Source organism: Kribbella sp. VKM Ac-2571 (assembly GCF_004362255.1).
Lineage (GTDB): Bacteria > Actinomycetota > Actinomycetes > Propionibacteriales > Kribbellaceae > Kribbella > Kribbella pratensis.
The window spans coordinates 111,120-168,297 of sequence record NZ_SNWS01000020.1 but is presented as its reverse complement, the minus strand read 5'-3'; the positions used below and the strand labels follow the sequence as shown (position 1 = coordinate 168,297).

The window sequence follows — 57,178 nt, the reverse complement described above, 5'->3', positions numbered from 1 at the left end:
AGCTGGTCTGCCGTGCGGTGCAACTGATCATCGCGGGCCTGCTCGACGAGTCGGGTGAGGAGGCGTTGGGTGCGCGACTCGGGGTGTCGGCGCGGCACCTGCGGCGGATGTTCCACGAGCACCTGGGCGTCACGCCGGACCAGTTCGCCCGCTCGCGGCGGGCGCACTTCGCGCGACGTCTGCTCGACGACACCGATCTCGGCGTCGCGGAAATCGCGTTCGCGTCCGGGTTCGGCAGCCTGCGCCAGTTCAACCGGGCGATGCGCGAGATTTTCCGCGCGTCACCGCGTGCGCTGCGCGATCGCCGGCGTCGCGGCGACCGCCTCGTGGCTGACGGCGGTCTGGTGCTGCGGTTGCCGTTCACCCCGCCGTACGACTGGGAAGCGATGAGCACGTACCTCGGCGCGCACGCGGTCCCGGGCGTCGAGTCGGTCGAGGACGGCGTGTATCGGCGGACGATCTCGCTCGACGGCGAGCCCGGCCTGCTCGAGATCGGTGCGGGCGGCGAAGATCACCTGATTCTTCGCGCGCATCTCCCGTTCTGGGAGGGTGTGATCCATATCGTCGACCGCGCCACCCAGCTCGTCGGGCTCGACCATGAGCCGATCCGCGCCCGAGCACATCTGGCCGCGGACGCCGACCTCGGGCCGCTCGTGGCCGCGCGGCCCGGAATACGTGTTCCTGGCGCGTGGGGTCCGTTCGAGGTTGCGGTCCAGGCCGTCGTCCGGGACCGGCTCGCTCCGAACGACGCGGCCGTGGCGTTGCGCAAACTCGTCGAGGTGTACGGCGTACCGGTCCCCGGGCTCGGGCACGGACTGACGCACGCGTTCCCGGGACCGGAGGCGTTGACCGGAGCCGAACTGGTCGGCCCGCTCGCGCGAGAAGTTGCTGACGGCAACATTACGCTTCAGGCAGGCGTGGAGCTCCGATCGCTCGAGGCCGTCACGAGCCCGCGCGCCGCGCAGGAAATCGCTTTACGCCTCGGAGCCCGTGACGCCTGGCCGTTCGGCGGCGAGGCCGAGCACCTCCGCCCGTGGCGCTCGCTCGCCGCCGTCTATCAACTGGTCAACGCCTCGTAGGCGCTCAACTGGTCAATCCCGCGTAGGTGCCGCTGGTCAGCAGTTCCTCGGCGCCCGACTGAGCCAGCGCGTACGCCGCACTCGTGATCGCCGGCCCGACGCTGATCCGCGCCACGCCGACCTCCGCGAGCTCAGCGACCGTCGGCGCACCCGGCCCGACCATCACGTTGAGCGGCAGCGGCGACTCCAGCACGAGTTCGGCGATCGTCGGAAGGTCGACCACACCCGGTACGAACAGCACATCCGCGCCCGCATCGGCGTAGATCTTCGCGCGTTCGGTCGTGCCGGTCCGGTCACCGAACAAGTACGTGTCGGTCCGCGCGTTGATCACGAGATCGATGCCAGCGGCAACAGCTGCCGCGCGTGCCGTCTTGATCCGCTCGGCCTGCACCAGCGGATCATCCAGGACCCGAGCCGTGCTGTCCTCGATATTGATGCCGACCGCACCCGCCTGGACGACAGCGGTCACCGTCCCCGCGACATCGCCGTACCCGGCCTCGATGTCGGCCGTGACCGGGACGGAAACTGCCGCGCAGATCGCGCGCAGTGCGGCGATCGCGGATTTCTGGTTGAGTCCGCCGGCATCGTCCACACCGGCGGCCCAGGCGATACCCGCGCTCGTCGTCGCGATCGCCGTCGCCCCCGCGGCCTCGATCGCCCGCGCCGAGCCGGCGTCCCACGCGTTCGGCAGCACGAGCGGCGGCTGCCCGTGCAGTTCGCGCAGCCGTCGCGCCAGGTCGTTCACAGGCTGACCAGCAGTTCGTGGTCGACCTCGACGAACTCGACGATCAGATCGGCGAACCGGCCCGCGATCAGCTCCTTGTACGCCGCCGACCCGGTGTGCGCGTCGTACGCCGCCTGGTCCGCGAAGTGCTCGACGAACAACAGGTAGTCCGGGTTCGACGGGTCGCGGTACACGCGGAAGGACAACGTGCCCTCCTCGGCACCCGGTCCCTTCGGAGCGAACTCCTGCACGATCGCCTCGGCAGCGGCCTGGTTGCCGTCCTTCAGCTTGATCGGAAACACCTTTGCCAGCATCGGATTCCTCCTGGGTTTCTGTTCGGGTCCCTCAAGGTTCACCCGCCGGTACAGGCCCGGTCCGGCCATATTCGGTCACATACGTCGTCTCGTACTGCAAGACGATATGTCTCATTCAGCAAGATCCTGGTCTAGCGTGAGGCTTGTCGAGAAAGGCAAAGGAGCCTGGGATGAACAACGTTTACACGCACGGCCATCACGAATCGGTCCTGCGGTCGCACAGCTGGCGGACCGCCGAGAACTCGGCCGGATATCTGCTTCCGCACCTGCGGCCCGGCATGTCTCTGCTGGATGTCGGCGCCGGTCCCGGCACCATCACCGCCGACCTGGCCCGCCTCGTCGCGCCCGGCCGGACGACCGCGCTGGAGGCGAACGCCGCCGCACTCGACATCACCAAGGCCGCGTTCGAAAACCTGGAGCTCGACGTGCAGTTCGTCGTCGGCGACGTGCACGCACTGGATCTGCCGGACGACATGTACGACGTCGTACATGCGCATCAGGTCCTGCAGCATGTGGCGGATCCCGTGCAGGCGCTGCGGGAGATGCGGCGGGTGTGCAAGCCGGGCGGCATTGTCGCGGTCCGCGACTCGGACTATCACGGCTTCGTCTGGTATCCGCAGCTTCCCGAACTGGACGAGTGGATGGCGCTCTACCAGCGGATGGCGCGCGCCAACAGCGGCGAACCGGACGCGGGCAGGCGCCTGCTGTCCTGGGCGCTTGCGGCCGGCTTCGAGCAGGCGGAAGCGACCACGTCGACCTGGGCGTTCGCCAACCCGGAGGATCGTGCGTTCTGGGGCGGCATGTGGGCGGACCGCATCCTCAAGTCGGCTCTTGCGGATCAGGCGCGCGCATCCGGCGTACCGGAGCAGCAACTCGAGGCGATCTCCCAGGCGTGGCGGACCTGGGCCGACACCCCCGACGCCTGCATCTCCATCCTCCACGGCGAACTACTCTGCACCGCCTGAGCACCATTCCCTCGCCAACCGTCTGCGGGCGGTGGGTGGATGTGGTCAGTGGGGAGAGTGTGAGCGCTGGCGGGAGATTTCGTAGAGGACCGCGGTTGCGGCGTTCGCGGCGTTGAGGGAGCTGGCTGATCCGGTGATCGGGATCCGGACCAGGTGGTCGGCCGCTTCCTTCCACGCTGTGCTCAGGCCGGCGGTCTCGTTGCCGATCAGCAGCAGGACCGGCTGGGTGAAGTCGAAGTCGTAGACGTCGGTCGACCCGTGCTCGTCGGTGCCGACCACGACGACCGGCTGCGTGGACCGGCGTACCCAATCTAGGACTTCGCGATGAGAGGGCGCGCGTACGGCGGGAACCGCGAACAGCGATCCCGTCGTCGCGCGGACCGCCTTCGGGTCGTAGACGTCGGCGGCATGCCCGGTCACGATCACCCCGTCGGCGCCGAACGCGTCGGCGGAGCGGATGATCGACCCGATGTTCCCGGGCCCGGTCGGCCGGTCGAAGACGACGCCCAGGAACTCCGGCCCGACCGGGATCCGATCGAGATCGTCGGCAGGCAGCTCCAGTACGGCGATCAGCTCGGGCTCCTCCTTCTCGCCGAGCTCGGCCAGCAACTCCGGCGCCATCGCGACCCGCTCGACGTCCGGCAGCCGCTGCAGCAGGTCGGAAGCCCACCGGGACAAGGGCCGGGATGCGTCGGTGATGACGGTGCGCACGGGCCAACCGTTGTCCACGGCAACCGAAATCGGGCGCACGCCCTGCACCAGGAACTCGCCGGACCGCTGCCGCTTGGTGCGATTGGTCAGCGACGCCTGCCACACCTGAAACCGAGCGTTCCGCGACGAAATCCGTTGCACCGCCCCACCCTACGACGACGTGGCGGCCGCTGGACCTCAGGTCGGTGGGGCGGTTGACTCGCGGACGATCAGTTCGGGGCGGAAGAGTAGGGACTGGCCCTGGGTCGGTCCGGAGTCGTCCAGGCGGGATCGGAGTTGGGTGAACGCGGCGGCCGCCATCTCCTTCATCGGCTGCCGGACCGTCGTGAGCGTCGGCGCGTACAAATCCGCGAGCACGATGTCGTCGAACCCGACCACCGACACGTCCTTGCCCACCTCGAGTCCGCCGTCCCGCAGCCCGCGGCAGACCCCGAGCGCGCACATGTCGTTGATCGCGACGATCCCGGTCGGCGGCTCCTCCAGCGCGAGCAGCTCCGCCGCGGCCGCGCGACCCAACTCGGACGCCTCGACATCCCCGAAGTCGTCCGCATCGCCCTTGACCGGCGCCCGGACCGAAGTCGCCGGATCGATTCCCGCCTGTTCGAGACCGGCCGTGAACCCGCGGTACCGCTCCTTGCGGTTGACGCTCGCCAACGCGCCGGACACGAACGCCAGCCGGCGATGCCCCAGATCCGTGAGGTGCTGCGTGGCGAGCTGACTGCCGATCGCGTTGTCGACGCTGATGCTGACGAGAGATGCGGGGTCGCCGGCTTGCGACGTACGGTCGAAGGCGACCAGTTGCAGCCCGCGCTCGACCAGCGGCATCACATGCTCGAGCGACGGCAGCGACGAGCACAGTACGACGCCGTGGACGCCGTCGGCCCACAACTCGTCGACGTAATCGCGCTCGCGCCGGGGATCGCGCTCGGAATTGCAGAGCAGCACGTGGTATCCCTCGGCCAGCGCCGCGGATTCCAGGTGCCGCGCGAGCGCGCCCCAGAACGGGTTGCCCACCGAGGGGACGACGAGCCCGATCGTGGTGTTCCGGCCGGTGCGCAGTTGCCGGGCGGCCCGGTTCGGCCGGTAGCCGAGCTTGTCGATGGCGCGCTCGATCCGCTGCCGGGTCTCCGGCAGCATCCGGTGGTTGCGCCCGTTGAGCAGGTTCGACACCGTGCTCGGCGAGACACCCGCCTCGGTCGCGACCTGCTGGATCGTCACCTCGCCAGTTCTCAATTCACCGCCCACCCGCGCATTCTGTCACCTCGTCGGTGCTGCCGTGCCGCAGTGCAACGATGCATCACCTGCGGTCCAAAGTCCAGCTTCAAGTTCGTGAGGGCCAACCTCTTGACGGGCGATGAAATCCGTTCCTAGCATGCGGTGCATCGTTGCACCAGCCTCGCACAACTGCGCCGCTCCGGCTGGTAGATCGTTGCACCACAACTCTTCCTTCCCTTCTCTCTCCCCTCCGCAGCACCACGAAAGGCGCGCCATGGAGTACACCCGCAGATCAGTCCTGACGGCCCTCGGGCTCGGCGCGGTCGCCGCCGCCACCGGGTGCTCCGCGTCGTCCGGCAACAGCCAGGCGACCGCCGACGGACCCGTCGAAGGCGAGATCAGCCTGCTCACCCCGCTGTACGAGGGCAGCACCGGCAAGGACCTGCTGGAGGGCAAGCTGCTGCCGGCGTTCAAGCAGAAGAACCCGAACGTCACGGTCAAGGTCGACTACACGACGTATGCAGCCCTGAACGAGAAGATCACCACCAGCCTGGCCGGCGGCCTGATGCCGGACGTGGTGATGCTCGGCGTCGGCTGGATCCCGCCGTTCGCGCACAAGAAAGTGCTCGCGCCGCTGCCCGACGACCTGGCCAAGCGGTACGAGTACGAGGACCGCGTCCTCGAGCCGTCCCGGTACGACGGCAAGTTGTACGCATTGCCGATGGTCCTCGACACCCGCATCGTCACCTACCGCAAGGACCTGTTCGCCGAGGCCGGGATCAAGGCACCGCCGAAGGACTGGGCCGAACTGCGGGAGATGTCCAAGGAACTGGCCCGCAGCGATGGCTCCGGCAAGCTCAGCCGGGTCGGCTTCGACCCGTTCTCGATCGATCTCCGGCAGTGCTGGGAGACGTTCCTGTTCGCGAACGACGGCAACCTGTTCGACGAGAGCGGGCACGAGGTCAAGTTCAACGACGACCGTGGCGTCGAGGCGTTGCAGTTGTTCCTCGACGTCATCAAGGACAAGTCGGCCGACTACTCGTTCAAGTCGGCCGCCGGTCAGCCGACCACGCTGCAACAAGGTCGCGCCGCGATGATGATGTCGAACAACTCCCTCTGGGTGCAGCTCAAGAAGCAGAACCCGGAGCTGCTCAAGGAGGACAAGGTCGGGGCGTTCATCCTGGCCAACAAGGTGCCCGCGATGCTGCAGGGCGGCACCATGGTGGCCCGGTCGGCCTCCTCCAAGCACGCCGCCGCGGCCCAGGCGCTGGTGGAGTTCATGGGTACGCCGGAATCCATCCTGCCGACCGCGGAACAACGCGGTTCCGTGCCCGGTGTCCAGGACCTGCGGACCTCGGACTACGTCAAGGAGAACGGTTTCGTGAAGCTTGCCCTGGACAACATGAGCAAGGCCCGGTCCGAGGGCGGTACGGCGGCCTGGATGGAGATCCGGGAGAAGATCAAGACCACCCTCGAGACCGCTGTGGTCGGCAAGCGGACCGCCAAGGAAGCGATCGACGAGCTCGCGAACCTGAGCAAGGAAGCGATTTCGCGACTGTGAGCGGAACGATGGTGCCGACGCGGGACCGGGTGCGCGCGGCCGCATCCGGGCCCTCCGCTGCTCCGCCCCGGCGCCGGGGGCTGCAGCGTGCCCGCCGCCGGGCCGGTCTGCTGATGGTCGCGCCGGCCGTGCTGCACGCGCTGATCTGGATCGGCATCCCGCTGGTCGCCGCGGTTGTGCTGAGTTTCACGTCGTACGACGTGCTCACGCCGCCGCGTTTCATCGGCCTGGAAAATTTCCGCGACCTACTTTCCGACAACGTTTTCCGTCGCGCCGTACTGAACACGAGTGTCTACACGTTCTTCACGGTGCCGGTGGCGATGGGCATCGCGCTGCTGATCGCGCTGATGCTGAACACCCGGCTGGCCGGACGGGCGATCTTCCGGACCGCGATCTTCATTCCGCAGGTGACCGCGACGATCGCGGTGGCACTGGTGTGGCTGTGGATCTACGACCCACGCAGCGGTCTGGCCAACGCTGTCCTTTCGTTCCTCGGTCTGGACGGCCCGGCGTGGCTGTCGTCGACGGACTGGGCGATGCCGGCGGTGATCGTGGTCGGGATCTGGCAGGGGATCGGCCTGAAGATGCTGATCTACCTGGCCGCGCTGCAAAGTCTGCCGACCGATCTCTACGAGGCGGCGTCGGTGGACGGCGCGTCGAAGTTCCGGCAGTTCTTCAGCCTGACCCTGCCGTTGCTCCGGCCGGCGACGTTCTTCGTCTTCGTCACGTCGGTGATCGGCGCGTTCCAGTCGTTCGACCAGGTGTACATCCTGACCGACGGCGGGCCGGCCAACAGCACGACGATGATGACCTACGAAATCTACAAATCCGCTTTCCGGGAGTTCCGGATGGGATACGCATGCGCGCAGAGCCTGGTGTTGTTCGCACTGCTGCTGTTCCTGACGTTGCTGAACCGGCGGATCACCGGAGGTGACCGTGCCACCCGTTGAGACCTCCCGCCGGGCCCGGACCGGCCGGATCGCGCTCTACCTGACCCTGACTGCGATCTCTGTGGTGATGATCGTGCCGTTCGTCTGGATGCTGCTCACCTCGGTGAAGAGCCCCGGCGACATCGCCGCGGTCCCGCCGCGGTTGTTCCCGACGAAGTGGGCCTTCGGCAACTATGCGGACGCGTTGCACGCCGCGCCGTTCGCGACGTACGCGCGGAACAGCTTCGTGATCGCCGCGAGTCACACCGTGCTGAACGTGCTGATCGCCTCGATGGCCGGGTACGCGCTGGCGCGGCTGCGGTTCCGGGGCAGTTCGCTGATCTTCCTCGCGTTCGTCGGTGCGCTGATGATCCCGACGTACACGAAGATCCTGCCGGAGTTCCTGATCGTGCGGTTCATGCCGCTGTTCGGCGGGAACGACATCACCGGGCAGGGCGGCACCGGGTGGCTGGACACCTGGTGGGCGCTGATCATCCCGGGCGCGGTCAGCCCGTTCTCGGTGTTCCTGTTCCGGCAGTTCTACCTGGACCTGCCGGTGGAACTGGAGGAGGCGGCCCGGCTGGACGGCCTCGGTGAGCTGGGCATCTACGCGCGGATCATGACGCCACTGGTGAAGCCCGCGTTCATCACGGTCGCGCTGCTCACCTTCGAGGGATCCTGGAACAACTTCCTCTGGCCGCTGCTGGTGACCAAGAGCGACAGCCTGCGGGTGATCCAGGTCGGACTTTCCGTTTTCCGCACCGAGAACGACACCCAGTGGGCGTTCCTGATGGCCGGGACCACGCTGGCCACCGTGCCGATGGTGGTGCTGTTCCTGATCGGGCAGCGCTACTTCGTCCAAGGTTTCGCGACCGCGGGCATCAAATGACACTCAGCTGATACTGACTGAAAGGACTGTTTCTATGACCGGGGAACTGCAGGGGACGCGCGCGCTGGTGACCGGAGCCGGGCACGGCATCGGCCGCGGGATCGCGCTCGGCCTGGCGGCGGCCGGCGCGGACGTGGTCGTGCACTACGGAAAGTCCGCCGATGCGGCCGCGCAGACCGTTTCCGACATCGAGGAACTCGGCCGGAAGGCGATCGCGGTCGGCGCCGACGTGACGAGTACGGCGGACGTCGACCGGCTGCTCGACGAAACGGCCGGTTTCCTCGGCGGTCTCGACGTCCTGGTCTGCAACGCCGGTCACCTGATCGGGCGGGTCAAGGTCGAGGACATGACCGACGAGCACTTCCAGCAGGTCGTGGACGTGAATCTGGGCGCGACGTTCCGGACCACCCGGGCCGCGATTCCGCACCTCGCGCAGTCGGCGAACCCGCGGATCATCACGATGGCCTCGCTCGCCGCGCACAACGGCGGCGGTCCCGGGTCGGTGATCTACGCGGCGGCGAAGGCCGGGATCCGCGGATTCACCAAGGGCCTGGCGAAGGAGCTCGGGCCGCAGGGGATCACGGTCAACTCGGTCGCACCGGGGTACATCGCCGAGACGGCGTTCCATCAAACGTTTTCCACCGAGGCGGCGCAGGCGAACATGGTCGCGGGCACGCCGATCGGCCGCGCCGGGCAGGTCGAGGACGTGGCGAACGCGGTCCGGTTCCTGGCGCTGCCGGCGTCCGGGTACCTGACCGGCATCACCATCGACATCGACGGTGGCACGTGGCCGCGCTGAACGGAAATCCGCCGACGGAACGCGGTGGCTGGTGGCACGAGTACGTGTGCCCGGCCCACGGCGTCGAGCTGGCGCACGTCGGATTCGATTCCGGAAACTTTCCGGCCGGCGGCGTGCCGTGTTCCTACGGTTGCCGCGTCGACACGCCCGCGGTGCGTGGCGCGTGGACGGTGCTGGCACATCACTTCTGGGCGCGGCGGATCCGCTTGCTCTCGTACGACGGCGGTGGCGCTGACCTGCTCTCGTCGTACGCGCGGTTGTATTCGGACCTCACGAAGGCGGGGGAGCACGAGCAGGCGCAGGGGTGGATGCAGCGCGGGCGGCTCTTTCACCAGGCGCTCACCGATGCAGTGTGGGGTGTTCCGATCGCGCACTCGATCCTGAACCTGGCTGGGCGGGCCGACCTCCGTGAGACGTTGCCGATGCTCGATGACATGGTTGCCGGGGCACAGCGGGCGCGTGAGGCGATGGTTGCCCAGGACAAATTCTCGTCCAACTACACGGCGTGGTTCAACGCGCTCGGTACGACGGCGAGTCAGGCGGCTGCGGCCGTTCGCGGTGAGGTGTGGTCCGGGGAGAAGGAGTGGCTGACCGGCGAGCACGGGCAGTTCGCACACCTGGACGTGACGACCGGCGAGGACGGCTGGGAGTGGGAGGCCAGCACGTATTACCACGGCTTCGTACTGCGCGCTTATCTGCTGAGCCTGCGTGGCGTCGACCCGTCGCTGGTGCCCGACCGCCTCGAGAAGATGATCACGGCCCTCGCCTCGATCGCCACCGATGGCGGCATTCTCCCGGCTCTCCACGACGGCCCATATCTCCGGGTGCCGCTCGCGCTGGAGTGGCTGGAGATCGTGGCGCTGGCCCGTCAGTTCACAACGGCTCACGGTCTGGATGCCGTCGCTGGTCTGGCTCTGGCAGAGGTCGGCTCGGCGTACGACGGCCTGGAGGACAAGCTCACCGGATGGTTCGGCGGCCCGCCCCGCGCCCCGGAGCCAACCTCGTTCCAGGGCACACATCTGAGCTCGTCCTATGCGGTGATTCGCGTGCCCGGGATTCACGCGATCCTCGACCACGGGCCGCACGGTGGCTCCCATGGGCACCACGACAAGCTCGCGCTCTTCCTGTACGGCGCCACGACCCCGTGGCAACCCGATCCCGGTCAGGTCCCGTACGGGCATGCCCAATGGCGCGCCCATTACAAGTCCGTCACCGCGCATCCGACGATCCGCATCGACAACCTCGAACCCGCCGAGGCAACGGGCGAGTTGACGCACGACGAGGACTCGGTGAGGGCCACGATCGACGGTTGGTACGACGGTGTACGTGCGGTGCGGAAGTTGATTGCCGGCAACAACTACTTGGTGGATGTCGTCCGGGTGACAGCGGATCGCGAGCGCGAGATCGTCCTGCAGTTCCGGCCCGATGTCGAGCTGGCCGTGGAGGTTGGACCGGACGCGATCCGGACAACGTGGGTCGGCGACGAGACGCTGTACGGATACCACGTCGGCGGTGTGCCCGTTGACGCCGGACAGGGTGACGCTGCGCCGGGCGACGTCGTACTGGGTGGTGCTGTGCCGGTGGTTCGGCCGGGTCCTGGGCCGGCTGATGATCCGCAGCGGGTGCGGACGTGGGTCGACTGGACGGTGGTCGGTGCGGACGCGACGTACTGCTCTGTCTACTCGACCGCGCCTGTGGACGTGCGGCTGGTCGGGGACGCGATCACCGTCGACGGGCATGAGCACTCGATCGGAGGGCTGTGATGTTCGACAAGCGGATCGCGGAGGTGCGGGCCGGGCTCGACGGGCGGTATGCCGCGCAGTGGCGGCGGTTGCGGGAGCAGTGCGACTGGTACCGCACGCAGACCCCGCCGACCGAGCACCCGTCCGCGAGCATCACCTACTTCGGCCCGGCCGCCGCGAACCTCGCGCTTGCCTACCGCCTGACCGGCAACGAGGGCTACCGGTCCGAGGCAGCCCGCTGGATCTCGGCCGCAATCGGTTTCCCCCATTGGGGCAAGGCGCACCTGCCGGACCACGATCTCGACGCGGGGTGGTTGCTCCATGGCTTGTCCGTCGCCTCCACCTGGCTCGGCGACGACTTCGAGTTGGCCGACGAGTTGCGCGCCAAGCTCGAGTTGCAGGGTTCGCGGTTGTACGAGTTCGCCGTCGAGTCCGAGGGCTCGTGGTGGAGTTCGTCCTACTGGCAGAACCACAACTGGATCTGCTACACCGGGCTCGCTGCGGCCGGGTACGCGCTGGGTCGCACCGAGTGGACCGAACGTGCCCGGCGGAACTTCGAGACAGTCATCGAGTTGCTGCCGGCCGACGGGTCGGACATGGAGGGCGTCGTCTACTGGCGGTACGGCGTTCCGTGGCTGGCGACGTACCTCGATCTGCTGCAGGACCAGGAAGGGCTCGACTGGTGGGAGCGCTGCCGGTTCCTGGCGAACACGTTTTCCTACCGGTTGCAGCAGTGCGCGCCGGGGTTCGAGGAAAACATCGATCACGGCGACTGTCACGACCGGCGGAGCGGACACAGTGTTGCGCTGTACCGGAAACTCGCGTCCGCATACCGCATCGGTGAGGCGCAGTGGCTGGCGGATCTCGTGTCCGAACGCTTCTTCTGGCGGGAGGCGTACGCGAGCGGCGTGAAGCCGGGCGTGATGCCGGAGGCGTACCTCGAACTGCTCTGGTACGACGATTCGCTACCGCCTGTCGATCCTGCGAAGACCGCGCCACTTTCCGCGTACTTTCCGGACCTCGGCCTCGTCACGGCGCGGACCGGATGGGACGACGAGGCAACGATGGTGTCGTTCAAGGCGGCGCCGGGCGGCGGGCACCAGGCCTGGGAGACGTCGCACCGGCTGGACCGCGAGCGTGAATGGGACACGTTGAGCGCCGGGCACCATCATCCCGACTCCGGATCGTTCGTGCTGACGTCGCGGGGCGCGTTCCTGGCCGTGGACGAGGGATACAGCAACCGCAAGCGGGCGGGGGACCACAACCTGATCCTGGTCGACGGCTTCGGGTACGCCGACGAGGACCGGTATCACGTCTACAAGGGGATTCCGTACGAGCGTCAGGCGCGAATGGTCGACGTACACGCGGTCGACGGGATGGCGCATGCCACCGCGCAGATCGCGGCGATGTACCCGCCCGAACTGGGCATCACGCGGCTCGATCGGACGCTGGTCTTCACCCCGGCGGGACGGCTCGTACTGCTGGATCGCTGCGCGGCCGACTCCCCGCGTGACTGGACTCTCCTGCTGCACGCCGACTGGCCGATCGAGTACGCCGACGAGATCGCGCTGCGGTCCGGGTCCGCGCAGGCGTGGGTCCGATTCCACACGCCGCTGACGGTCGAGTCTGCGGTGACGGAGGTCGAGGCCAACCCGACGTCCAGCACTCCCAGCCTCCGCCTGACCCGCACGATGCACACACTCCGCGCTACCGCCCATCAGTCGACGACCGCCACCCTCCTCACCACGATCGAGCCAACGTCCGCCCTCCACCCGACTCGGCCGACGGCTCGCCGACTCGACCTCACCCACGGCTTCGGCATCGCCTTCGACGACGAGACCGTCCTGCTCGCCGACGACGAAGGAGTACTGGACGCCCAGGCCATCACAATTGCCGGCAATGCGGCCGTCGGAGCGGGCGATCACCCACAGCAAGCCGATCGTGATGGCGTGGCGGTCCGCGCCATCATCCGCACCCCAGCAAGGACGGTCACCCTATGACCCGCCCCACCACCCAGCCCCCACCCCGCGCCACAGCCCGGCGAGCCGCCGCGGACGCGGATCGGCGAGAAGGCGCGGATGTGGGGTGGCGGGACGTCGCGAGTGTGGGACGGCGAGGCGGGGGTGGGGTGGGTCGGCGGGGGTTGGAGTGGTTGGGGTGGGTTGCTCATCCGGCGGCGGCGGGGGTGGCGTTCACGGTCTTGTGTTTGGGGATCGTGACGTGGTTGCCGGCGTTGGCTGCGGTTGGGTTCGCGCTCAATCGGTGGCGGACCGACGGTGACACACGGTGTTTCACCGGGGTGTTCGCCGGCTGGCGCAAGTACTGGCGCCCGCTCCTGCCGCACTCCGTCCTGATGACGATCGCCGCAGTGATTGCCGCGAGCAACTTGTCGTTCCTGTTCGGCCGGTCCGGGCCCCTCGTCCTGACGCTGTTCATGATCCACGTCGGTCTGATCGCCGCCGCGGTCACCTACCACCTCGCGCTCGCCGTCGCCGCGGGCCGCAACCCGTCCGGATCATCCGCCGACTGGCGCCGTACGGCGTTCCGGCTCGCCTTCACCTCCGTACCGCGCGGCACCGCACTGCTCGGCGCCGCAGTCGCCGCGCCTGTCTTCTCGCTCGTCGTACCAGCAGGTCCCTTGCTCCTCGGCACCACAGTTCCGGTTCTGGTCGGCCTGCTCGTCGCTGACCACTCCTAGCCAGACAGCACTCATAGGCAGCAAACCGCCCAACCAGGAGGACCACCATGTCCCGAGCTGTCCCGATCCTGCTTCTCGGCGCCGCGCTGGCGCTGCCTGCGGTCCCGGCGCACGCCGCGACCGACTACTACGTCGCCACCACCGGCAGCGACGCGAACTCCGGTACGTCGACCGGTACGCCGTTCGCGACCATCCAGAAAGCGCTGGATACCGCGCCCCGCGGAGCGACCGTACATCTTGCCTCCGGCACCTATCTCCAGGACGCGGTGACGATCAGATCCGGTGTCACGATCACCGGCCCGTCGACCGCAGTCGTGAAGGGCGCCGGAAACTCGCGCATTTTCCAGATCCAGCACGACAGCGTCACATTGGACGGGTTCACGATCGACGGGCTGTTCGGGTCCTCGTCCAGCAAGGACGGGTACCGGGACAAGCTCGTGTACGTGATGAGCACGTCGCCTGGTGACGGCGTGGGCACGCTGACGATCCGGAACATGCGGTTGAAGAACGCGGGCGGCGAGTGCCTGCGGCTGCGGTACCTGATCACGAACGCCGACGTCCACGACAACACCGTCGGTCCGTGCGGCGTGTACGACTTCAAGTTCAACGACGGCGGGAAGAACGGCGAGGGGATCTACCTCGGGACCGCGCCGGAGCAGCAGGGTCAGAACGGCGCACCGGACGCCCAGGCGGACCGTAGCCGGAACAACCACATCCACGACAACACGATCGCGACGTACGGCAACGAGTGTGTCGACGTGAAGGAGAACTCCACCGCGAACGTGATCGAGCACAACGACTGCAGTCAGCAGAAGGACTCGAGCTCCGGCGGACTGGACGCCCGCGGCAACGGAAACACGTTCCGCTACAACACGATCCACGACAACACCGGCGCCGGCGTTCGCCTCGGCGGCGACACGGAAACCGATGGCGTCGACAACAACGTCTACGGAAACACGATCATGAACAACGCGTCGGGCGGCGTGAAGTTCATGCGGACGCCGCAGGGTCAGGTCTGCGGAAACACCATGTCAGGAAACACCGGTGGAGATTCCGTCGGCACCTACGCCGCCGATTTCACCCCCGCGTCGGCCTGCTGATGAGTAGGCCTTCCGACCGAACGGGCGACTCATCAAACGCGCGTCCGTCCGTGCGCACTGTTGCGCGCCGCCCAGGCGCAGGCAGCACAGGCAGCACAGGCAGCACAGGCAGCGCAGGCAGTGCAGATGGCGGTGTGTCGCGTCGTAGAGTCCTCGGCGGTGCGGCTGTCGGGATCCTCGGCACTGCGGTGGGCGCAACGTCGTCCGCTGCAGCCATCGCCGACACCCCAGCGCCCACGAACTCGCGCACACGCCGGTGGGCTGCGAGTTGGGCGACGGCGCAGACCGCTCCCACCGCCGCGGACGCTGACGCAACGAGTGGCTTCACCGATACCACCCTCCGATACAAGCTCCGGCTCTCCGCCGGCACCACCTCTCAGGCCGGCGACGGTGTTCCGGCGGTTGATGGTGCGGCCGTGGCCGGTCCTGCGATTCGATTGCGGTTTGCGAATCCGTTTGGTTCTGCCCCGGTCGTGGTGGGGCCGGTGACGGCTAATGCCGAGCCGGTGTTCTTCGGCGGCGAGAAGGACGTAGTGCTGGCCGCAGGGGCGACCGTGGCGAGCGATCCGGTCGCGTTGGACCTGCCGGATGGCGCGGATCTGGTGGTGAGCATGTACGTGCCCGGTCCGACCGGTCCGCTGAGCTTCCACCGGAACGTGCATGCGACCGGCTACATCGGAGATCGCGCCACGAACTCGGTGTTCCTGCTCACTGGCGTCGACGTCCCGGCGACCGGACGTCAGATGGTCGCGGTCCTCGGCGACTCGATCACCGAGGGCGTCGGCACACCGGACAACGCCAACCTCCGCTGGCCCGACCAGTACGCCGCGCGGTTCCGCCGGCGCCCCGCGATCGCCAACCTCGGGATCAGCGGAAACCGTGTTCTGCTCGACGACGCCCGCTTCGGACCCAGCGGTCAGTCCAGGTTCGACCGCGACGTACTCGGCCTGCCGAACGTCGCGACGCTGGTGATGTTCCTGGGCATCAACGACATCCAGCAACCGCCCAGCCAGACCGACCCGGCCCGGATCCTCCAGGCCTACGAACAGTTGGTACGCCGCGCGCACGACCACGACCTCGAGGTGATCGGCGCGACGATCGGCCCCTTCAAAGGCTGGATCCGCTACACCGAAGCACTGGACCAGGTCCGCAATGACGTCAACGGCGTACTCCGGCAAGGACGCCTCTTCGACCGACTCCTCGACGTCGACGCCGCCCTCCGCGACCCGGCCGATCCCGCCCGACTCCGCCCCGACTTCAACAGCGGCGACGGTCTGCACCCCAACTCCGCCGGCGCAAAGGCGATCGCCCTAGCTCTTTGAGAGGATCCACATGCCTGACCTCACTCTCCGCCGCCGGAGTGTCCTCGGCGGAATGATCGGCGGGGCCGCGCTCCTCGCTCTCCCCACACCGACCTGGGCCGACGCGTCCACCGACGAGCTCCGCCTCCGCTGGCAGACGCTGCTCACCGGCGGCCCGACGGTCGACCCCGCCGACCCGGATCTCGCCGTCGCGATCGCCCGAGTCGACCGCCTCGCCCAGTCCGCCCTCGCCACCCTCGACCGCTCGGCGAACCGCACCACTCTCTGGCCGGACCTCGCGAGTACAACGCTTTCCAACCACGTCGCCTCGAACTTCCGCCGGATCAAGCAGATCGCGGTCGCCTGGGCCACGAACGGATCGGCCTACCAAGGGAACGCGTCGGTTGCCGACGACATCCGAAGCGCTCTCGAATGGATGCACGCGAACCGCTACAGCCCCACGCTCCCGCGGTACGACAACGACTACGACTGGGAGATCGGCGGCGCCTCCGCCTTCGCCGACACACTGGTCCTGCTGTACGACGTGATTCCGGCGGACGTGCGTACGACGTACACGCAGGCCATCAACTACTACACGCCCGACCCGAACCTGTGGCGCGCCGACCGCCAGATCGCCACCGGCGCGAACCGGGTCTGGATCGCCACCGTGGTCGCGATCCGCGCTGTCCTCGACGGCGACACCGCGGCGCTCGTCCGGGTCCGCGACGCGATCAGCGACGTCGAGGGCAGCGGCGCGAACAGCGTGCTCGCCTTCAACGATGCGCCCGGCCGGATCGACGGAACCGGCGAGGGGTTTTCCAGCGACGGATCGTTCCTGCAGCACTACAAGCATCCGTACAACGGCGGCTACGGCAAGGAACTGCTCGGAACGCTTTCCTCTCTGCTCTACCTGCTCGGCGGGACCGAGTGGACCGTCACCGATCCGGAGCTCGAGAACATCTACGGCTGGATCAACGACGCCTTCGATCCGCTGATGGTGCGCGGTGACCTGATGGGTTCGGTCTGCGGCCGTGAGATCGCCCGTCCCAGCAAGCAGAACCACGCGCCGACCCAGACGATCATCGAGGGCACGCTGCGCCTGATCCCGGCCGCGCCAACGGAACGGGCCGCGCAACTGACCGCGCTGGTCAAGCAGTGGATCACCGAAGATACTTTCCGGGATTTCCTGACGGTGACCGATCCGGCCTCGCTGGTGGCGGCCCGGAACGTCCTCGCGTCGTCGGTGCCGGCCCGCGGTCCGCTCGTCGTGCACAAGCAGTACCCGCGGATGGACAAGGTCGCGCACCACCGTCCGTCGTTCACGATCGGACTGAGCGCGTACTCCTCGCGGATCTACAACTACGAGTCGATCCAGACCGAGAACCTGCACGGCTGGCACCTGTCCGACGGCATGGTGCTGCTGTACGACGACGACCTCGGTCACTACTCGGGCGACTACTGGCCGACAGTCGATCCGTATAGGTTGCCGGGGACAACGATTGACGCCCGACGGCTGGCTGACTCCTACGGTTTCCGCAGTACCAGCGAGGCCGACTGGGTCGGGGGTGCATCGATTCCGCGGCGGACGATCGGTGCCTACGGCATGGATCTGCGTGGGTACGGAACGAACCTTCGGGCGTTGAAGAGCTGGTTCCTGATCGACGACGTGATGGTGTGCCTCGGGTCGGACATCACCGGCGACGGCACCGTCGAGACGATCGTCGAGAACCGCAAACTGCGCACCGGCTCCGAGACCTTCACTGCCGCGCTGGGCTGGTGTCATCTCGAGGGAACCGGCGGCTACGTGTTCCCCGATCGCACTCCGGTCCAGACGCTGCGTGAGAACCGGACCGCGACCTGGCGGGAGATCAACCTCAAGTACGGCACCGACACTCCGGTGACCCGGCCCTACCAAACCGTGTGGTTCGCGCACGGTACGGCGCCCGTCGGAGAGCGCTACTTCTACGTGCAGTTGCCGACCGCAACACTTGCGGAGACGAAGTCGTTCGCCGGCAAGCTCCCGGTCCAGAAACTGCGGGCAGACAGTACGGCGCACGCGGTCCGGCTGCGCGACGTCCTGGCAGCCAACTTCTGGACGGCCGGCACCGTCGCCGAACTCGCCGCCGACGGTCCGGCCTCGATCGTGGTCGCCGGCGGAACGGTCGCGATCTCGGATCCGACGCAGACCCGTACCTCGGTCACCGTCGACCTGGACAAGCCCGACCTGCTGCTGACGAAGGCCGATGCCGGCGTGACGGTCAGCCGCCGTGGCCGCGGCTGGCGCATCGTCGTCGACACGACCGACCGCCACGGCAACGCCGCCACGGTCTGCTTCCGCTGAGAACGCAGTTACTGAAAGTCGCTCCCACTGAAAGGATGGCGAATGCTGGTCGACATGCCCCTGGACCGGTTGCGTGAGTATCGGCCGGAGCCGGAGGAGCCCGCGGACTTCGACGCGTTCTGGAAGCAGACGCTCGACGACGCGGCCGGCCGACTGATCGATGCCCGGTTCATGCCGTACGACGCACGTCTGGCGACCGTCGAGGTCCAGGACGTCACGTTCAGCGGGTGGGGTGGTCAACCGGTGAAGGCGTGGCTGCTCCTGCCCCGCCATCGCACCGGGCCGCTGCCCGCGGTCGTGCAGTACATCGGCTACAACGGTGGCCGCGGAATCCCGTACGAGTGGCTGACCTGGAGCGCGGCCGGGTACGCGCACCTGATCATGGACAACCGCGGCCAGGGCGGTGGCGGAAAAACCGTTTCGGAAACTCCGGACATCGCGCCGGAAGGACACGGATCGTCGGCACCGGGTTTCCTGACCCGCGGAATCGAGGATCCGGCCAAGCACTACTACCGCCGGCTGATCACTGACGCGGTCCGTGCGGTCGACGCCGCGAAGAGCAGCCCGGATGTCGACAGCGATCGGGTCGCCGTGGTCGGTGGCAGCCAGGGCGGAGGCCTGGCGATCGCGGTCGCCGGTCTGCGCGCCGACCTGTCCGCCGCCATCGCCGACGTACCGTTCCTGTCGCACTACCGGCGGGCGTCGCAGATCACCGACAACGGTCCGTACGCCGAGATCGCGCGCTGGCTCAAAGGGCACCGGTTCGAGACCGAGACCGCGATCGGCACGCTGTCCTACTTCGACGCGGTGAACTTCGCCGCCCGGGCGACCTGCCCGGCGTGGTTCTCGGTCGCGCTGATGGACAACATCTGCCCGCCGTCGACGGTGTTCGCGGCCTACCACCGGTACGCCGGTCCCGCGGAAATCGAGGTGTTCACCTACAACGGGCACGAAGGTGGCGCGGAATACGACCTGCCGCGCAAGCTCAGTGCGCTCGCCTCCGCCTTCGGCCACGATGCCTGAGGCGGAGCGCGCCCCAGAGGATCAACGCCGGTAGCCACAGCAGCACCAGCCAGGGAAGCCGCCACCAGCCGGACCCGCCGTCCAACTCCGCCTGGTCGCGACTTCCCTGGCCACCGCCACCCTCTTCGGTGGAGGCCAGCGGCCGGGCCGAGGTCGACCAGGCCAGGAACGCACCGCCGATCGGCACCGCGCCGAACAGGTACCGCTTCGTCTTCAGCCCGCTGAACGGCAGGCCGACCAGTTCGCCCTCGCGCGCCAGCCGGTCCGCGAGCGAATCGTGGTGCACCCGCGCCGCGCCTATCGCGACGACGGTCGCGGACAAACTCCTCCCGAACACCAACGGCCCGGAATCGACATCGCCCTGCCCGGTCGTGCCCTTCGGATACTCGCGAACGCCGAGCCCGGTGACGAACTTGTCCTTGAAGATCTCGTACTGCGTTCGCGCGAACACCGGATCGACGTCGATCAGAAACCGCTGGATCATCGCCTGCGACGAACCGCGCGCCCCGGAAACCTGCGGAACGGCCTGGTGCGGCAACAGCCCGGTCGCCGGATCCAGTTTCGTCTTCGCCGTCGTCACCCAGTTCTGCGCGATCTGCCCGAAGCGCGGTGCGACCAAGGCGTCGTACAGGCGGAGCGAGGCGATCGCGACGACCGAGTCGACCGGCCAGGCCTGCCCCGGGTACGCCGCCAGAAACGGGGTTTCCGCGGTTCGGAAAGCGGTGGCGATCTCCACCGATTCGCTGGTGAACGTGTCGCGGTCGGCGGCATCCGAGTGCCCCAGCGCGATCAGCCCGCCGCGCAGCCAGTTCGTCCAGCCCGCGTAGAAGACGCCGTACCGCGGTTGCAGCGACTCGTCGAACGGCGCGATCCCGTCCGTAGAGGCGATCCGGTCGAGCGCCCACCGCACCTCCGCCGTCGCGTCCGCGGATCGCTCGGGCTCGTCGATGCCGACCTGGACCCAGGTCAGTCCGTACAGCACGTTCAGAAAGAAATAGCCCTCCGGAAACTGTTTCTGCGCGGCCACATCCGCGCCGCCTTCGAGCTCGGCACGCAGGAACGCCAGCTGCTTCACCACGCCACGGGCGGGATCGGTCCACGGAAGGACCAGGCGCGCGGTCCCCACCCCAGCCATCACAGTGGCCATGACCGCTACGCCGATCACCAGCTTGCGCAGCACTGCATCAATCTAGAGGGTTTTCGGCAACCAACGGCGGTCGTACGGGTGACCATCCGAAGACTGGACGGCCGCCGCGCGACCCGCTCAGGTGCCGAGTGTCGACTCGCGGGTGATCAGGCGGGTGGGGAGGATCAATTGGCCGCGGCGGGGCGAACCGGCGATGACGTCGAGGAGTAGGTTGGCCGTCCGGCGGCCGAGTTCCTCGAGCTCCATGTCGACGGTCGTGAGCGGTGGGCGGCTCGCCAGCGCCATCACGGACCAGTTGTCGTACCCGGTGACCGCGATGTCGTCGGGGACCGAGCGACCGAGCTCGCGCAGGCGATCGCAGACGCCCCGGGCGATCTGGTCACTGCCGCAGGTGATCGCGTCCACGGTCGGCTGCGCCCGGAGCAGTACGTCCACCGCGTGCCGGCCCCAGCGCTCGCTCCACTCGCCGTACAGCGGCTGGCCGACGAACGCCTCCCGCGCGGCACCCATGGTCGCCGCGGCCCGGATCTGTGCGCTCAGGTGTGACTCCGGCCCGGTGACGTGCGCGATCTGTCCGCGGCCGAGGGACAGCAAATGCCGCGCGGCCGACGCGGCGCCGCCGTGGTCGTCGACGATCACCGACGTGTCGTCCGGATCGGTCGACGGACTGAAGGCGTAGACGACCGGGATCGGCACGTCGATCGGCTCCCGCGCCTCGGTCCGCCGGCCGGTCACGATGATGCCGTCCACCCGGCGCGACACCAGGGACTTCAGGTAGTGCTGTTCGCGGAGCGGGTCGTCGCGGGTGTCGCAGAGGACCAGTGCCATCTCGCCCGCGCTGAGCGCGTCCTCGGCGCCGAGCATGATCGGGATGCTGAACCGGCCGGAGCTGTCGGTGGTGATCAGACCGACCGTGAAACTGCGCCCGGACGCGAGCGCGCGGCCGCGGCTGTCCGGGGTGAATCCGAGCTGTTCGGCAGCCTGCCGGACGCGCTCGCGGGTCGCCGCGCGGAGCTGTCCGGTGTCGTTCAGCGCCTTCGACGCCGTGCTCGCCGACACGCCGGCCAGCGCGGCCACATCCTTGATCCCGGGCGTGCGGATGCCCCGTGACGCCATGCGGCAACTCCTTTCCTGAGGTTTCCGGCACAGTACCCCACGAATCGCCACCGGCTCGGAGTTTATCCACAGGCAGGGGTTGACCTGGCGCCGCAGGCTCTCTACCTTCGTCCAGGAAAACGTGTTCCGGATTTTCCTAACTCAGGAGTCACGGCAGATGAGCGCTTCCCCGGAAACTGTCACTACTTCCCGCAGCCCGGCGGCCACCACGAAGGGCCGCCGGCACCCCCTCGGACTCGGCCAGGTCACGATCACCGGCGGCTTCTGGGCGCCGAGGCAGGCCCGCAACGGCGCGGACGCCATCCCGAGCGGCCAGGACCAGCTCGAGAAGGCCGGAAACCTGCAGAACCTCCGCCTCGCGGCCGGTATCGGCGAGGGCGAGGCGATCGGCCCGGTGTTCGCCGACTCCGACGTCTACAAATGGCTCGAGGCCGCGGCCTGGGAGTACGGGCGCAACCCCGACGACGACCTGCTGCAGCGCATCCGCGACCTGACCGCGGTCGTCGCGGCCGCCCAACGCGAGGACGGGTACCTCGACTCGGTCGTCCAGCTCCGCTACGGCGACGAGGGCCGCTACCAGCAACTCGTCTGGAGCCACGAGCACTACTGCGCCGGGCACCTGATCCAGGCCGCGGTCGCCCAGGTCCGCTGCACCGGCGACCGGGCGCTGCTCGACGTCGCGACCAAGCTGGCCGACCACCTGGTCGCGACGTTCGGCGACGGCAAGACGGTCGACATCGACGGCCACCCGGTCATCGAGATGGCCCTCGTCGAGCTTTATCGAGAAACCGGTACGACGGCGTACCTGGACCTGGCGAAATGGTTCGTGGAGGCCCGTGGGCACGGGATCATCGAGCGGCACGGACACTCGCCGGCGTACTTCTCCGACCGGGTCCCGGTCCGCGAGGCGACGTCGGTCGAGGGGCACTCGGTCCGCGCGGTCTACCTCGCCGCCGGTGCGGCCGACGTCGCGCTGGAGACCGGCGACTCCGAGCTGCTGGATTCCCTGAAGCGGCAGTTCGACCACATGTGGTCCACGAAGACGTACGTCACCGGCGGGCTGGGCGCGCGCTGGGAGGGCGAGGCGTTCGGCGACGAGTACGAGCTGCCGCCGGATCGTGCGTACGCGGAAACGTGTGCCGCGATCGGCGGAATCCAGTGGGCCTGGCGGATGCTGCTCGGAACCGGTGAGGCGTCGTACGGCGATGCGATCGAGCGGATGCTGTACAACGGTTTCCTCGCCGGCGTCTCGCTGGCCGGGACCGAGTACTTCTACGTCAACCCGTTGCAGCTGCGCGGGGCGGCGTACCCGGACACCGGTCGGAGTCCGGCGCACGGACGGCGCGGCTGGTTCGACTGCGCGTGCTGCCCGCCGAACATCATGCGCACCCTGTCGAGCCTCGACGGCTACCTCGCGACGACCACCGACGACGCCGTCCAGATCCATCAGTACGCCGCGGGCGTCATCAAGTCCGGCGATGTCGAGCTGACTGTCGACACGAACTACCCGTGGGACGGCTCGGTCCGCATCACCAGCGCGACACCGGTGGCGGTCGAGCTGCGTATTCCGGGATGGGCGGACGGTGCGACGGTCAACGGGGAGCCCGTCGAAGCGGGTGGTTACGCCAGGGTCGAAGCCGCCGACATCGACCTCCAGTTGCCGCTCGTACCGCGTTTGGTCGGTGCGGATCCGCGGATCGACGCGGTGCGGGGCTGTGTCGCCATCGAACGGGGACCGCTGGTGTACGCCGTCGAGCAGGCGGACAACACGGCGAACGTCGACGACCTCCATCTGTTGCCTGAGGCCCCTGTCGCGCAGGGCTCGGACCTGCTGGGCGGGGTCACAGTCCTGTCGGCACGAGGACGTACCGGCACCGGGCACCGCGAGGGCTGGCCGTTCACCGGCGATGCGGGCGACTCCACCGGTGACGAGGTCGAGGTGACGGCGATCCCGTACTACGCGTGGGCGAACCGGGAGATCGGTGCCATGCGCGTCTGGCTGCCCAGGGCCTGATGATGCTCACCCGGCGGAAGTTCCTCGGCGTAGGCGCCGCGGCGACCACGGCCGGTCTGCTCCCGGGCTGTAGCTCGGTCCTGCCCGAACCCGACGTCCAGGCGGCGGGTTTCGGGCAGGACGCCACCGGCACCGTGCAGGTGTGGTGCCGGGCGGCGACGCAGAGCGGTCTGACCGACCTGGTGAAGAAGTTCAACGCGTCCCAGGACCGGCTCACCGTCGAGCTGACACCGGTCCTGGACGCCCAGTACGTGACCAAGCTGGCGACCGCAATCCGCGGCCGGACGGTGCCGGACCTGGTCGACATCGACGACATCAACTCGATGCTGTTCATTTACCGCGACGCGTTCACCGACCTGACCGAACCGCTCGCCGCGCTGGACTTCCGGGACAAACTCAGCCCGGGCCACCTCCGGCTGGCGACCAAGGACGAGCGGGTGTACGGCGTTCCGTACCTCGCGGACAACTCGATGTTCTGGTTCAACACCGAGCTGTCCGACCGGGCCGGCGTCGACCCCGACGAGGCGGTGAAGTCGTTCGGCAACCTGCTCGATGCAGCGCGGAAATTCCGGAAACTCGGCGACGACATCTACGCGTGGAGTTTCCCGGCGAACAGTCCGGGAGCGCTCGGCTTCGTCGTCCAGCCGATGGTGTGGGCCGCGGACACGGACCTGATCCAGGGCACGATCGGCAGCCAGTCCGGGCACATCGTCGGGAACGACGTGGTCCGGCAGATGCTCGAGCTGCACCGGCAGCTGTGGGTCGACGGGCTGGTGCCGCGGGCGAACTTCTCCGACGACGCGTCCCGGTGGGGGAGCGATTTCCGCGCCGGCAAGATCGGCATCTTTCCGTCCAACTACAGCGTGGTCGTGTCCGCGTCCGACGAGGCGTTCCACCAGAAGGTGACGCCGCGGTTGCTGTCCGAGCCTGACGGCGGTGCGGCGTTCTTCGACGGCGGCGACAACATGTGTATCCCGCGCGGCGCCCGCAATGCGTCGGGAGCGTGGGAGTTCGTGCGGTTCGCGCTGGATCTACCGCAGCAGATCGATCTGCCGGCCGGCGGTTACACGCCGGTGCGGTCCGATGCGCGGACTCCGGAGTTCGCGAAGAAGTACCCGCTGGCGACGCTGCCGCTGGAGCGCATCCAGGAGGGGTACGCGCCGACAACGCTTTCCTACAACCTCCTCTACAACCAGCCGGACGGGCCGTGGCTGCAGATGTTCCGCCGCGCCGTGTTCGACGGCGAGCTGGAGGCCGCCATGAAGGAAGCACAGCAGAACTACGACCGCATCCTGAAACAGGGGCAGGCATGAGTACCAGAGTGCGAGGTGCTCGCCGGCTGGATCCGGAACTGCGCAAGGCAGCTGCGGCGCGGCGGCGCGCCGACCACGGCTCGCTGACTCATCCATCGCGGACCGGGCTGCTCCTCGTGAGTCCCGCCGTACTGTTCGTCGGGGTCTTCGTCCTGATCCCGCTCGGGTTCGCGCTGGTGATCTCGCTGACCAACTGGCCGTTGATCGGCACGGTGAAGTTCAGCGGCCTGAAGAACTACACCGCGATCGTCTCCGACGCGGCGTTCGCCAAGTCCGTCCTCTACACCTTGCTGTACACGGTCATCGTGACCGGGCCGATCCTGGTGCTCGGCTACGCGCTCGCGGTCCTGGTACGCCGGAAACGCCGTGGCTCCACGGTGCTGCGGACGGTCTTCTTCCTGCCGTTCGTCGTCGGACTGTCCACGCTCAGCTTCGTCACCGTCCTGGAGGCGCAGCCGGACAGCGGCGTGATCAACATCGTGCTCCGCAAGCTCGGTATCACCGACGGTACGACGGCCTGGCTGGTGGACGGGCCACTCGCCACCGGGCTGATCTGCGTGCTGGTGATCTGGGCGGTCAGCGGGCTGACGATGATGCTGCTGATGGCCGGTATGCAGGCGATCCCACGTGACTTCTACGAGTCGGCCGAGCTGGACGGTGCGGGCTGGTGGAAACAGGAGTGGGAGATCACGATCCCGATCCTGCGGCGGACGATCGCGATGGCGGTGATCATCTCGGTGATCGGTTCGCTGCTCGCGTTCTCGCAGTTCTACATCCTCACCCGCGGCGGGCCGGGCACCGACACCACGACGGTGGTCCAGTACATCTACAACCGGGCCTTCGTCCAGCTGCAGCTCGGCGCCGCGACCGCGCTGTCGATCGTGCTGGTGATCGTGGTCGGTCTCGTCACCGCGGCCCAGTTCCGCCTGCTCCGGGAGAAGGACTGACGATGCGACTCAAGAACACGTTTTACGTGATCGGCGGTGGCGGCGCGTTCCTGGTCTTCGCCGTACCGTTGCTGTGGGCCCTCTTCCGGTCGGTGCAGCCGAACGACGTGATCGTCGCGGCCCCGGACGGGAATACGTTCTTCGACCTGACCTGGGACAACTTCCGGACGTTGATCGAGGGGCCCGGAAACCTGATCCGGGCGGTCGGGAACAGTCTGATCGTTGCCATCAGCACCGCAGTACTGACGGCGTTGCTCGCCACGTTCGCCGGGTACGGGTTCGCGCGCTTCCGGTTCCGCAGCGGTCCGGTGCTGTTCGCACTGGTGGTGGTGTCGATGATGATTCCGTTCCAGGCGATCCTGACGCCGCTGTACCTGGAGATGAACGTGCTGCGGCTGACGGACAGCCTGCTGGGCCTGGTGCTGTTCTACACCACGGTCAACCTGCCGTTCGGGGTGTTCGTGATGCGGAACTCGTTCGCCTCGGTGCCGGTGGAGCTGGAGGACTCGGCGCAGGTCGACGGTTGCGGAACGTTCCGGATGCTCGGTTCCGTCCTGCGTCCGCTGATCACTCCGGGCGCCGCGACTGTCGCGCTCTATGCGTTCCTGGCGGCCTGGACGGAGTTCCTGGGTGCGCTCACCTTCCTGACCAAGGACGAGCTCTACACGCTGCCGGTCGCGCTCGTGAACGTCCAGGCCGGCGCGTACGGCGAGATCAACTTCGGCTCGCTGGTCGCGGGATCGGTGATCGCGATGATCCCGTGCGTGGTGCTGTACATAGGCCTGCAGCGGTTCTACGTGAGCGGTCTCGCCTCCGGAGCCGTCAAAGGCTAGACGGAGCCAAGGCTGGACCGGATCAAAGGCCGGATCGGATCACAGGCTGGGCCGGATCTCGTGGTCGGCGTGGGCGGCGGCGTGCGCCTCGCCGACCTCGCGGCACAATGCCATCAGGTCCTCCTCGTTCCACACCTGCTGCTTGGCCTTCGGGCCGAGCTCGGTGATGTGGTCGCGGGCCCGCAGCAACCGCTGGAACACCCGCTCCCGCTCCGCCGGGTCGTCGGTGTACTCCGGATCGAGGTACGCCGTCGCGTCCCGGCGGATGTGGGCCATCGCGGTCTGCGTCCGCCCGCGGGTGCTGAACAGGGACGCGAGGATCGTGATCACCAGCACGACCAGGATCACGACCAGCGAGAGACCGGTGCTGATCTCGGCCACCTCGACGTGGTCGCCGCCGTTCACGAACGGCAGGTTGTTCTCGTGCAGCGCGTGCAGGATCAGCTTGGCGCCGATGAACGCGAGGATCGCGGCGAGCCCGAAGGACAGGTAGATCAGCCGGTCCAGGAGCCCGTCGAGCAGGAAGAACAGTTGCCGCAGACCGAGCAGGCTGAAGGCGGTCGCGGTGAACACGACGTACACGTTCTGGGTCAGGCCGAAGATCGCCGGGATCGAGTCGAGCGCGAACATCAGATCGGTGGCGCCGATCGCGACCATCACCAGCAGCATCGGGGTCAGCATCCGGCGGCCGTCGACGGTGGTCGTCAGTCGGTCTCCGTCGTAGTCCTCGGAGGTCCGGAACAGCCGGCGGCTCAGCCGGACGACCAGGTTCTGCGCCTGGTGCGACTCCTCGGTTTCCGGCTTGAGCATGTTTCCGGCGGTCAGCAGGAGCGCGATCCCGAACAGGTAGAACACCCAGGAAAACGTGTGCAGCAATGCCGAGCCGATGAAGATGAACCCGGCCCGGGCGATCAGGCTGACCACGATCCCGACCAGCAGGACCTTCTGCTGGTTCTCCCGGGGCACCCGGAAGCCGGTCATGATGATCAGGAACACGAACAGGTTGTCGACCGACAGCGCTTTCTCGGTGATGTACCCGGCGAAGTACTCCGAGCCCATGTCGACGCCGCCGAGGACGAGCGTGCCGAGTCCGAACAGCACCGCGATCCCGACGTAAAGCGCGGACCAGACAGCGGCCTCGCGCAGGGTCGGAACGTGCGCGGATCGCACATGGAAGAAGTAGTCGAACAGCAGCAGGCCGACGATCGCCAGCAGCGTCAACACCCAGACCAGCGGGGACACGGTCATGGGGCCTCCCGTCCTGGACTGAGGAACGGAGGGAGCGAAGCGACCGGAGCGACGAGGGAAGGACGGGAGTTCCAGCCCCATGACCCGCCGCGCCGGAGGCGTGGCATCAGCACCGTCATGGGGTTACCCAACCATGGTCAGCTCGCCGGTCTCAGCAACTCGGAGAAAATTGCCTAAAGTGCATCTTTGCCGTTTGGGCAACTTCTGTTACGGTCGGGACATGGCCAAGGGGTTGCGGGAGCGGAAGAAGCAGGAGACGCGGATCGCTTTGAGTTGGGCGGCGATCCGGCTCGCGGTCGAGCGCGGGTACGGCAACGTGCGGATCGAGGACATCGCCGCCGAGGCCGGTGTCTCGCTGCGGACGTTCCGCAACTACTTCGACAGCAAGGCCGACGCGATCGCCGCGCGCGAGGTGGACCGCAGCCTGCGGATCGCCGAGGAACTCCGGGCGCGGCCGGCCGACGAGCCGTTGTGGGTCGCGATCCGGGCGGCGATCGAGGAACACTTCGCCCTCGGCGAGGAAGGCCACGGCGGACGGCGGCCGCCGGACGAGCAGTGGCTCACAGGTATCCGCTTGATGATGAACGAGCCGGCCCTGCAGGGCGCGATCGCCCGCGCGTACGCCCGCGTCGGTGACGAACTGGCAGCCGCGATCGCCGACCGGACCGGGACCTCGGGGATGTACCCGCGACTCGTCGCCGAGGTGATCGGCGCGACTCGCGCCGTCGTGATGGCGGAGTGGCTGCGGGCCGATCCGCCACGCTCGATCGCCGACCTGCTGTCGTCGGCGCTCGACCAGGTCGAAGCCGGCCTGCCCGTCCCCGGCTAACGAACAAAACTACCTGACCCCGGTGAGTCGCCGGGGCGGTCAGTCACGCCCAAGTGGAGGGGAAATCATGGACGCAGAAGTTGTCATCGCCGGGGCCGGACCGAACGGCCTCATGCTCGCCAGTGAACTCCGGCTGGCCGGAGTCCGGCCGATCGTGCTGGAGAAACTCCCGGAACGCAGCACGGTTCCGCGCGCCAACGGCCTGGTCGGCCAGGTCATCAGAATGCTCGACCGGCGCGGACTCTACGAGCGCTTGAGCGGTACGCCGGGTCCGCCGCAGCCCGCTCTCGGATTCGTGTTCGGCGCGATGCCGTTGCCGCTCGACGTACTCGAGGAGAACCCGGTCTACCTGCTGCAGGTTCCGCAGGCACGGATCGAGGAGGTACTACAGGAGCGCGCACTGGAGCTCGGCGTCGAGATCCGGCGTGGTCACGAGTTGACCGGGTTCACGCAGGACGCGGACGGTGTCACGGTGTCGTTGTCCGGACCGGACGGCGACTACGAATTGCGGGCCGGCTATCTGGTCGGCGCCGACGGCGGCCACAGCCCGACGCGGAAACTCGCCGGAATCGACTTTCCTGGCGTCACCAACGACTCGATGGTGTCCCGGACGGGCAGCGCCGCCGTGCCGCCCGAGTACATCGAGAACGGGCTGCTGAAGATTCCGGGGTACGGCGTCGTGCCGCCGTTCCTGCACCAGCGAACGGAACGTGGCCTGTTCGTCTGGGCGCCGTTTCCGAATCGGCTGCCCGCGATCAGCACGGGAGAGTGGGACACGCCCCCGGAGGGCGAGGTGACGTTCCAAGAATTGCAGGAGAGCGCCGATCGGGTGCTCGGCGTTCATCTGCCGTTGGTCGAGCCAACGGGTGAGGGGGTTCGGCAGCTCCGCCGGGTGGTCGGCGGGAACAGCCGCCTGGCGTCGAGTTTCCGTTCCGGACGGGTGTTGCTGGTCGGCGACGCCGCGCATGTGCACTCCGCGATCGGCGGGCCGGGGCTGAACCTCGGGCTGCAGGATGCGGTCAACCTCGGGTGGAAACTGGCGGCCGAGGTGCAGGGCTGGGCGCCGCCAGGGCTGCTCGACACGTACGAGTCCGAGCGTCGGCCGGTGGGGGAGCGGGTCGTGATGCAGACCCAGGCGCAGTCCGCGTTGATCGCGCCGGGCGCCGACGTGACGGCGTTGCGGAAACTGTTCGGCGAGTTTCTGACCGATCCGCGGAACGTGCAGCGAATTGCGGAACTGATTTCCGGCGCGGACATCAAGTACCACGAGGGTTCGCACCCCCTGGTCGGCCGGTGGGCGCCGGATCTCGCAGTCGGCTCCAAGCGGTTGGCCGAGCTGATGCGGTCCGCCCGCCCGCTCCTCGTCGACCTCACCCCCGATGGCTCGTTCGCCGACCTGGTGGCGGATCCCATCGAGGTGGTCACCGGCCGGGGCGAGGCTCCGATCGCCTTGCTGATCAGACCGGACGGCTACGTCGCCTGGGCCGCCGAGCAGGACGGCGTCGCGGAACGTGAAGGTCTGCGTGACGCGGTAGTGCAGTGGTTTCAGCCACGCCCCTTGACCAGCGCGACGAGGTAACGGCACACCGACGTACCCGGATTGTGGAAGGTCGTCGGCAAAGGTGGGCCGAGCTGCAGGCAGTCGCCGGCGTGCAGTTCGTGAACCTGTGATCCTTCGTGGAAGCGCAGCTGTCCGTCGAGGATCCACAACTGCTGGTACTTGAAGATGTACGCGTCGGCCGGGTACGAGACCGACGCCGCAGGAGGCAGTTCCACCTCCACGAGCTCCAACGGCCCATCGGTCACCGGGGACACCGCGCGTCGGCGGTACCCGGCGACCGGGTCGGTCCAGACGGGCTGGTCGGCGGCTCGACGGAGCAGCTCACCCGTGTTTTCCGCGCGGGCGACCAGCTCGGACAATGTCATGCCGAGCGCACCGGACAGCTTCCCCAGCAGTACGGCGGTGGGCTGGGCCTCGCCCCGCTCGATCTTCCCGATCATCGCCCGCGAAACCCCCGACCGCTCGGCGAGCGCGTTCACGGACAGGTCCTGCGCGACCCGCGCCTGCTGCACGGTCGCGGCCAAGGATCGAGACAGATCATCAATCACGCTTGCCACTATAGCGGCAGATGTGGCTACTATCGTGTCATGGTTCAGGTCAGAGACGCTTCGGCCGCAGACGCCGAGGCCTGCGCGGCCATCTACGCGCCCTATGTCACCGGTACGTCGATCACGTTCGAGCTCGATCCGCCGACGGTCGAGGAGATGGCCGAGCGGATCGCCAAGGCCCAGTCCACCCACGCGTGGCTGGTTCTCGAAGACGACGGCCAGGTCGTCGGATATGCGTACGGCGGTCCGATGAAGCCGCGTCCGGCGTACCGCTGGTCCTGTGAGGTCAGCGTTTATGTTGCCTCCAGCCACCACCGCACCGGCGCCGGCCGAACGCTCTACAACGCCCTGTTCGACCGCCTGTCAGAACGCGGTTTCCGCACCGCCGTCGCCGGTGTCACGCTGCCCAATCCCGCCAGCGAGGCCCTGCACAAATCCCTCGGTTTCGACCCGATCGGCATCTATCGCGGCATCGGCTGGAAACTCGACGCCTGGCACGACGTCGCCTGGTCCCAGCGCCCCCTCGCCAAACTTCCCGATCCCCCCGAAGAACCCCGCTAGCCCTTCGGGTCGGTCATGGGCGGGCAGGTTCCGCCCGGCGTGGTGACCAGCTCGAAGTGCCAGATCTCGTTGGACAGGGTCTGGCAGAGGCCGTAGTGGTTGCCGTGGCGGATCAACCAGTAGTCGGCGTCGGTGGGGCCGATGTCGACGGCGTGGCCGGTGACGTGGTGCGATTCGTCCGGGTCGGCGACGTACTCCTTGGCCTTCTTCTTGCTGCCGTACTTGCGGATCGCCTTCTCCATCAGCTCTTCCTGGTACTTCTTGCTCCGCCAGCCCGTCGTGACCTGCATCTTGATCCCGTCCGCCTTCATCGCGGTCTCGGCCTTCTGGACGGCCTCGCGGAGGACGGGATCGAGCTTGGTGACCCCGGGCAGGCTGGTGTCGTACGCCGAGGTGTGGCCGGGCAGGACGCCGTCCGCCGTGCCGGGCGGTCCGCCCTTGGTCGAGCCGGACTTCGACGGCCGGCCGGAGGTCGACTCGGTGCTCGACCCGGTGCTTGATCCGGTGCTCGACGGCGACGAATCGTCCTGCGCGGAAACCGTTGTACACGAGGTCAGCGCGAGACTGCTGACGGCGGCAACGATCGCCAGGCCGGGTACGGCGAGCCGACGATCGCGCCTCAGGTGATTGGTCAGCATGCCGACAGTTCATCCAAGGTGATGTTGCGGCAGCGTCTGCGATTTCCGATATGTTTTCGATATCGGCCCCGGAACCTGACCCCGCAGGCAGTTGGCCCGCCCGGCGGGTGAGGATGGTGCGGTGAGTGACGACCGCCGATCAGGTGACCAGCAGGTGACGGTACGACGTGCCGTCGAGGAGGACGACGCGGCGCTGCTCGCGATCGAGCGGAGCGCGTGGGACGCGTCGTCGGGATTCCCGTCGTACCAGGACAGCTTGCAGGACACGTTCTTCAGCCGGAGCGGGCCGGAGGCGCATCTGGTCGCGGAGCACGAGGGCGCCGTGGTCGGGTACTTGCGCCTGCAGGACAAGTACCCGTTCCCCGAGGGTTCCGGCGTACTGTCGATCAACGGCCTCGCGGTCGCCCACGAGGCGCGCCGCCTGGGCGTCGCCTCCGCCCTCCTGGACGCTGCCACCGCCGAGGGCCGCCGCCGCGGCGCGCGCAAGATCAGCCTGCACGTCCACAGCACCAACACCGCCGCCCGCCGCCTGTACGAACGCCACGGCTACGTCCTGGAAGGCACCCACCCCAACGAATTCCTCATCGAGGGCGCCTACATAGCCGCCCTCGACATGGCCAAGACCTTGTAGGGGTCTTACGGGGTGAGGCCGTGGTCGCGGAGCCAGGGTTCGGGGTCGATGGGGTCGCCGCCGTGGGGGAGGACCTCGAAGTGGACGTGCGGGCCGGTGGTGTTGCCGGTCATGCCGATGCGGCCGACCATCGTGCCTGCCTCGACCGAGTCGCCGACGGAGACGTCGAACTCGGACATGTGGCTGTACGACGTGACCGTGCCGTCGGCGTGCCGCACCTTCACCTGACGGCCGTACGCGCCTTCGAAGTCGGCCTGGATGACCTCACCGGCCATCACCGAACGGACCGGCGTACCCATCGGGGCCGCGAAGTCGAGACCGGTGTGGTTGTGGGCCCAGCGGCCGCCGGCCTGGTTGAAACGGGCGGTCAGGTGGTAGCCGGTGGTCGGCAACACGATCTTCGGGGCCGCGTCCGCCTTGAGCGCCGCGGCCTTGGCGAGGGCGTCCTTCTTCGCGGCGGCGAGGGCCTTGGCGTTCGCCTCGGCCTTCTTCGCGGCGGCTGCCTTCGCGGCTGCCAGCGCAAGCGCCCGGCGCTGCGTCAGCGCCGCGTTCGCGGCCAGGCGTGCGGCCCGCTGCTTCGCGGCGGTCTCGGCCGCCGCCTTCCGGGTCGATGCGAGCGACAGGTCGATCCGGGACGCGTCCCGGGATCCGAGGTCGCGCCGGTCGACCCGGGCGGCGGTCAGAGCGTCGGCCTGTGAGGGGCTCAGGCCGGTGCTTCCGGATGCTGCGGCCGGACCGGTCGCGGACGAGCTGAGGCCGACGGTCGTGGTCCCGGCCGCGGCGGCCAAGGCGGCGGTCAGGCCGATCAGCTGGGTACGGCGGGTCGCGTTGCGGCGGGAGGAGCGGTGCTTTGCCACCCGGCGCGAAGCAGCCGGGCGGCTGGACGCCTGCCGCTCTGTTTGCGGCGCGTCTTGGTGAGTGGGCACGAGAAGCCTTCCAGGGAGGGGTATTCGCCGTTGAGGGGTACGGCGACTGAACGACCATAACGAGGAGGTCACGGCGCCTCAAACACGGATTGCGGAACGCTCAACAAAATCGAACACGCTCGGTGAGGACGTCCTGCCGTCCGGTGCATGCTCAGGCGTGAACCAGCTGGGCAAGAAAGTCGCCGCGGCTGTGACGCGGATCACCTGGCGATCGACCCGGGCAGGCCCTCCGGACCGGTATACGCCGTCCATATATTGAGAGCTTTGTCGATCGACTTACTAATCTTTCAGTCGCGTCCCATACTGAAATGACACCACCGACGAGAGGAGACGGGAATGACGCGCAAGCCGCCGTACTACCGCCTCCACATCGACCTCCTCCGGGTCTCCAGCGCCCTCTGTCTGCGCTGACCTGAGTCTTCTCACGTCCTGTCAGGGCGTCCGGTTCCGGACGCCTGCTGCCCGCTGCCGCCCTCCGCCGTCGCAGGGCCCGCGAAGCCTGCCCACCGCCAGGGAGTGTCATCGTGTCCACCACTTCAGTCACGCCTGCGTCCGGTACGACCGGACCGCCGGCGACCGCCGTACCGCTCGAAGCCGATCTGACCGTCGTCGCCCGGCGACATCCGTGGCGCTGGGTCGGCGTCGGGGTCGTCCTCGTCCTGCTCGCGATGTTCGTGCACGGACTGGCCACCAATCCGGGCTGGGACTGGCCGACGTTCTTCCAGTTCTTCGCCACCCGGACCGTCTTCTCGGCGCTCTGGGTGACCGTGCAGCTGACGGTGTACGGCACGGTGCTCGGGTTCGTGCTCGGCGCCGTGCTCGCGTCGATGCGGCTGTCCGGCAGCCCGTTCCTGCAGGTAGTTGCCTGGGGCTACATCTGGGCGTTCCGCTCGATCCCGTTGATCGTGCAGCTGCTGTTCTGGTTCAACATCGCCTACCTCTACCAGGAGCTCAGCCTGGGTATCCCGTTCGGCCCGGAGTTCGTGCACTTCAGTACGAACAACCTGTTCGGTCCGCTCGGCGCCGCCGTACTGGGACTGGCCCTGCACCAGGCTGCGTACGCCGCGGAAATCATCCGCGGTGGAATCATTTCCGTCGACGCCGGCCAGACCGAAGCCGCCGCCGCACTGGGGATTCCGAAACGGCGGCAGTTCTTCCGGATCGTGCTGCCGCAGGCGATGCGCTCGATCCTGCCGAACGGCGCGAACGAGGTGATCAGCCTGTTCAAGGGCACCTCGATCGTCTCGGTGATGGCGATCCCGGAGCTCTTCTACCAGGTGCAGGTGATCTACGGCCGGAACAGCCGCGTCGTACCGCTGCTCATGGTCGCCACGGTCTGGTACATCATCCTGACCACCCTGCTGTCGATCGTGCAGTACTACGTGGAACGCCGCTTCGCGCGAGGTACGACGCGATGATCGACGTGAAGGGTGTGCACAAGAGCTTCGGCGAACTCGAAGTACTGAAGGGGATCGACCTCGAGGTCCAGGCCGGTGCGGTCACCGTGATCCTCGGCCCGTCCGGATCGGGGAAGTCGACGCTGCTGCGGTCGATCAACCATCTGGAGAAGGTGGATCGCGGGCTGATCCGGATCGACGGCGAGCTGATCGGGTACCGACGCCGCGGCGACAAGCTGCACGAGCTGCGGGAGCGCGACATCCTGCGGCAGCGGTCGCAGGTCGGGTTCGTGTTCCAGAACTTCAACCTGTTCGGGCATCTCACCGCGCTGCAGAACGTCGTCGAGGCGCCGGTGTCGGCACAGCGCCGCAAGCGCAGCGAGGTCGAGCCGTTCGCGCGCGAGCTGCTGGAGCGCGTCGGCGTCGGTGAGAAGGCCGACGCCTACCCGCGGCAGCTGTCCGGCGGTCAGCAGCAACGTGTCGCGATCGCTCGCGCGCTGGCGCTGAAACCGAAGGTCCTGCTGTTCGACGAGCCGACCAGCGCGCTGGACCCGGAGCTCGTCGGCGAGGTCCTCGACGTGATCAAGGAGCTCGCGCGCGACGGCTCCACGATGGTCGTCGTCACCCACGAGATCGGCTTCGCCCGGGAGATCGCCGACACGGTGGTCTTCATCGACGGCGGCCGGATCGTCGAATCGGGTCCACCGCGAGAAGTGCTCGACAACCCCGTCCACGAGCGCACCCGTGCGTTCATCTCGAAGGTGCTGTGATGAAACGACTTCTTGTCCTCTCCCTTGCGCTGCTCACACTGACTGGTTGTGGTGCCGATGCCACCGCTGCCTCGGACACGGGGGTCAACACCTCCGCCGAGCAGAACCGGGTGACCACCACTCGCAATGATGCCGCTGCCGCGTTGCTGCCGGCCAAGGTCCGCGACCGCGGCACGTTGGTCGTCGGCGCCGGCTTCGGCAGCGGCAGCGTGCCGCTCGGCTTCTACGCCGACGACAACAAGACGCCGATCGGGCTGGAGGTGGATATCGCCTACCTCGTCGCGCAGGCGCTCGGCCTGCAGCCGGAGATCGAGGTGACCAGCTGGGAGAACCTGTTCGTCGGCCTCGACTCGGCCAAGTACGACGTGGGTTTCTCGAACATCACCGTGACCGAGAAGCGCAAGCAGAAGTACGACTTCGCGACGTACCGCAAGGACGACATCGCGTTCGAGGCGAAGAAGGGTGGCACCTGGCGGGTCACCGGTGCGAAGGACATCGCCGGGAAAACGATTGCGGTCAGTTCGGGGACGAACCAGGAGAAGATCCTGGTCGACTGGAACGAGGCGAACGTCAAAGCCGGGTTGCCGGCGGCAACGATCAAGTACTTCCAGAAGAACACCGACACGTACCTGGCGCTGAGCTCCGGCCGGATCGACGGGTACCTCGGGCCGAACCCGTCGATCGCCTATCACGTGAAGACGTCCGGCGAGACAGAGACGATCGGCAAGTTCTCCGGCGCCGGGCCGACGCTGCAGGGCCTGATCGCGGCCACCACCAAGAAGGACAGCGGCCTGGTGAAGGCCTACCAGGCAGCGATCGACGGCGTGATCGCGGACGGCAGCTACGCACGAGTCCTGGACCGCTGGAACGTGTCGACCGAGGCGGTCGCCAAGTCCGAGATCAACCCGCCCGGCCTTCCCTGACGAGCTGAGGACAACCGATGAGAAAACGTTGGAGCTTGGTGCTCGGGGTGGTTCTGCTGGCAGCGGCTGCTTGTGCGGATCCACAGACTGAACCCGCTGCCAAGAGCGGTGACACGTCGGCGGTGGCGTTCGACACCTCGCCTGATCAGAAACACATCACGTCGGCGAAGGTGGACAGCATCGCGGCCGAGTTGCCGGCCTCGGTACGGGAGTCCGGGAAGCTGGTGGTCGGGAACGGCTCGGCCGGTGGCGGTCTGCCGCCGCTCGGGTTCACGGCGGACGACAACAAGACGCCGATCGGCGTCGAGATCGACGTCGCCTACCTGGTCGCGAGCGTCCTCGGGCTGCAGGCCGAGATCGACACGACGAGCTGGGAGAACCTGTTCCTCGGGCTCGACTCCGGGAAATACCAGGTCGGAATCTCGAACATCGGAGTTTCCGAGTTGCGCAAGGAGAAGTACGACTTCGCGACGTACCGGCTCGGGCTGCACGCGTTCGAGGCGAAGGTCGGCTCAGGGCTGAAGATCACCGGCCCGGCGGACCTCTCCGGAAAGAACGTCGCGGTCGGTTCCGGAACGTTGCAGGAAGCGATCCTCGTCGACTGGAACAAGCAGAACGTCGCGGCCGGCCGGAAACCCGCGAACCTCAGGTACTACCAGCAGGCCGCGGACACCTACCTCGCGCTGCAGTCCGGCCGGATCGACCTGTACCTCGGCCCGAACCCGAACGCGTCGTACCACGTCGCGACCCAGCACAAGACCGAGATCGTCGGCACCGTGTCGTCCAGCTATCCCGTGCAGGGCCTGGTCGGGATCACGACGAAGAAGAACAACGGTCTCGTCCAGCCGCTCGCGGACGCGCTGAACGCGGCGATCGCGGACGGCAGCTACGCGAAGGTGCTGGCCAAGTGGGGCCTGCAGGCCGAGGCCGTCCCGAAGTCCTTGATCAACCCGCCCGGTCTGCCGAAGAAATAGGAGAATTCAATGGCGACCATTGCAACGATCTCCAGCAGCCCATCGGTCCCGTCACGGACCGACGCGGTTCTCGACTATGTCACCAGGCGCCTGATCAGCCACGGCCACACCGTCACGCCGATCGTGTTGCGCGATCTCCCGGCTGAGCCGTTGCTGCGTGGTCAGGCCGACGATCCAGCGATTTCCGCCGCGGCCGCGGTGCTCGAGACCGCGGATGCGGTCGTGGTCACCACCCCGGTCTACAAGGCGGCGTACTCCGGTTTGCTGAAGGTGTTTCTGGATCTCCTGCCGCAGTACGCGTTGAAGGGTAAGACAGTGTTGCCGTTGGCAACGGGTGGTACGCCGGCGCATGTGCTGGTGATCGACTACGCGCTCCGACCGGTGCTGACCAGCCTCGGCGCGGGTGCGATCGGGCAGGGGTGGTTTGTGCTGTCGTCGCACGTCCAGTTGTACGACGGCGGCGGGCTGTTGCTCGATCCGGTGGCATCGGTGCCGCTGTATCAGGTGACGGAGGCGTTCCTCGCGACCGTCGCGGGCGAGCAGCCGGTGGAGAGCACGCCGGTGCAGATGGCCGCGGTGGAGGCGATCCGGGCACGGCCGGAGGATCCCGAGGCTGCGCCGCTGCTGGCGGATCTGGTCGTCGAGTACAGCACGCGGTACGGGCGAACGAATGAGAACACGCAGCTGACCGAAGTACCGCCGTCGGACTTTCACGTCGAGCGCGGCGGCGCGTTCGTGCTGCTGCGGTACGGCGGGCAGACGGTTGCCGGGGGCGCGATCCGCCGGTACGACGACGAGACCGCCGAGGTGAAGCGGATGTGGACGTCGCATCTGCACCGTCGGCAGGGCTTGGGTCGTCGTGTGCTCGCGGAACTGGAGTCGGCGGCGCTCGATCTCGGGTACCGGCGGCTGTATCTGACGACGGGTCCGCGGCAGCCGGAGGCGGCCGGGTTGTACCTGTCGGTCGGATTCGAGCCGCAGTTCGACACCGACGCCGATCCCGAGTCGATCGGTCCGCTCCCGTTCGCCAAGGACCTCTCGGTGGCATTGAAGGTGGCGTCATGAGCCACCGGTTGATCACGGCGATCGAGATCGACGGGGCGGGTGGGGATCCCGGGGCGTGGCGTGGTCCGGAGGTCGATCCGCGGGCGATTCTGACCGGTGAGCTCGCCGTACGCGCCGCGCAGCGGGCGGAGGCGGCGGGTGTCGACCTCGTGACGTTCGCGGATGCGCTCGAGGCGCCGGACGACGTCCCCGATCGGGTGAGTGTCCGGCTGGATGCGCTCGGGCTGGCCGCGCGGGTCGCGCCGGTGACACAACGGATCGGGTTGCTGCCGACGATCACCGTCACCCACACGGAGCCCTTCCATGTGCAGGCCTCGGTCGCGACGCTCGACCACATCTCGCGCGGCCGGGCAGGCTGGATCGCTGAGGTCTCGACGTCGGCCGAGGCGGCCGCGGTGATCGGGCGGCGCGAGCCGGCGCCGGCCGCCGAGACGTGGAGGGAGGCGCGGTACGTCGTCGACGCCGCGCGTCGCCTGTGGGACTCGTGGGAGGACGACGCGATCATCCGCGACGCTGCCACCGGGCGGTTCGTCGACCGGGAGAAGTTGCACTATGTCGACTTCGAGTCGCCGACGTTCAGTGTCAAAGGCCCGTCGATCGTCCCGCGGCCGCCGCAAGGGCACCCGATCACCGCGATCCGGGTCAGTACGCCGGAGGCTCTCGCGGCGGCCGCTGATGCGGAACTGGTGTTCCTGCCGGATTCCGCCGACCTGTCGGAGCAGGTGCTGGAGCTGCGGGAAAACGCTCGTCGCAGTGTGACGCTGACGGAGTCCGGTCGGAGCGTGACCTTGACGCCGGATCAGGAGGCCGGACCGCTGGTTCTCGTGTCCGCCGAGGTGCGGCCGCACGTCGACGGTGTCGAGCAGCTCGCCTCGTTGATCGAGGGATGGGCGGCGGCGGGCGTTGACGGCGTACAGCTTCGGCCTGCGTCGCTCGAGCTCGACGTGCCGGCGATCGCGGAGCAGTTGCTGCCGGTGCTGCGGGAACGCGGCCTGGCGGGCTCCGGAGAGCGGGGCGGGAGTTTGCGGGGGCGGCTCGGGTTGCGGCGGCCGGCGAACAGGTACGCGAGGAGTGTGCGATGACCAAACAGATCCACCTTGCCGCGCACTTCCCGGGCGTGAACAACACGACCGTCTGGTCGGACCCCGCGGCCGGGTCGCAGATCGATTTCGGATCGTTCCGGCAACTTGCGGAGACCGCGGAACGCGGAACGTTCGACTTCTTCTTCCTGGCCGAGGGCCTGCGGCTGCGTGAGGTGAAGGGAAGGATTCACGACCTGGACGTCGTCGGGCGGCCCGAGTCGCTGACCGTGCTCAGCGCGCTGGCGGCGGTCACGACGCATCTCGGCCTGGCCGCGACCGTCAACTCGACCTTCAACGAGCCGTACGAACTGGCGAAACGAGTCTCGACCCTCGACCACCTCTCCAACGGCCGCGCGGCCTGGAACGTCGTGACGTCGTGGGACGCGTTCACCGGCGAGAACTTCCGCCGCGGCGGGTACCTCGCCAAGGGCGACCGGTACGTCCGTGCGCAGGAATCGCTGCGGATCGTGCGGAAACTCTGGGACTCCTGGAACGGGGACGACCTTGTCCTGGACCAGGCGGCGGGTGCGTTCGCCCGTGAAGGCGCTGGGGCCTTCGCGGACGACGGCGCGCACTTCACCATCCGCGGGCGGTTCGGTCTGCCGCCGTCGCCGCAGGGCCGGCCGGTGATCATCCAGGCCGGCGACAGCGACGAGGGGCGCGAGTTCGCTGCGTCGAGCGCGGACGTGATCTTCAGCCGGCACGGGACGTTCGAGGGCGGGCAGACCTTCTACAAGGACGTGAAGTCGCGGCTGGCGAAGTACGGGCGGACCGACGAGTCGCTGAAGATCCTGCCGGCGGTGACGGTCGTGGTCGCGGACACGGACGCCGAGGCGATCGAGAAAGCGGCGTACATCCGGGAGCAGCAGGTTTCCGGTCCGACCGCGTTGGTGCTGGCCGAACTGCTCTGGGGACGCGATCTCTCGGCGTACGACCCGGACGGTCCGCTGCCGGCCGAGGACCCGGTCGCCGGGTCGTCGGTGACGCAGGGGCGGGTCGGGTACAACGATCCGTTTCCGATCGTTGCCGAGTGGCGGGCACAGGCGGAGGCGCACGGCTGGTCGCTGCGGCAGACCGTCATCAACCAGCAGAACCGGCAGACGTTCGTCGGTTCACCCACCACGGTCGCGGAAGCGGTCAACCGGCACGTCCAGGAAAACGCTGCCGACGGTTTCGTACTCGTTCCGCACCGCACCCCGTCCGGCCTCGACGACTTCGTCGACCGAGTCGTCCCCCTGCTCCGCGAGCGCGGCGTCTTCCGCCCGGAATACACCGGCACAACCCTCCGCGACCACCTCGGGCTGCAGCTATGACCGTATCGATGCCGCGACTCCGTCGCGGCGGGTCATGGGGCTGGAACTCCCGGTCTTCCCTCGTCGCTCCGGTCGCTTCGCTCCCTCCGCTCCTCAGTCCAGACCGGGAGGCCCCATGACCGTTTCTGATCTGCATCCGTGGAAGGAGGCGCCGGCGACGGTGGTGTTCGTGGGTGGTGGGCCGCGGACGGTCGGGTTGCTGGAGCGGTTCGCGGCCAGTGCCGACGAATTGCTCGGTGGCCGCCGCGTCGAGATTCACGTGGTGGATCCGTTTCCGGCCGGCGGCGGGCGGATCTGGCGGCGCGAGCAGTCGCGGCTGCTGTGGATGAACTCGATGACGTCCGACGTCACGATCTTCACCGACGAGTCGGTCGACTGCGAGGGACCGATCGTTCCGGGGCCGGACCTCGCCACCTGGGTCGCCGGCGAGGGCGCCGTGATCCTCGAGAAGGCCGGGCTCGAACCTCCCGGCCCTCTTGCCTTCCCACCGCGTCTGGTGCAGGCGGAGTACCTGGCGTGGGTGTGGGAGCGCGTCGTCCGCGAACTCCCCGCGACCGTCGTCACCCATGCGGAACGAGCCGTCGAGCTCACCGCGGACCAGCGGGTGATCCTCGAGTTCGGACGGGAGATCGCGGCCGACGCGGTGGTTCTCGCGCTCGGCTACCTGGACCGGTTGCCCACGGCATCGGAATCGGCGTGGGCAGCGCAGGCCGCCGACGCCGGGCTGACCTACATCCCGCCGGGGTACACCGCTGATGTCGACCTGGACGGGCTGTGGCCGCAGGCACCGGTCATCGTCCGCGGATTCGGGCAGGCGTTCGTCGACCTGATGGTGCTGCTCACCGAGGGCCGCGGCGGCTGGTACGACGAGTGCGACGGCATGCTCAGCTACCACCCGTCCGGCGACGAGCCGATCCTGTACGTCGGTTCGCGCCGCGGCGTCCCGTACCACTCGAAGCTCGGCTACACCGTCCCGGGAACGAGGCCGGTCCCGACGCGCTACCTGACGAAAGAGGCGTTGGGCGAAGGCGTTCTCGATTTCGACCGCGACGTGGCGCCGTTGATCGAGAAAGAACTGGCCTACGCCCACTACCAGCAGCTGTTCACAGCGCATCCCGAACGGACCCGCTGGCCGTGGGAGCGGTTCGGCGAAACGCTCGACGCCTGGTTGCCCGGCACGATCACCAACGCCGTCCCGGGGCGCGATGCGGAATCCGGTGCGGTGACCGATGCGGAGTTCGAAGCCGCCGTTCGTGCCGCTGTCCCGGACCCTGCCGACTGGTTCGTGCGGCGCGAGGTGGATCGGCCGTTGGCGGGGCGGTTCTTCGAGGATCGGGAGGGGTTCGAACGGTTCCTCACCGAGCTCATCGAGAACGATCTGCTCCGGAGGGCGGATCCGGCGTACTCGGCGGATCTCGCGGTCTTCAACGCGCTCCTGAGTATCTACAGCGTGTTGTCGCGGGCGATCACCGACGGGCAGTTGTCGGACGAGGACCGGGTGCGGCGGGTGGAGAGCGAGTGGCACGGGTTCTTCTCGTTCGTGGCGAGTGGACCTCCGCCACGGCGGCTCGAGGAACTGCTCGCGCTGCACCGGGCCGGGATCGTCCGGTTCGCCGGCCCGGATCTCGAGGTTGCCATCGACAACGATCAGTTCGTTGCCACGAGCTCTGCTGTGGCGGGTGAGATCCGGGCGCGGGCCTTCGTCGAGGCCCGGTTGCCGCGTCCCGACGTACTCGCGACCGCCGACCCGTTGCTGCGCGGTCTGCTGGACTCTGGAGCGCTGGCGGCGGACGAACTGTCCGCGGCCGACGGAACCAGTCTCGGCGGCGGTCAGCTGAAGGCGGATTCGCGGTGCCGCGCGATCCGTTCCGACGGGTCCATCCAGGAAACGCTGTTTCTGCTCGGGCCGTCCGTTTCCGGATCGGCCGGCTCGTCAGGTTTCTCCCGGCCGCATTTCAACGGTCCCGGCTTCCGGCAGAACGACGCCGTCGCACGGGACCTGCTCAAGCTGCTCGCACCCACCGTACGGAAGGAAGAACGCCATGCCAGTTGAGTTCCTCGGCATCGCCGGAACCAACCCGGCCAGCGAGGTGACGCCCCGAACCGGCGGCCCGCTGGACCTGGAATACACCAGCAAACTCGCCCGTGCCCACGAGGACAACGGATGGGACCGCATCCTGTTCGCCTACCACTCGGGCTCACCCGACCCGGCCCAGGTCGCGGCGTACGTCGCCGGCCGCACGGAGCGGATCAACCTGGTCGTCGCCCACCGGCCGAACGTCGCTTATCCGACGCTGACCGCGAAAACGTTTGCGACTCTGGACCACCTCAGCGGCGGCCGGTTCGAGGTGCACGTGATCACCGGCGGGTCGACCGCGGACCAGGCCGCGGAGGGTGACTTCCTGGCCAAGGACGACCGGTACGGGCGGACTGCGGAGTTCATCCAGATCCTCAAGCAGGCGTGGACGTCGGACACCCGGTTCGACTTCGACGGAAAGCACTACCGGTTCGAGCAGTTCCTCGCCGACATCAAGCCGGTCCAGCGGCCGCGGCCGCGGATCTCGTTCGGCGGCTCCTCGGCGGCGGCGTACGCGGTCGGCGCGGCCGAGGCGGACATCTTCGCGCTCTGGGGCGAACCGCTGACCGGAACCCGGGAGCAGCTCGCGACCATCGACGCCGCGGCGGCGCGCGCGGGACGGACGGACCGGCCGACGATCCAGATCGCGTTCCGGCCGATCCTGGCACCGACCGAGGAACTCGCCTGGGAGAAGGCGGAACGCATACTCGGCCGGATCAAGGACGTGCAGGCCGGCGGCGTTCCGGCGAGCACCCGACTGCGGTCGAAGACGCCGGAAAACGCTGGATCGCAGCGGTTGCTGAAGGCCGTCGCCGCCGGCGAGCGTCACGATCGCGCGCTCTGGACGGCGCCGACCGGCCTGACCGGTGGCAGCGGAAACTCCACGGCACTGGTCGGAACTCCGGAGACCGTCGCTGCAGCGCTGCTCGACTACTACGACCTCGGGATCCGGATCTTCTCCGCCCGCGGTTACGACATCTACGACGACGCGATCGACTTCGGCCGGTACGTGATCCCGCTGGTCCGCGCCGAGGTAGCCCACCGCGAACAAAGGAAAGCGTCATGACGGTCATTTCCGATCTTGAGCAGGACTGGCAGACGTGGCACGCGGCGCGGGAGCGCGACCTGGACACCGACTACGGCTGGCTGTCCGTCGTCGCGTTCAACTGGCTGTCGCCGACGCCTACAGCGATCGACGGTCTGGCCGGAAAGTGGTGGGCGGACGAGCAGGCTCACGTGACGGCCTCCGGTGAACTGACGGCTGGCGGAGAACCAGTACACGGAACGGTTTCCGCCAGCGTTCCGGAGGCCGGCTCTCTCAGTTGGTTGTTGCACGGAAACCGTCTGGCGGAACTCGTTCTCCGCGGTGGCCGGTACGCCGTGCGGCAACGGGACCCGGGCGCGGCGACGCGGAAGGGCTTCAAGGGCGTACCGACGTACCCGATCGACGACGCCTGGGCGGTCACCGGGTACTTCAGCCCGTACGCGAAGGCGCAGCGGGTGGAGGTGTCGACGGCGCGCGACGACCTGCGTCAGCACATCACCGCGGTCGGCACGGTGCATGTGGCGTTGGGCAGTACGGCGTACGAGCTGGTTGCGACCGCTGCGAGTGACAGCCGGCTCAACCTCTCGTTCCACGACAAGACGAACGGTGAGGAGACGGCGCCCTGGCGGACGGTGACGACCGGGCCGGTGGAGCGGGACGGGTCGGTGCGGATCGACTTCAACCGGACGATCAACCTGCCGTTCGCGTTCACGGCGTACGGGACCTGCCCGGCACCCGTGCCCGGCAATCGCCTGGGTCTGCCGGTGACCGCGGGCGAGAAGAAGGTGCGGTGACCTTGGGGTGAGGTTCTGTACCTACACATTGATCGACAACTCGCCGGACCCGATCAGCGGCGTGCAGCTCACGCCGTCCGAGCGGTTCCGGCGCGTCGTACAGCAGGCGCAGCGGGCGGAGGAGCTGGGCTTCGACGCGTACGGCGTGGGGGAGCGGCACGCACAACGGTTCATCTCGTCGTCGCCGCCGGTGGTGCTGTCCTACATCGCGGCGGTGACGTCGCGGATCCGGTTGCTGACCACGGTGACAGTGCTGTCGCTGCTGGACCCGGTGCGGGTGGCGGAGGACTACGCGACGCTCGACCAGTTGTCGGGGGGACGGCTGGACATCATCATCGGGAAGGGAAACGATCCGGAACAGAACGCGCTGTTCGGGTACGAGCTGGACGGGCAGTGGGACCGGAACCGCGAGAAGTACGAGCTGCTCCGGCGGCTGCTCCGGGAAACCGGAGTTTCCTGGTCCGGGCGCTACCGCCCGGCGCTGACGGACGCGACCACACAGCCGCGCCCGTACCGACCGGACGGCCTCCCGCTGTGGCACGGATCGGCGTCGTCAACGGAGTCCACCGAGCTGGCGGCGCGCTGGGGTGACCCCTTGTTCTCGGCGAACGGCTTCCATCCGCTGGAGAAGTACGCGGGGCTGATCCGGCACTACCGGGAGCGTTGGGAGGGGTACGGGCGGGACCCGGCGGCGGCTGTGGTGGGCGCCGGGTTCAACGGGCTGTACGTGAAGAAAACGTCGCAGGAAGCGGTCGAGGGGTACCGGCCGATCTTCGACGCGTTCATGGATTCGCGCGGCGCCCGGCACAACCAGCTGCCGTTCCGGACGCTCGAGGAGTTCCTCGACGGCGGATCGGTGCTGGTCGGGTCGCCGGAACAGGTGATCGACAAGTTCGGCCGGTACCAAGACGCGTTCGGGCACGAGCTTTCCGGCATTTCCCTGGAGGTCCCGGGACTCCCGGAGGAGGACAACCGGGAGTCCGTCGAGACCTTCGTCACAGAGGTCATGCCGGTACTGCGAACGTCGTACCCGAGCCGCGTCTGGGCCTAGGACATCTCTAGCCGTACGTCGGCGCTTGCGGCCAGCCTGCTGGGGAGTCCTCCCAGTCCTCCTGGCGGCCGTACACGGCGAGGTCGGAGACGTTGGTGCTGAAGAGCAGCCGGTCGACGCCGCGCTGGCCGGTCGTGTAGGTGCGGAAAACGTTGTCGCCGTCGCGCAGGAACATGCTCAGCAGGAAGCCGCCGCCGACACCGCAGTCGGCGGAAAACGTCGTACCTGCCGAGGACGCGAACGGGATGTGCTCCCAGCCCATCTCCTTCCAGTACCCGGCCATCTGCTCGATCGGCATGTCGGAAACGGTCGCCCACGCGATGTCGTTCCGCGCCAGGCCGGCGAGGTTGGCGACGTTCTTGGTGAAGTACGTGCAGCCGCCGCAGAACGCGTCCGGCCCGGCGTCCATGAACTGGTACAGGGCGAGCTGGCGGTGCTCACCGAAGAGCTCCCGCAGCGTGACCGGCCCGTCGGTCGCCGTGAACGTGTACTCGCCGAACCTCACCATCGGCAGCCGTCGCCGCTGGGCCGCGATCCGGTCCAGGGCGCGCGTGGCCTCCTTCTCGGCGACCAGCAGCTCGGCGCGGGCCGCAGCCCACTCCTCGGCCGGCACCACCGGTGGCATCGCTGTCTCGGACATCTGTGCTCCTCTCGTAGGTTCTGCCAGCGGGACGAAGCTGTCCGGCGGTTCTCGACATCCGGGTGCCCGGAAGTTCTCCAGGCACCGTCGCACCGGCATCTCACGGTGAAAATGGTCAAGAGCACTCTGCCGGACCCGGTATGCTTTCCGGGACGGACTGAGGGGCCTGCAAGGTGCGGCCGGCTCGATTTCACATCGGGGCGGCAGACCGTGTAATCTCTCTCCTCGGCCCGCCCCTTTAGCTCAGTCGGCAGAGCGTCTCCATGGTAAGGAGAAGGTCTACGGTTCGATTCCGTAAAGGGGCTCTGAGAACGGCATCCCACCTCCGGGTGGGGTGACGAACTCACCCGGCGGGGTAGCTCAGGTGGTTAGAGCACACGGCTCATAATCGTGGTGTCGCGGGTTCGACTCCCGCCCCCGCTACCTGGCAAGGCAGTATCTCGAGAGTGCGATCACCTCAGTTGCGCACTCCTGACAGAAGAGGCAGCAGTGGCCAAGTCAACCGACATTCGCCCGAAGATCACCCTGGCGTGCACGGTCTGCAAGGAGCGGAACTACATCACCAAGAAGAACCGGCGTAACGACCCGGATCGTCTTGAGCTGAAGAAGTACTGCCACCGGTGCAACGACCACACGGACCACCGCGAGACCCGCTGACCTCAGGTCTTTCGCAAGGGCCGCTTCGGACTACCGAAGCGGCCCTTTGCCGTTCCCTCAGACGGTCAGAATCGGGCGGCCGCCCTCATACGCGGTAAGACGCTCGTCACGGGGAGTGAGACAGCAGGACCCGCAGAGCCTCCCGTTGCCGACCTCGCTCGTGTAATACAGGCAGCACGTGTTCCGCAGGTAGACGAGCTTCCCGGCGGCTACCTCCACCTCGCCGAGCCGCGCGAGCCCGCCCGGCGCCTTCGCGATGAACGTTTGCCACCGCTCGAGCAGGTACTTCGGGTCCACCGTGACGTCCTCGCGCGTTGCGGCACAGAATCCCATCGCGACGCCCGCCGCTACCCCGCCGTACACCTGCCGCAACCCGGCCCGCGTACGCCGGTGCAGTTCCTCGGAAAGTGGCAGCAGGTGTTTCCGGAGGACGACGTCGTACAGCGTTTTCAGTCCACCGGGCAGGAAATCCGCGGAACGAACGGCGACCGCCGCGATTCCGTGACCGTCGTGCGGCCGGACCCAAAGGTTCTGCGGGCGGATGTCGAGGACGCGGCCCTCCAGCGCCCAGAGCAGGAGTGCGGTCGCGGGCGCGCGGCCGGCGTAGAACGACATCATGCTGAGCGCGTTCGCGTGCGCCGTACGGTGGCAACTGGCCTCGTCGTCCCGCTTGAGCAGCTCGGTCAACTCAGGACTGCCGGGCTCCAGGATCCGGTCCACGCGCAGCCACTCGGAGCCCTCCGGCTCGCCGATCTCCAGCCGGTACCGAGGCGCGTACTTCGCCAGCGCCGCCACTGCCGTCACGTTCAACCTTCCCCGTCGGAACCATGGGCGGCGGAAACCCGCGAAAGAGCGTACCTGGCAGCCCCACGCCTACTGCGCGGCACCCGGCGGGCACCTCGCCGAACGGGAGCGAAGGGAACGATGAAACCACATCGACCCCTCCGCTCCCGCTCGCCGAGGCACTCCGCCGGGCACCTGCTCGCTACGGCGTGGGACTGCCAGGCACGCTCTGGCAGTCTGCCAGTAGGGTTAGCGGATATGACGATCGACGCCACGATGGTCGGCCGGAGGTACGCGGCCGCCGAGTCCTACCAGGTCGGCCGGGAGAAGATCCGGGAGTTCGCTGACGCGATCGGCGACCGTAACCCGGCGTACCGGGGCGACGACGCGATCGCGCCGCCGACGTTCGCGTTCATGGTCGGCAGCCGCGCCCTCGAGGAGCTGCTGAACGACGAGGAGCTCGGCCTGCGCCTGGACCGGATCGTGCACGGCGCGCAGAAGTTCAACTACACCCGCCCGATCAAGGCCGGTGACAACATCGCCGCGACCGCCACGATCACCACCGTGCGCAAGGCCGGCCCTGTCGAGGTGATCATGTACGAGACCACCCTGACCACCGTCGACGGCGAGCCGATCGTCACCGCGACGTCGACCCTCTCGCACAACCGGGCGGACGCATGATCGAGCGGAGCGAGATCATCAGAAAGCACAGCTCGACTCGTGCCTCATCGGCGCCCGGAGCGAAGCGAGGACGTCGATGAGTCTGGTAGGTACGGAGCTGCCGCCGCTGACCGTCACGCTGCGGCGCGAGGATCTGGTCCGGTACGCCGGGGCCAGCGGCGACTTCAACCCGATCCACTGGAACGACCGGATGGCCGCGGCTCTCGGCCTGCCCGGCGTGATCGCACACGGGATGCTCACGATGGCGTCCGCGGCACGCGTCGTCACGGACTGGCTCGACGATCCGGCCGACCTGGTGGAGTACGGCGTACGGTTCACCAAGCCGGTCGTCGTACCGGACGACGACAAGGGCGCGAGTGTGACGTTTTCCGCCAAGGTCGCCAAGGTCGCGGACGGACTGGCGGAGATCGACATCACGGCGGTAGCCGGCGAGGAGAAGGTGCTCGGCCGGGCCAGGGCGGTCGTGCGGGTCCGGTGAGTACGCATGTGTCGCTGGCCGACTACACCACACTGCGCGTCGGTGGGTTGGCCGACAAGTTCGTCGAGGTCAGTACCGAGGACGATCTGATCACCGCGGTCCGGGACGCCGACGCGGCCGGGGAGCCGGTGCTGCTGCTCTCGGGCGGTAGCAATGTGGTGATCGGGGACGACGGGTTCCGCGGGACGGTTGTGAAGATCGCGACGTCCGGCATCCGCGTCGAAGCGGACATGTGCTCCGGGGCGATGGTGCATATCGCCGCCGGGGAGGACTGGGACGGCGTCGTACAGCGCGCGATCGCGGAGGAGTGGAGCGGGCTCGAGTCGATGTCCGGCATCCCCGGGCTGGCCGGGTCGACGCCGGTGCAGAACGTCGGGGCGTACGGTCACGAGGTCGCGGAAACTGTCGCGTCCGTGCGCGTGTGGGATCGCGTCGTCGGCAAGGTCGAGACGATCTTCGCGGGGGACTGCGGGTTCAGCTACCGCAACTCGCGGTTCAAGGCCGACCCGTCGCGGTACGTCGTACTCGAGGTCACCTTCCAGTTGCCGCTGGGCGATCTGTCGGCGCCGGTCGGGTACGCCGAACTTGCCCGGGTGCTCGAAGTCGAGCCAGGTTCGCGCGCGCCGATGACCGAGGTCCGGGACGCCGTCCTCGGCCTGCGCCGCAGCAAAGGCATGGTCCTCGACCCCGCCGACCACGACACCTGGAGCGCAGGCTCCTTCTTCACCAACCCCATCGTCGACACCCCCGCCGAGGTCCCCGCCGGCGCTCCCCAGTGGCCGCAGCCCGACGGCCGCGTCAAGACCAGCGCCGCCTGGCTCATCGAACACGCCGGCGTCTCCAAGGGCTTCACCATCGGCAACGCCGCCGTCTCCACCAAACACACCCTGGCCCTCACCAACCGAGGCCAAGCCACCGCCAAGGAACTCCTGACCCTGGCCACCCACGTCCGCACCCAAGTACAGCAATCCTTCAACATCACCCTGATCAACGAGCCGGTCCTGGTGAACTGCAGCCTGTAAGGACAGGAGGTACTGCCTGCCGAGCCGCTTCTCAGCGGACGGCTGAGCGTGCCGGTCTTTCGCGGGGGCGAGTACCTCCTGTCGTTAGCGGGCCTGTGGACAACTTCCGCGCCTGTCGCGGCGAATCCAGCAGTATCGATGGGTGACCGTTGTCGCCGAGATCCTGGCCCGCCTCGGCGGCTCTGCGACAGCCGCGCAGCTGGTCGGCCTGGTCTCGCCTGGGGCATTGAAGGCGGCGGTGCAGCGAGGCGAGGTTGAGCGCCTCGCACGCGGGGTCTACGGTCTGTCGAGTCTCGGAGCGGACCGACTTGCGGCGATCGCGTACGACGGGGTCGTTTCCTATACCAGCGCCGCAACCGCCTGGGGACTGCCGCTGCTCGTACGACCGGAGAAGCCGCACGTCACGGTTCCTGTGAAGCGCAGGCCTCGGCCGGGCCGCCCGGCTGAGCTGCACTGGGCAGCGGTCTCGCCGGCGGAGCGTGGTGCTCGGCTGACGGGCCTGCTGCGAACGGTCCTCGATTGTTCGCGGCTCCTGCCGTTCGGCGAGGCGCTTGCGGTAGCTGACGCGGCGTTGGGCACTGGCGGGCTGGTGAAGGACGAGTTGGAAGCTGCGGCCGAGGCGATGCGTGGACCGGGTCGTCCGAACGCGGTTCGGGTCGCCGCCGCAGCCATCACGCGGTCCGAGAGGTTCCTGGAGTCGATGTTGCGGAGCCTGCTGATCGGCGCCGGGATCGAGGGCTTCGAGCCGCAGGTCGTCGTTTACGCCGGCGGTCTCCGGGTTCGGGTCGATCTCGGGCATCGGGCCGCGCGGATCGCGCTGGAGGCTGAGGGCTACGAGTTCCACGGGTCGCCTGGTGCGTTCGCTGCGGATTGCCGGCGGTACGACGACCTGGTTGCTGCCGGGTGGTTGGTGCTGCGGTTCACCTATCAGCAGGTGATCGGGGATCCGGTCTGGGTGATCGAGACCGTTCGCGCCGCGCTCGTGGGGCGCTAACGACAGGAGGTACGCCTGCCGACCCACCTTGGGCGCGCCGGCGTCCAGGTGTCGATGGCTGTCGGGAGTGACTACCTCCTGTCGTTAGAGCGTCCTGAAAAACATTTGCGTTGAGGGTAGGCAGGAGGGGGCGGTGTTGCTAATCTTTTGCGCAATCTGGTGGGAGGTGGGTTGTGAGGCGTAAAAGATTTTCTCGGCGGGAGGTGTTGGCCGGGGTGGGGGCAGGGCTGGCGGCTGCCGTGGTGCCGGGGTGTTCCGGTGGTGACGGTGGGCGGTCGGGGGCTCTGCAGGTGTGGGGCGGGGTGCCGGCGGCATCCGGGCCGGCTGATGTGCTGAAGGCGTTCCAGCAGAAGTTTCCGCAGTACAAGGTGAACTACACGCGGTTCGTGAACGACGACCGCGGCAACCTCAAGCTCGACACCGCCCTCCAGGGTGGCGTCGACATCGACGTGTACTTCACGTACTCGCAGGGTGCGATGGCGTTGCGGGCCGGTTCCGGACTGGCGGCGGACCTGACCGATCGTGTGAAGGCGGACCCGGACCTGCAGGTGTTCCTGGACACCGAGCAGCCGCGGTCGTACATCGACAACGGCAAGGTCAAGGCGCTCGCCACCGCTCGCGAGCCGTTCTTCGTACTGTTCAACGAGAAGCTCCGGCAGCAGGCCGGCGTCGAGCTTCCGCAGTCGTGGACGATCGACGAGTTCCGCGCGACGGCGAAGAAGCTGACGACGGACAAGACGGTCGGCACGTACACGCTGCCCGACGTCGCCCGGATCGCGCTCGGGCCGAACTACTGGTACGACGGAAACCGCTCGAACTTCGGCGATCCGCACTTCGAGCAGGGTTTCCGCCTCGGCCGCGAGATGATCGCGGAGGGTACGGCGTTCCCGTGGACCGAGGTGCTGTCCCGGCATCTCGACGCGTACCAGCAGAACTCGTTCCTCGGCGAGGAGTTCCACCTCTGGTCGACCGCCCCGTTCAACCTGCGCTACCTGTACGACGCGAAGAAGTACCCGCACGACTTCAAGGTCGCGTTCGCGCCGTCGCCGACCGTCGACGGCCAGAACTGGAACGGCGGATCGTTCAGCAACTTCATCATGGTCAACCCGAAGTCGCCGAAGTTCGAGGCGGCCTGGGCGTTCGTGAAGTTCTGGCTGACCGAGGGCGCGACGCCGATGCTCAAGGGCGGCAAGCTGCCGGCGCTCGGCAACGTCACCGACGAGCAGATCGTTTCCGGAATGCTCGGAAAAGAGCCGCAGAAGTACTTCGATCTCGACTCGTTCCGGCGCGTCGTCCTGACGTCCGATCCGAAGCTCGCGACCGACACCCGGCTGACCGGATTTCCGGAGATTTCCCTGGCGGTGAAGCAACAGCGCGACCTGTGCTGGCTCGGCGAGAAGGACCCCGGGGTCGCGATCCGTGAGGTACGGCGGCTCGCCGATGCCGCGATCGCCCGTAACGAGAGGAGGCCCTGATGGCCACCGCCACGGTCGTCGCGGCCGGCACCAAGGCCCGGACCGAGCAGGGTTCCGGGATCCGCCCGTCCGGCTGGATCGGGTTCCTCTTCATCGCCCCGAACCTGCTCGGCGTGATCGCGTTCACGCTGATTCCCCTGGTCAGCGTCGTGGTGCTCGCCTTCACGGACTGGAACCTGGTGTCCGGCCTCGGCGGCATCACCTTCAACGGCATCGACAACTTCGTCGCGATCGCCCGGGACCCCGGATTCTGGCACGCGATCGGCCTGACGCTCGTGTACGTCGTGGTGTCGGTCCCGCTCACCGTCGTACTCGGACTCGCGCTCGGGATCGCGCTCAACCGTCCGCTCCCGGGTCGCGCCGTACTCCGGGCGATCTTCTTCCTGCCGTACATCGTCAACGTGGTCGCGATCGGCATGACCTGGTTGATGCTGATGAACCCGAAGGCCGGTCTGGTGAACCAGGTCCTCGACGCGTTCGGGATCCAGCCGGGCTGGTTCGCTTCCTCGCACTGGGCGCTGCCGGCGCTGATCGTGATGGCGGTCTGGGGCGGCATCGGGTACTGCTCGCTGATCTACCTGTCCGCGCTGCAGGACGCGCCGCGGCAGCTGTATGAGGCGGCCGACATCGACGGTGCTTCCGCGTGGTCCAAGTTCCGCGTGATCACCTGGCCGTCGTTGCTGCCGACAACGATCTTCCTGCTGGTCACGCTGATCATCGGGGCGTCGCAGGGCTTCGGTCTGATCGCCTTGATCACCGCGGGCGGTCCGGGCGACGCGACCACCACGATCTCGTACTACATGTACCAGACAGGCTTCCAGTTCTACCGGTTCGGTTACGCGTCGGCGATCGGCCTGGTGACCTTCGTCGGCGTACTCGTCCTGACCCTGCTCACCTGGCGGGCGCAGCGAGGGAGGGCCCTCAATGACCAATAAATACAGCAAATGGATCTGGGGCGTTCCGCTGTGGATCCTCGCCATCGCTTTCCTGGCGCCGTTCGCGTGGATGATCTCGACCGCGCTGAAGCCGGACGTGGACGCCTACAAGATCCCGATGCAGTGGATCCCGGACCCGTTCCAGTGGGACAACTTCAGCACGGTCCTGAGCGGGGCGACCTCGGTCCTTCCGGCGTTCGGCCGCTCGGTGTTCGTGGCCCTGCTGCGGGTCGCGGGGGAGCTGATCACCGCGACGATGGCGGGCTACGCGTTCGCCCGGATGTCGTTCAAGGGTCGGGACAAGCTGTTCCTGCTGTACCTGGCGACGGCGATCATTCCGGCCCAGCTGCTGCTCGTCCCGCGGTTCATCTACTTCCAGAAACTCGGGCTGTACGACACGCTCTGGGCGCTGATCCTGCCGGGGATGTTCACCGTGCTCGGAACGTTCCTTATGCGCCAGTTCTTCGTCAGTCAGCCCGCGGAGTTCGCCGAGGCCGCTCGGATGGACGGCGCGAACGAGTGGCGGGTGTTCACCCGGATCTACTTGCCGTTGGCAACACCGGTGATGAGCGCGCTCGGCATCCTCGCGTTCGTCTGGTCCTGGAACGACTACGAGACCCCGCTGGTGCTGATCAGCAACCCGGACCGGTACACGCTGCCGCTCAGCCTGACCAACTTCGTCGACGAACAGGGCCAGATCGCGCCCGGTCTGACGATGGCCGCCTCGGTGATCTCGATCGTGCCGGTGCTGATCGTGTTCGTCGTCCTGCAACGCCGCTTCATCGCCGCCATGACTCATACAGGGATCAAATGATGCAGAACGTTTCAGGTGTCTTTCCGCATCTCGCGCAGATCGGCGACTTCGGGCCGCCGCGCAGCGAGCTCGGTATCGGTTCGCTGATGCCGTGGAACGGGAAACTCTACGTCCAGAACTACAACTCCCACAAGGCGCGGTCCGGTGCGGGCGTCAGCCTGCGCCGGGTCGACGCCGACCTGTCGATGGAAATCGTTCCGGAAACTCTCGGCGTGGACGGAACGTACACCAACCGTTTCGTGCACTTTCCGACGTCGAAGCTGGTCCTCGGGCCGCACGTGATTTCCGCGGACCACAAGATCGTGACGATCCCGGAGCTGCAGCCGTTGCGGGTCTGCGGTACGTCGCGGCACCTGACGAAACCGGACACGCACGTGTACGTGCTCGCGATGGAGGGCGAGCTGTTCGAGCTCGACGTCACGACGTACGAGTGCACGCAGCTCTTCGATCTCAACGACGAGCTCGGGACCGACGGCGAGATGAAGGTCCACTACAAGGACTGCTACACGTCCTTCGGCCGGCTCGTGGTGTGCTCCAACGAGTACGCCGAGCCGGAGTGGGCCGGCGAGCGGTCCCGTGGCCGGCTGGCCGAGTACGACGGTACGTCGTGGAAGATCCTGCGGGACGATCCGTTCACCGCGATCGGCGGACGGCACGAGTTCGGCGGGACGATCTTCGCGACCGGGTGGGACCGGGCGTCGGCGATCCTCGAGGTGTTCACCGAGGCCGACCAGCAGTGGACCCGGTACCGGCTGCCGAAGGCGTCGCACTGTTTCGACCACAAGTGGCAGACCGAGTGGCCGCGGATCCGCGAGGTCGAGCACGAGCGGCTGCTGATGGACCACCACGGAATGTTCTACGAGGTGTCGCCGTGGGCGTACGGCGGCCGGATCTGGGGCGTCCGTCCGATCTCGACGCACCTGTGGGTCCTGGGAGACTTCTGCTCGTGGCGCGGGATGCTCGTCGCGGGTGCGGACAACGCCTCACCGAGCCATGGGCTCAACCCGACGACGGCCGAGCCGCAGTCGGGGCTGTGGTTCGGGAAGACCGACGACCTGTGGAGTTTCGGAAAGCCGGCCGGGTGGGGTGGGCCGTGGTGGGAGACAACGGTTTCCGCCGGCGTTCCGTCCGATCCGTACCTGATGACGGGCTTCGACGGAAAGTGTCTGCACCTGGAGAACTTCTCCGACATCCCGCTGACGATCACGGTCGAGATCGACTTCCACGGGCACGGGCGGTTCGGCGCGGTGGAGGCGTTGACGGTCGAGCCGGGGCAGATCCGGTCACACGTTTTCCCGCCCGGGTTCAGTGCGCACTGGGTGCGGGTGGTGAGTGATGCCGACGGCGTCGCGAGTGCCCAGTTCGTCTATACGTGATGATCACGGAATGGATTCCTCGATGGAACGAGCCGGCAGTCCGAGTCCGTTGCAGCTGGTCAAGCGAGTTCTGCCCGAGCTGAACGGTGCGATGCAGCGGGTCGCCGAACACATCCTGGCGAACCCGGACGAGGTCGCGCGTGGTTCGATCACGAAGCTGGCCGAGGCCGCGCAGACCTCGGCCGCGACGGTCACTCGGCTGTCGACCCACCTCGGGTACGCCGGGTACCCCGCGCTGCGGGCCGCGCTGGCGATGGAGGTCGGGCGCGGTCTGGAGGCCGGGTGGGCGAGCGACATCGGTATGGCGATCGGTCCGGCAGATCCGCCCGAGCAGGTGCTGAACGTGCTCGCGTCGACGCAGGCGAACGCGCTGCGGAACGCGTTGGCCGCGATCGATCTGACCGCGGCCACCCGGGTTGCGGACGCGATCGCCGGCGCCCGGCGGACCCACATCTACGGCGAGTGGGGCGACGCGATCCCGGCCCGCGAGCTGTACATCCGGCTGCTGCGGATCGGGATCCCGGTGGGGTTCTTCGACGGTCCGCAGTCCTCGCAGATCGGCGCCGGCCTCCTCGGCGAGGGCGATGTCGCGCTGACGGTCACGCGGTCCGGCACCGATGCGACCACGCTCGACTTCATCAAGCGCGCCGGCGACGAGGGAGCGCTCACGGTCGCGATCACCGGGATGCCAGACGCGCCGATCGGCCGGATCGCCGATGTCACCCTCGACACCGGTACGCCGAACGGGGCGAACTGGACCGAGTTCTTCGCCGGCCGCGCGAGCGACGTACTGACGGCCGGCCTGCTGTTCGTCCTGGTCGCGCAGCGGGTGCCCGATCACCTGACGGCACATCATCCGAACGGGCCCGGGCAGCCCGTCGTACAGCGAGATACCTGAAAGGCTTGTGCATGCAGCAGCTCGAGGTCCAGTCCGATCTGACCGTCGTCGGCGGCGGGCTCGCCGGGATCTGCGCGGCGATCGGCGCCGCGCGGCAGGGGAGCACCGTGGCGCTGGTGCAGAACCGGCCGGTGCTCGGCGGCAACTCGTCCAGCGAGGTGCGGGTGTGGGTGTGCGGGGCAACCGCACACGGCGTCCAGAGCTTCGCCCGCGAGACCGGCATCATGGGTG

At 67.9% G+C, this 57,178-nt stretch carries 56 protein-coding genes and 2 tRNA genes (2 of these 58 only partly in view); 46 read left to right on the top strand and 12 right to left on the bottom strand.

Annotated elements, in window-relative coordinates:
- Positions 1–1,079: the 3' portion of an AlkA N-terminal domain-containing protein gene (locus EV651_RS34795; RefSeq protein WP_133789499.1), read on the top strand. The gene continues 184 nt to the left of window position 1, outside the view; the window shows 1,079 of its 1,263 coding nt (coding positions 185–1,263); its start codon lies off the left edge, out of view; the stop codon is at positions 1,077–1,079.
- Between the two features lie 4 nt (positions 1,080–1,083).
- Here EV651_RS34795 and EV651_RS34790 read toward each other — a convergent pair whose 3' ends face one another.
- Both EV651_RS34790 and EV651_RS34785 read right to left on the bottom strand, forming a co-directional pair.
- A complete protein-coding gene (locus EV651_RS34790) occupies positions 1,084–1,824 on the bottom strand; it encodes an isocitrate lyase/phosphoenolpyruvate mutase family protein (protein ID WP_133789498.1) in 741 nt (246 codons plus the stop codon).
- Positions 1,821–2,117 carry a putative quinol monooxygenase gene (locus tag EV651_RS34785; protein WP_166658884.1) on the bottom strand — a complete coding sequence of 99 codons (297 nt, stop codon included), beginning with the start codon at positions 2,115–2,117 and terminating at the stop codon, positions 1,821–1,823. Before EV651_RS34785 ends, EV651_RS34790 begins: the two co-directional genes overlap by 4 nt.
- A gap of 170 nt (positions 2,118–2,287) precedes the next feature.
- Here EV651_RS34785 and EV651_RS34780 point away from each other — a divergent pair, with 170 nt between their 5' ends.
- A complete protein-coding gene (locus EV651_RS34780; RefSeq protein ID WP_133789496.1) occupies positions 2,288–3,082 on the top strand; it encodes a class I SAM-dependent methyltransferase in 795 nt (264 codons plus the stop codon).
- A 45-nt stretch (positions 3,083–3,127) separates the two neighbouring features.
- Here the strand turns inward: EV651_RS34780 and EV651_RS34775 are convergent, their stop codons facing one another.
- Together EV651_RS34775 and EV651_RS34770 are read right to left on the bottom strand one after the other, a co-directional pair.
- A complete protein-coding gene (locus EV651_RS34775) occupies positions 3,128–3,934 on the bottom strand; it encodes an RNA methyltransferase (RefSeq protein WP_133789495.1) in 807 nt (268 codons plus the stop codon).
- A gap of 36 nt (positions 3,935–3,970) precedes the next feature.
- Positions 3,971–5,038: a LacI family DNA-binding transcriptional regulator gene (locus EV651_RS34770; protein WP_202870652.1), complete on the bottom strand. Its 1,068-nt coding sequence runs from the start codon at positions 5,036–5,038 to the stop codon at positions 3,971–3,973.
- A gap of 244 nt (positions 5,039–5,282) precedes the next feature.
- On the opposite strand from EV651_RS34770, the gene EV651_RS34765 reads away from it, so the two are divergent.
- The 11 genes from EV651_RS34765 to EV651_RS34715 all read left to right on the top strand — a co-directional run bounded on the left by EV651_RS34765 (position 5,283) and on the right by EV651_RS34715 (position 19,391).
- On the top strand, positions 5,283–6,569 hold the full coding sequence (locus EV651_RS34765) for an extracellular solute-binding protein (RefSeq protein WP_133789494.1): 1,287 nt from the start codon (positions 5,283–5,285) through the stop codon (positions 6,567–6,569).
- Complete coding sequence (locus tag EV651_RS34760; protein WP_202870651.1) at positions 6,566–7,519, top strand: carbohydrate ABC transporter permease; 954 nt, start codon at positions 6,566–6,568, stop codon at positions 7,517–7,519. The genes EV651_RS34765 and EV651_RS34760 overlap by 4 nt, the downstream gene beginning before the upstream one ends.
- Entirely contained in the window at positions 7,506–8,387 is an 882-nt protein-coding gene (locus tag EV651_RS34755; protein WP_238157381.1) for a carbohydrate ABC transporter permease, read from the top strand. The genes EV651_RS34760 and EV651_RS34755 overlap by 14 nt, the downstream gene beginning before the upstream one ends.
- A 34-nt stretch (positions 8,388–8,421) precedes the next feature.
- The gene (locus EV651_RS34750) at positions 8,422–9,186 is read left to right on the top strand and encodes an SDR family NAD(P)-dependent oxidoreductase (RefSeq protein WP_133789493.1); all 765 of its coding nucleotides are present in this window, start codon (positions 8,422–8,424) and stop codon (positions 9,184–9,186) included.
- A complete protein-coding gene (locus EV651_RS34745; RefSeq protein ID WP_133789492.1) occupies positions 9,174–10,949 on the top strand; it encodes a heparinase II/III family protein in 1,776 nt (591 codons plus the stop codon). Before EV651_RS34750 ends, EV651_RS34745 begins: the two co-directional genes overlap by 13 nt.
- The gene (locus tag EV651_RS34740; protein WP_133789491.1) at positions 10,949–12,928 is read left to right on the top strand and encodes a hypothetical protein; all 1,980 of its coding nucleotides are present in this window, start codon (positions 10,949–10,951) and stop codon (positions 12,926–12,928) included. The genes EV651_RS34745 and EV651_RS34740 overlap by 1 nt, the downstream gene beginning before the upstream one ends.
- The gene (locus tag EV651_RS34735) at positions 12,925–13,626 is read left to right on the top strand and encodes a DUF624 domain-containing protein (protein ID WP_133789490.1); all 702 of its coding nucleotides are present in this window, start codon (positions 12,925–12,927) and stop codon (positions 13,624–13,626) included. The genes EV651_RS34740 and EV651_RS34735 overlap by 4 nt, the downstream gene beginning before the upstream one ends.
- A 47-nt stretch (positions 13,627–13,673) precedes the next feature.
- Complete coding sequence (locus EV651_RS34730; protein WP_133789489.1) at positions 13,674–14,726, top strand: right-handed parallel beta-helix repeat-containing protein; 1,053 nt, start codon at positions 13,674–13,676, stop codon at positions 14,724–14,726.
- A gap of 485 nt (positions 14,727–15,211) precedes the next feature.
- Complete coding sequence (locus EV651_RS42055) at positions 15,212–16,048, top strand: GDSL-type esterase/lipase family protein (RefSeq protein ID WP_202870649.1); 837 nt, start codon at positions 15,212–15,214, stop codon at positions 16,046–16,048.
- 10 nt (positions 16,049–16,058) lie between these two features.
- Positions 16,059–18,368, top strand: coding sequence for a polysaccharide lyase 8 family protein (locus tag EV651_RS34720; RefSeq protein ID WP_133789487.1), 2,310 nt, complete (start codon positions 16,059–16,061; stop codon positions 18,366–18,368).
- A gap of 42 nt (positions 18,369–18,410) precedes the next feature.
- A complete protein-coding gene (locus EV651_RS34715; RefSeq protein ID WP_133789486.1) occupies positions 18,411–19,391 on the top strand; it encodes an acetylxylan esterase in 981 nt (326 codons plus the stop codon).
- On the opposite strand, the gene EV651_RS34710 is transcribed toward EV651_RS34715, so the two are convergent.
- Positions 19,354–20,571, bottom strand: a complete 1,218-nt coding sequence (locus EV651_RS34710; RefSeq protein ID WP_133789485.1) for a hypothetical protein — start codon at positions 20,569–20,571, stop codon at positions 19,354–19,356. The two genes, EV651_RS34715 and EV651_RS34710, sit on opposite strands and share 38 nt — an antisense overlap.
- 84 nt (positions 20,572–20,655) lie before the next feature.
- Entirely contained in the window at positions 20,656–21,654 is a 999-nt protein-coding gene (locus EV651_RS34705) for a LacI family DNA-binding transcriptional regulator (protein ID WP_133789484.1), read from the bottom strand.
- A gap of 157 nt (positions 21,655–21,811) precedes the next feature.
- Between EV651_RS34705 and EV651_RS34700 the strand changes: the two genes are divergently transcribed.
- Genes EV651_RS34700 through EV651_RS34685 form a run of 4 tightly spaced genes read left to right on the top strand, consistent with a single transcriptional unit; the run spans position 21,812 to position 26,761 of the window.
- Positions 21,812–23,668 (top strand): glycoside hydrolase family 127 protein, encoded by a 1,857-nt coding sequence (locus EV651_RS34700; protein ID WP_133789483.1) that lies wholly within the window; start codon positions 21,812–21,814, stop codon positions 23,666–23,668.
- Positions 23,617–24,981, top strand: a complete 1,365-nt coding sequence (locus EV651_RS34695; RefSeq protein ID WP_202870648.1) for an extracellular solute-binding protein — start codon at positions 23,617–23,619, stop codon at positions 24,979–24,981. The genes EV651_RS34700 and EV651_RS34695 overlap by 52 nt, the downstream gene beginning before the upstream one ends.
- Positions 24,978–25,928, top strand: a complete 951-nt coding sequence (locus EV651_RS34690; protein ID WP_133789482.1) for a carbohydrate ABC transporter permease — start codon at positions 24,978–24,980, stop codon at positions 25,926–25,928. Before EV651_RS34695 ends, EV651_RS34690 begins: the two co-directional genes overlap by 4 nt.
- Positions 25,929–25,930: 2 nt before the next feature.
- Positions 25,931–26,761: a carbohydrate ABC transporter permease gene (locus tag EV651_RS34685; RefSeq protein WP_133789481.1), complete on the top strand. Its 831-nt coding sequence runs from the start codon at positions 25,931–25,933 to the stop codon at positions 26,759–26,761.
- Between the two features lie 39 nt (positions 26,762–26,800).
- Here the strand turns inward: EV651_RS34685 and EV651_RS34680 are convergent, their stop codons facing one another.
- Positions 26,801–28,009 carry a TerC/Alx family metal homeostasis membrane protein gene (locus EV651_RS34680; RefSeq protein ID WP_133789480.1) on the bottom strand — a complete coding sequence of 403 codons (1,209 nt, stop codon included), beginning with the start codon at positions 28,007–28,009 and terminating at the stop codon, positions 26,801–26,803.
- Positions 28,010–28,229: 220 nt separating this feature from the next.
- On the opposite strand from EV651_RS34680, the gene EV651_RS34675 reads away from it, so the two are divergent.
- Complete coding sequence (locus tag EV651_RS34675; protein WP_133789479.1) at positions 28,230–28,838, top strand: TetR/AcrR family transcriptional regulator; 609 nt, start codon at positions 28,230–28,232, stop codon at positions 28,836–28,838.
- Between the two features lie 67 nt (positions 28,839–28,905).
- Positions 28,906–30,417: an FAD-dependent monooxygenase gene (locus EV651_RS34670; protein ID WP_133789478.1), complete on the top strand. Its 1,512-nt coding sequence runs from the start codon at positions 28,906–28,908 to the stop codon at positions 30,415–30,417.
- Here the strand turns inward: EV651_RS34670 and EV651_RS34665 are convergent.
- The gene (locus tag EV651_RS34665; RefSeq protein ID WP_133789477.1) at positions 30,384–30,947 is read right to left on the bottom strand and encodes a helix-turn-helix domain-containing protein; all 564 of its coding nucleotides are present in this window, start codon (positions 30,945–30,947) and stop codon (positions 30,384–30,386) included. The genes EV651_RS34670 and EV651_RS34665 overlap by 34 nt on opposite strands.
- Before the next feature lie 39 nt (positions 30,948–30,986).
- Here EV651_RS34665 and EV651_RS34660 point away from each other — a divergent pair, with 39 nt between their 5' ends.
- Positions 30,987–31,508, top strand: coding sequence for a GNAT family N-acetyltransferase (locus EV651_RS34660; RefSeq protein ID WP_133789476.1), 522 nt, complete (start codon positions 30,987–30,989; stop codon positions 31,506–31,508).
- Here EV651_RS34660 and EV651_RS34655 read toward each other — a convergent pair.
- Positions 31,505–32,146: a M15 family metallopeptidase gene (locus EV651_RS34655; protein WP_133789475.1), complete on the bottom strand. Its 642-nt coding sequence runs from the start codon at positions 32,144–32,146 to the stop codon at positions 31,505–31,507. The genes EV651_RS34660 and EV651_RS34655 overlap by 4 nt on opposite strands.
- A gap of 121 nt (positions 32,147–32,267) precedes the next feature.
- Between EV651_RS34655 and EV651_RS34650 the strand changes: the two genes are divergently transcribed.
- Positions 32,268–32,777, top strand: a complete 510-nt coding sequence (locus EV651_RS34650) for a GNAT family N-acetyltransferase (RefSeq protein WP_133789474.1) — start codon at positions 32,268–32,270, stop codon at positions 32,775–32,777.
- A gap of 5 nt (positions 32,778–32,782) precedes the next feature.
- On the opposite strand, the gene EV651_RS34645 is transcribed toward EV651_RS34650, so the two are convergent.
- On the bottom strand, positions 32,783–33,703 hold the full coding sequence (locus EV651_RS34645) for a M23 family metallopeptidase (protein WP_238157380.1): 921 nt from the start codon (positions 33,701–33,703) through the stop codon (positions 32,783–32,785).
- 336 nt (positions 33,704–34,039) lie between these two features.
- Between EV651_RS34645 and EV651_RS43460 the strand changes: the two genes are divergently transcribed.
- The 12 genes from EV651_RS43460 (at position 34,040) to EV651_RS34590 (ending at position 46,194) form a co-directional block, all read left to right on the top strand.
- Complete coding sequence (locus EV651_RS43460) at positions 34,040–34,114, top strand: putative leader peptide (protein WP_355483003.1); 75 nt, start codon at positions 34,040–34,042, stop codon at positions 34,112–34,114.
- A 113-nt stretch (positions 34,115–34,227) separates the two neighbouring features.
- A complete protein-coding gene (locus tag EV651_RS34640; protein WP_133789473.1) occupies positions 34,228–35,121 on the top strand; it encodes an amino acid ABC transporter permease in 894 nt (297 codons plus the stop codon).
- Entirely contained in the window at positions 35,118–35,870 is a 753-nt protein-coding gene (locus tag EV651_RS34635) for an amino acid ABC transporter ATP-binding protein (RefSeq protein WP_133789472.1), read from the top strand. The genes EV651_RS34640 and EV651_RS34635 overlap by 4 nt, the downstream gene beginning before the upstream one ends.
- A complete protein-coding gene (locus EV651_RS34630; protein ID WP_133789471.1) occupies positions 35,870–36,793 on the top strand; it encodes an ABC transporter substrate-binding protein in 924 nt (307 codons plus the stop codon). Before EV651_RS34635 ends, EV651_RS34630 begins: the two co-directional genes overlap by 1 nt.
- A 17-nt stretch (positions 36,794–36,810) precedes the next feature.
- Positions 36,811–37,767, top strand: a complete 957-nt coding sequence (locus EV651_RS34625; protein WP_133789470.1) for an ABC transporter substrate-binding protein — start codon at positions 36,811–36,813, stop codon at positions 37,765–37,767.
- A gap of 9 nt (positions 37,768–37,776) precedes the next feature.
- The gene (ssuE, locus tag EV651_RS43140; protein ID WP_133789469.1) at positions 37,777–38,832 is read left to right on the top strand and encodes an NADPH-dependent FMN reductase; all 1,056 of its coding nucleotides are present in this window, start codon (positions 37,777–37,779) and stop codon (positions 38,830–38,832) included.
- Positions 38,829–39,914: an LLM class flavin-dependent oxidoreductase gene (locus EV651_RS34615; RefSeq protein WP_133789468.1), complete on the top strand. Its 1,086-nt coding sequence runs from the start codon at positions 38,829–38,831 to the stop codon at positions 39,912–39,914. Before ssuE ends, EV651_RS34615 begins: the two co-directional genes overlap by 4 nt.
- Positions 39,911–41,227, top strand: a complete 1,317-nt coding sequence (locus EV651_RS34610; protein ID WP_133789467.1) for an NtaA/DmoA family FMN-dependent monooxygenase — start codon at positions 39,911–39,913, stop codon at positions 41,225–41,227. The genes EV651_RS34615 and EV651_RS34610 overlap by 4 nt, the downstream gene beginning before the upstream one ends.
- Positions 41,228–41,342: 115 nt before the next feature.
- Positions 41,343–43,280 carry an FAD/NAD(P)-binding domain-containing protein gene (locus EV651_RS34605; RefSeq protein ID WP_133789466.1) on the top strand — a complete coding sequence of 646 codons (1,938 nt, stop codon included), beginning with the start codon at positions 41,343–41,345 and terminating at the stop codon, positions 43,278–43,280.
- Complete coding sequence (locus EV651_RS34600) at positions 43,270–44,370, top strand: LLM class flavin-dependent oxidoreductase (protein ID WP_133789465.1); 1,101 nt, start codon at positions 43,270–43,272, stop codon at positions 44,368–44,370. The genes EV651_RS34605 and EV651_RS34600 overlap by 11 nt, the downstream gene beginning before the upstream one ends.
- A complete protein-coding gene (locus tag EV651_RS34595; protein ID WP_133789464.1) occupies positions 44,367–45,143 on the top strand; it encodes a DUF1684 domain-containing protein in 777 nt (258 codons plus the stop codon). Before EV651_RS34600 ends, EV651_RS34595 begins: the two co-directional genes overlap by 4 nt.
- Positions 45,144–45,150: 7 nt before the next feature.
- Complete coding sequence (locus EV651_RS34590) at positions 45,151–46,194, top strand: LLM class flavin-dependent oxidoreductase (RefSeq protein ID WP_133789463.1); 1,044 nt, start codon at positions 45,151–45,153, stop codon at positions 46,192–46,194.
- 7 nt (positions 46,195–46,201) lie between these two features.
- On the opposite strand, the gene EV651_RS34585 is transcribed toward EV651_RS34590, so the two are convergent.
- Positions 46,202–46,834 carry a DUF899 family protein gene (locus EV651_RS34585; RefSeq protein ID WP_133789462.1) on the bottom strand — a complete coding sequence of 211 codons (633 nt, stop codon included), beginning with the start codon at positions 46,832–46,834 and terminating at the stop codon, positions 46,202–46,204.
- Positions 46,835–47,066: 232 nt separating this feature from the next.
- Here EV651_RS34585 and EV651_RS34580 point away from each other — a divergent pair.
- The 3 genes from EV651_RS34580 to rpmG all read left to right on the top strand — a co-directional run bounded on the left by EV651_RS34580 (position 47,067) and on the right by rpmG (position 47,491).
- A tRNA-Thr gene (locus tag EV651_RS34580) sits at positions 47,067–47,139 on the top strand.
- Positions 47,140–47,183: 44 nt separating this feature from the next.
- A tRNA-Met gene (locus EV651_RS34575) sits at positions 47,184–47,257 on the top strand.
- Positions 47,258–47,323: 66 nt separating this feature from the next.
- Positions 47,324–47,491, top strand: a complete 168-nt coding sequence (gene rpmG / locus EV651_RS34570; protein WP_130384703.1) for a 50S ribosomal protein L33 — start codon at positions 47,324–47,326, stop codon at positions 47,489–47,491.
- A 57-nt stretch (positions 47,492–47,548) separates the two neighbouring features.
- On the opposite strand, the gene EV651_RS34565 is transcribed toward rpmG, so the two are convergent.
- On the bottom strand, positions 47,549–48,295 hold the full coding sequence (locus EV651_RS34565) for a (2Fe-2S)-binding protein (RefSeq protein WP_238157379.1): 747 nt from the start codon (positions 48,293–48,295) through the stop codon (positions 47,549–47,551).
- A gap of 237 nt (positions 48,296–48,532) precedes the next feature.
- Between EV651_RS34565 and EV651_RS34560 the strand changes: the two genes are divergently transcribed.
- The 10 genes from EV651_RS34560 to EV651_RS34515 form a co-directional block, all read left to right on the top strand.
- Positions 48,533–48,955, top strand: a complete 423-nt coding sequence (locus EV651_RS34560; RefSeq protein ID WP_133789461.1) for a MaoC family dehydratase N-terminal domain-containing protein — start codon at positions 48,533–48,535, stop codon at positions 48,953–48,955.
- 76 nt (positions 48,956–49,031) lie between these two features.
- Positions 49,032–49,433, top strand: coding sequence for a MaoC family dehydratase (locus EV651_RS34555; RefSeq protein ID WP_133789460.1), 402 nt, complete (start codon positions 49,032–49,034; stop codon positions 49,431–49,433).
- On the top strand, positions 49,430–50,455 hold the full coding sequence (locus EV651_RS34550; protein ID WP_133789459.1) for a UDP-N-acetylmuramate dehydrogenase: 1,026 nt from the start codon (positions 49,430–49,432) through the stop codon (positions 50,453–50,455). The genes EV651_RS34555 and EV651_RS34550 overlap by 4 nt, the downstream gene beginning before the upstream one ends.
- Positions 50,456–50,597: 142 nt before the next feature.
- Positions 50,598–51,449 carry a type IV toxin-antitoxin system AbiEi family antitoxin domain-containing protein gene (locus EV651_RS34545; protein ID WP_133789458.1) on the top strand — a complete coding sequence of 284 codons (852 nt, stop codon included), beginning with the start codon at positions 50,598–50,600 and terminating at the stop codon, positions 51,447–51,449.
- A gap of 215 nt (positions 51,450–51,664) precedes the next feature.
- Entirely contained in the window at positions 51,665–52,924 is a 1,260-nt protein-coding gene (locus EV651_RS34540; protein ID WP_238157378.1) for an ABC transporter substrate-binding protein, read from the top strand.
- Positions 52,924–53,859, top strand: a complete 936-nt coding sequence (locus EV651_RS34535) for a carbohydrate ABC transporter permease (protein ID WP_133789457.1) — start codon at positions 52,924–52,926, stop codon at positions 53,857–53,859. Before EV651_RS34540 ends, EV651_RS34535 begins: the two co-directional genes overlap by 1 nt.
- Entirely contained in the window at positions 53,849–54,673 is an 825-nt protein-coding gene (locus EV651_RS34530) for a carbohydrate ABC transporter permease (RefSeq protein WP_133789456.1), read from the top strand. The genes EV651_RS34535 and EV651_RS34530 overlap by 11 nt, the downstream gene beginning before the upstream one ends.
- A complete protein-coding gene (locus EV651_RS34525; protein WP_133789455.1) occupies positions 54,670–56,049 on the top strand; it encodes a hypothetical protein in 1,380 nt (459 codons plus the stop codon). The genes EV651_RS34530 and EV651_RS34525 overlap by 4 nt, the downstream gene beginning before the upstream one ends.
- A 10-nt stretch (positions 56,050–56,059) precedes the next feature.
- Positions 56,060–56,947: a MurR/RpiR family transcriptional regulator gene (locus EV651_RS34520; RefSeq protein ID WP_133789454.1), complete on the top strand. Its 888-nt coding sequence runs from the start codon at positions 56,060–56,062 to the stop codon at positions 56,945–56,947.
- Positions 56,948–56,958: 11 nt separating this feature from the next.
- Positions 56,959–57,178, top strand: the start of a protein-coding gene (locus tag EV651_RS34515; protein ID WP_133789453.1) for an FAD-dependent oxidoreductase. The gene runs 2,003 nt beyond the window's last position; the window shows 220 of its 2,223 coding nt (coding positions 1–220); it begins with the start codon at positions 56,959–56,961; its stop codon lies off the right edge, out of view.

Bases quoted from the DNA above. Each gene is read 5' to 3' on its own strand.
- EV651_RS34750 (WP_133789493.1), top strand. From the start codon at position 8,422: ATGACCGGGGAACTGCAGGGGACGCGCGCGCTGGTGACCGGAGCCGGG.
- EV651_RS34520 (WP_133789454.1), top strand. From the start codon at position 56,060: ATGGATTCCTCGATGGAACGAGCCGGCAGTCCGAGTCCGTTGCAGCTG.
- EV651_RS34585 (WP_133789462.1), bottom strand. From the start codon at position 46,834: ATGTCCGAGACAGCGATGCCACCGGTGGTGCCGGCCGAGGAGTGGGCT.
- EV651_RS34555 (WP_133789460.1), top strand. From the start codon at position 49,032: ATGAGTCTGGTAGGTACGGAGCTGCCGCCGCTGACCGTCACGCTGCGG.
- EV651_RS34785 (WP_166658884.1), bottom strand. From the start codon at position 2,117: ATGCTGGCAAAGGTGTTTCCGATCAAGCTGAAGGACGGCAACCAGGCC.
- EV651_RS34660 (WP_133789476.1), top strand. From the start codon at position 30,987: ATGGTTCAGGTCAGAGACGCTTCGGCCGCAGACGCCGAGGCCTGCGCG.
- EV651_RS34525 (WP_133789455.1), top strand. From the start codon at position 54,670: ATGATGCAGAACGTTTCAGGTGTCTTTCCGCATCTCGCGCAGATCGGC.
- EV651_RS34610 (WP_133789467.1), top strand. From the start codon at position 39,911: ATGACCAAACAGATCCACCTTGCCGCGCACTTCCCGGGCGTGAACAAC.
- EV651_RS34705 (WP_133789484.1), bottom strand. From the start codon at position 21,654: ATGGCGTCACGGGGCATCCGCACGCCCGGGATCAAGGATGTGGCCGCG.
- EV651_RS34560 (WP_133789461.1), top strand. From the start codon at position 48,533: ATGACGATCGACGCCACGATGGTCGGCCGGAGGTACGCGGCCGCCGAG.
- EV651_RS34765 (WP_133789494.1), top strand. From the start codon at position 5,283: ATGGAGTACACCCGCAGATCAGTCCTGACGGCCCTCGGGCTCGGCGCG.
- EV651_RS34670 (WP_133789478.1), top strand. From the start codon at position 28,906: ATGGACGCAGAAGTTGTCATCGCCGGGGCCGGACCGAACGGCCTCATG.
- EV651_RS34685 (WP_133789481.1), top strand. From the start codon at position 25,931: ATGCGACTCAAGAACACGTTTTACGTGATCGGCGGTGGCGGCGCGTTC.
- EV651_RS34720 (WP_133789487.1), top strand. From the start codon at position 16,059: ATGCCTGACCTCACTCTCCGCCGCCGGAGTGTCCTCGGCGGAATGATC.
- EV651_RS34635 (WP_133789472.1), top strand. From the start codon at position 35,118: ATGATCGACGTGAAGGGTGTGCACAAGAGCTTCGGCGAACTCGAAGTA.
- EV651_RS34700 (WP_133789483.1), top strand. From the start codon at position 21,812: ATGAGCGCTTCCCCGGAAACTGTCACTACTTCCCGCAGCCCGGCGGCC.
- EV651_RS34605 (WP_133789466.1), top strand. From the start codon at position 41,343: ATGACCGTTTCTGATCTGCATCCGTGGAAGGAGGCGCCGGCGACGGTG.
- EV651_RS34630 (WP_133789471.1), top strand. From the start codon at position 35,870: ATGAAACGACTTCTTGTCCTCTCCCTTGCGCTGCTCACACTGACTGGT.
- EV651_RS34530 (WP_133789456.1), top strand. From the start codon at position 53,849: ATGACCAATAAATACAGCAAATGGATCTGGGGCGTTCCGCTGTGGATC.
- EV651_RS34740 (WP_133789491.1), top strand. From the start codon at position 10,949: ATGTTCGACAAGCGGATCGCGGAGGTGCGGGCCGGGCTCGACGGGCGG.
- EV651_RS34625 (WP_133789470.1), top strand. From the start codon at position 36,811: ATGAGAAAACGTTGGAGCTTGGTGCTCGGGGTGGTTCTGCTGGCAGCG.
- EV651_RS34655 (WP_133789475.1), bottom strand. From the start codon at position 32,146: ATGCTGACCAATCACCTGAGGCGCGATCGTCGGCTCGCCGTACCCGGC.
- EV651_RS34595 (WP_133789464.1), top strand. From the start codon at position 44,367: ATGACGGTCATTTCCGATCTTGAGCAGGACTGGCAGACGTGGCACGCG.
- EV651_RS34535 (WP_133789457.1), top strand. From the start codon at position 52,924: ATGGCCACCGCCACGGTCGTCGCGGCCGGCACCAAGGCCCGGACCGAG.
- EV651_RS34615 (WP_133789468.1), top strand. From the start codon at position 38,829: ATGAGCCACCGGTTGATCACGGCGATCGAGATCGACGGGGCGGGTGGG.
- ssuE (WP_133789469.1), top strand. From the start codon at position 37,777: ATGGCGACCATTGCAACGATCTCCAGCAGCCCATCGGTCCCGTCACGG.
- EV651_RS34690 (WP_133789482.1), top strand. From the start codon at position 24,978: ATGAGTACCAGAGTGCGAGGTGCTCGCCGGCTGGATCCGGAACTGCGC.
- EV651_RS34780 (WP_133789496.1), top strand. From the start codon at position 2,288: ATGAACAACGTTTACACGCACGGCCATCACGAATCGGTCCTGCGGTCG.
- EV651_RS34730 (WP_133789489.1), top strand. From the start codon at position 13,674: ATGTCCCGAGCTGTCCCGATCCTGCTTCTCGGCGCCGCGCTGGCGCTG.
- EV651_RS34715 (WP_133789486.1), top strand. From the start codon at position 18,411: ATGCTGGTCGACATGCCCCTGGACCGGTTGCGTGAGTATCGGCCGGAG.
- EV651_RS34680 (WP_133789480.1), bottom strand. From the start codon at position 28,009: ATGACCGTGTCCCCGCTGGTCTGGGTGTTGACGCTGCTGGCGATCGTC.
- EV651_RS34675 (WP_133789479.1), top strand. From the start codon at position 28,230: ATGGCCAAGGGGTTGCGGGAGCGGAAGAAGCAGGAGACGCGGATCGCT.
- EV651_RS34600 (WP_133789465.1), top strand. From the start codon at position 43,270: ATGCCAGTTGAGTTCCTCGGCATCGCCGGAACCAACCCGGCCAGCGAG.
- EV651_RS34735 (WP_133789490.1), top strand. From the start codon at position 12,925: ATGACCCGCCCCACCACCCAGCCCCCACCCCGCGCCACAGCCCGGCGA.